Below are 57,671 nucleotides of genomic sequence, written 5' to 3'. Positions count from 1 at the left end.
CTTCCATCCGCTGTAAGCGGAATTGCGCCTGGTGCTCGTGGATCAGTTTGCCATTCAGGTCAAATACCCGCACGATGGATTTCTTGCCGATGATTTCCTGTTCCACCTGCAGGGGAGACCCGTTGCCGGCCTGATCATTGCGGACCCATTTTCCCGCGACAGCCTGATAGTCATCTTCCGGCGCGGGTTCCGCTCCCAGGAGGGGCGAAGCCAGCATGAGTATGAGGGGCAGTATGCGAAGGAGTTTCATCGGCATTCCTGACTCTGTTCCTGGTAGAATGAAACGATCCATCGGCAGAGTGAGGAGACCACCGGTACAACGTGGCGATTGTACAGGTTCGGGCTGATTGTGCCTAGCTGAGTCTTTCGAAATGCAGCGGATGATCCGATTCCGGATCGGCGACACGCATGGAGATCTTGCCGTCCAAAACATCGGTAAGCAGATCGCCGCAGACTTCCGCCCGCCAGCCTGTCATCAGGCGGGGCCTGTCGTCGCTCTGTTCTCCATACACATGATAGCGGACCAGGTGCCTTAAATCGGATGTCGTTCCCACCAGCGTCTGAGAAACATTCATCTCGGCACAACGGTTCGCCAGGGCGATGCCCAGCAGTTTACCGATTACCTGCTCATCCTGATTCTGCTGCGTGTTGGGATTCTCCTGCAACTGCGGAAGCTGGTCATTGGGAAGCTGCAGGGCTTTCTCAATGCGTTGGACGACCTGGGGAGCGAGCTTGAACATGTTCTTGCGATTGAGATCGCGGGTGGCGGTCAGGTCCTGTGGCGTCTTGGGTTTGCGTTTGGCCAGTTCGATTAACAGGTCGTCGCGGAGAATCCGACGGACCGGCTGATTCTTGTCCTGGCCAACTTCATCGCGCCAGTCAAAGAGTTCGCGGACGATGGCCAGTTCGCGCGGCTTCAGTTTGTGCAACCCGGAAACGCGGCGCCAGTTTTCGCGGTGAAATTCGGAATCGACTTCATCGATCATCCGTTGAAATTCCGCCTGGGCCCACTCCAGACGGCCCAGGTCCGTTAATTCTTTTTCCTGGATCTTCCAGATACGAAGGACGTATTTGACGTCGTCAAGTGCGTATTTGATCTGCTGGTCGGTAAGTGGTCTGCGGCGCCAGTCCGTGCGGGTCTCTTTACTGCCCGCTTTCTCTCCCAGCACGCGGGCGACCAGTGCGGTATAGGAGATGGGAAAGCTCCGCGAGCGGAGCCCTTCGGCGATTTGCAGATCGATCAGTTTCTGTGGCTTCTTGCCGGAGAAGTGGCGACAGAAGCGAACTTCTTCGCGTCCGCCGTGCTCGACCACTGTGGTGGAATCGTCGGTCATGATGTCCCACCAGGGAGTCAGGTCATCGACTTCGTAGGGATCGACGGCGACCGTGCGCCCTTCGAAGGCAAACTGCAGGAGGGAAAGTTCGGGGCGATAAGTGAATTCGGAAACGAATTCCGTATCGAATGCAACGATGCCCGCATCCTGAATCTGATCACAGAGTGCGACCAATTCCGACTGCTGCACAATGAGAGGGCTCGACATTCCTTGACCACTTCCTTTTCTTTTCCCAGAAATTCCCGGATTTCTCTAGCGCTGATGTTCTGATCGGTTGCTGCTTACTTAACTCCTAATGTTGTAGATATTTATTGTGTTCGTCAATGATCTAAGGGGCATTTTGTTCGAGGGAGGGGATTTGCAGAACACCGCCGGGGGTGACGGGGTGGGCCTGTAAACCCGCTGAACAGGGCCGGTTTGAGAAAAATCCGCCAAGTTTCACGGCGCCGCATGACGATTCTGGTGGTAAGCGGCGCTGGAATTCCGCGAGAGCGGCAGATTCTGCCGAATCTCCTTATTTCTTCATTCACTAACAGGAGCAGACAGTCATGGAAGACGATGGTCCACCGGGAGTCCCCGAATGGGTGGTGACTTACGGTGACATGATGTCGCTGCTGCTGACGTTCTTCATCATGCTGGTTTCACTCAGTGAAATCGTGAATGATGAAAAATTCCGGTCGATCCTGGAGTCGATTCAGTCTTACACGGGTTATCGTACCGGCCCCATTTCCCCTCCCGGAAAATATTTTCCGATGAACTCGATGATCGAGCAGATGAGTATGCTGGGGGCGTTTACCGACAGCAAGGCGCGGGGACGCGGGGGGATTAAGACGAAGGCCCTCGAAGGCAAGGATGTGCGTATCTATCGCTTCCGGGAAGGAGTACCGGTTCCGGTCGGGGAGACCCTGTATTACGGTCAGACCCAGGTAGACCTTGACGAGGAACGTAAAGGGAAGCTGGACGAGATGATTCCGGAGCTGGCGGGCAAGCCGAACAAGATTGAGCTGCGGGCTCATACGTCCGTGAAACCTTTGCCTCAGGATGGCCATTACAATGATAAACTGGTACTGACTTACCAGCGGGGGCGAGAGGCCATGCTCTATCTGATCCAGAAAGGAATCGAGGCGAAGCGGATTCGCATTACCGCTGCCGCCGATTACGAGCCTCCCCTGCAGATCGGGGATGAGAAAACGCAGCAGATGGACCGTCTGGATGTGCTGCTGCTGGATGCGTTTGTCGATGACTACGTCGGCCCCCGCAAATAGTGCGGAGGTCGAGAGAATCGGGGCGCGTGATTGAGCAAGCTTATTCGCCCAGCATCTGATCAGCTACCCGTTGCAGATTGCGCGAGGAGCGATCCTGCATTTTCAGGATGTGAGGTGCAGCGGCTTCTTCGTGTGACTGATCGATGCGGGTAATAGTCCCGGGTGCCAGTGGCACATACATGGATGAAACACGGGCCTTCATGCTGTTTTCTTCTGCTTCGTGCATTTCCTGATCCTTATTCTGCATTTCATCGAGAACGATGGGATTCCAGGTCGCTTTTCTTTGATCGGCCGAAACGTAGTGCATCCGCGCCCAGCGTCTCAGTCTGAATTCCGTTAACAGAGAAGTTCTGGCTTGCTTATCTGTATCCATTCTGTGATACCCTTCAGGGTTGAAACGTCATGAAATAACTACTAATCAAATCGTCGCTGCTTCGGGATTGTCCGAACTGAATTTGATTTCTGCTGCCGGCTTTCAGCGAGATAGAATGGCAGAGCAGCTATTCCAGAAAAAATCCGAACAACGTGGTTCCTGGGAAGAAAGGCTAGGATCACAAAAACAAGCTCAGGTGTTGCAGGCGGGGCGTTTGCTGCATTCGTGTTATTCCTTACAGCCGGAACCGGGGTCAGTCTTCATCGGCCTCTGATTCCGAGATGCGGTATCGAGAGAGGAACAGCGACACAAAGTCTTTGGTGGATCGGGTTACGTGCTCCAGCTGATGGGACTGCGATTCATGCAGAAACGTAAAAGACAGCAGCACAATCACCCCGGCGGTCAGCAGCAGCGAGGAGCGCACCTTGTGGTTTTCGCTGAGCACGCTCAGCATGGGCACGTACCAGGCGCGACTGGTGACCGGGATTCTCTGACGCGAATTCCATTGAGGCAGATCCAGGGCCAGATCGGGATCGACGGCAATCCGCTCTTCACCCGGTCGAACGGCATCAAAGTCGACTCGTGCGACTTCGGAACGAAACTCAGGATCATGTTCCAGCGAATGGGCGATCTGTTTCAGGTATTCGACCTGGTTTTCCAGGGTCACCAGCTGGACCTGGTTCGAGAGATACTCATTCCTTAACTCGAGGTAGGCCAGATACCGCGGCGAAAGGACTACCGCAGCGAACAGGCTCGCCGCGAAGAATAACAGCAGCCAGAATGTCAGCGAGATCATCCAGCCGATCCCGGTTTCTTCGTTCTGGTGCTGTCTGTCAGTCACGATATTGATGGCCGATGTAAAAGAAACACAATCTCTGCAGACGTGGGGCGCAGAGCTACCTCATCAAAATCGACAGGGTTGCACAGGTTTCTCCAGACCCTGTTAAGCTGTAGTGATTGTCGCGACTGTGTCTGTGGTGCCGACCGGAGTGTGCTTGGCTGAAATGAGTTGAGATGGGGCGAAGAATCGCATACTGCAACTTAAGCCTGCGCATAAAAAGCTCCCCTCGGAAACGGGTTCCGGGGGGAGCTGTTCATTTCAGAGTTGATCGGAATCAATTCAGGAGATGGTACCGCCGAAGGTGGCTTCCTCTCCCAGAATCTCTTCGATTCTCAGCAGCTGGTTGTATTTGCAGATGCGGTCGGTCCGGCTGGCGGAACCGGTTTTGATCTGACCAGTGCAGAGAGCAACCGCGAGGTCGGCGATGGTGGTGTCTTCGGTTTCGCCGGAACGGTGGCTCATGACGGCGGTGTAACCGTTGCGTCCTGCCAGTTGAACTGCTTCGATGGTTTCGGACAGGGTGCCGATCTGGTTGACTTTCACCAGGATGCTGTTGGCAACCCCTTCGTCGATCCCCCGCTGCAGACGTTTGGGGTTGGTCACGAACAGGTCGTCGCCGACCAGCTGGACTTTGTCGCCGATCCGTTCGGTGAGTGCTTTCCAGCCTTCCCAGTCGTCTTCTGCCAGGCCATCTTCGATGGAGCAGATCGGGTACTTTTCAACCCAGGAGGCGAGGAAGTCGACCATGCCTGCGGAATCGAATTCGCGACCTTCGACGGTGTAGATACCGGTTTCTGTGTTGTAGAATTCGGTAGAAGCGGCGTCGAGGGCGATTTTAACCTGATCGCCGGCTTTGTAACCTGCTTTTTCGATCGCGGTCAGAATGACGTCGATCGCGTCTTCACTGTTGGGCAGATCGGGAGCGAAGCCCCCTTCGTCGCCGACAGCGGTGCTCAGACCTTTGGAAGAGAGCACTTTCTTCAGCGAGTGGAAGATTTCGGTTCCGCAACGCAGAGAGTCACTGAAGTTGTCAAAGCCCAGGGGCATGACCATGAACTCCTGCAGGTCGATACCGTTGCTGGCGTGCTCACCACCGTTGATGATGTTCATCATCGGGGCGGGGAGGCGGTTGGCGCCAACACCACCCAGGTAACGGAACAGGGGCAGGTCGGAAGAAGCAGCTGCTGCGTGTGCAGCGGCCAGCGAACAGGCCAGAATGGCGTTCGCACCCAGGCGTGATTTATTTTCAGTGCCATCCAGGTCGAGCATGACACGGTCGATCAGCAGCTGATCGCAGACATTCAGGTCAACCAGTACGTCGGCAATTTCGGTGTTCACATTCTGAACGGCCTGCTGGACCCCTTTGCCCAGGAAGCGGTCTTTTTTATCGGCGTCGCGCAGTTCACAGGCTTCGTGCATCCCTGTACTGGCACCGCTGGGAACAGCGGCTCGGCCTACAACTCCATTTTCCAGCTCGATATCCACTTCCACAGTGGGATTCCCGCGACTGTCAAGAATTTCACGGGCATGAACGGAACTAATGGCAATACTCATCGGTTTTGTTTCCTCTAAAAGTTCGACAGGATGAACTCGATCTGTTGATTTCGCAACACATCAACATAAATTGATATTATTTGGCGTAAAGCAGCATATTTTTAGCAGAAAGCCGGAGTAACCTCAAACGATTGCGTTTAGATTAAATGAATCTTTACGCGAGCTGTGGATACCAGCCAGTCCGGAATATGCTCAAACTCTGACCAGGATTACAGATGCAACGTGGCTTCCCTGCCCGACCAGTGAATCGCAGGCAGACCCGGATCCGGCCAGAAGTATAAAACAGAGACGCTGCACGGATTTTTTCGATTCGACCCGTTGCCCGTGAAGAAAACAGATTAAAAATAGTGATGAACGAGGGCGTATCTCGTCAGCCAGCCGGGATCCTGTTAAACTGGGACGTTCTTGAGCAGGGACCAGTCCGGTCTCTGAAACCGTTCCCGAAATGATCAGCAGCACGCAACCACCGAAATTCAAGACCTTATGAGTTCAACTTCATCAGACGTTAATCCACCTCCCACCGGACAACCTTATTCCCGACGGGAAGTCCAGCCCATGGATCCGCAACTGACGACCATTCAGCCGGGTGGGGGAATTATTATCAACCTGGAAATGCTCTGGGGCCGCTGGCGGCGATTCTGGTTGAAGACGTTTCGCCCCCGTTACGTGAAAAAAATGGAGAGCACACGGAAGGGGGACTTCAATCCCTGTCCGCATGATGTGCTCGATCCCCGCGACCTCAAATATCATGAGAACCAGGGAGGCTACTACTGGGAGGAAGCCGACGATCCCTTTGCGTATCGCAGCCGACTCCCCTTTGCCCGTGAAGGGCTGGCCGAACTGTTCGTTCTCTCAACCCTGTTTTTCGGCGGTGCCGCCCTGCTCTCCGGCGTGATTTTATCCGGCGTGGTGACCGGTGTGCTCAGCTACATCGGCTGGTTGCTGGTGCTTACGCTGGTGTTGTTCGGGATGGAGATTGTCTGGTTCTTCCGGAACCCCCAGCGGACAATCCCTGCGGGTGAGGGTGTGATTGTTTCTCCTGCGGACGGGACCTTCGATACGATTGAAGAGATTGCGCATCACGAATATATCGGCGGTCCGGCGATCGAGATTGGCATTTTCCTGTCGATTTTCAATGTCCATATCAACCGGATGCCGGTTGCCGGTAAGATTATCAAACTTGCGTATCGACCCGGGAAATGTCTGAACGCGCTGCGACCGGAGTCCACGCGGTTAAACGAGCGACTGGAAGTCTATCTGCAGATGCCCGAGCCGACCAGCCGACCGATGCTGGTACAGCAGATTACCGGTGCAATTGCGCGGCGGATTGTCTGTCGCTTGAAACCGGGCGATGAATTAACCAAGGGGGCGCAGTTTGGTATGATTAAGCTGGGTTCCCGGACCGTGCTTGTGTTCCCCCAGGAAGAAGGACTGGAAATCCTGGCGAAGCCGGGTGACAAGTTGAAAGCTGGTTCGACTATTCTGGCGAAATATGCAGAGTCCCCCACTGAGGCCTCCAATGAAGAAGCGTAAACTGATTGCCGTTCTACCGACGTTGTTGACGCTGGGTAATGCCGCCTGTGGTTTTGGCGCGATTACCTATGCAGCCAAGGTCGGACCGGAATATATGGGGCACGTGACCAGTGGTGGTCTGACCCGCATGCTGGGAACTGCACCAGGGGTCTATAACTCTTTTGAAAATCAACACCTGTTTATCGCTGCGGTGCTGATCTTTGTAGCGATGCTGTTCGACGCCCTGGATGGCAGTGCCGCCCGCTGGACGAATCAGACCACGGAATTCGGTGCGCAGCTCGACAGCCTGTGCGATGCGATCAGCTTCGGAGTGGCCCCGGCGTTTCTGATGCTGCAGATGATTCAGTTTCGTACCCAGATCTATCATCCGCGTCTGTTATGGGTGATCGCGCTGCTGTTTGCGGTCTGTACCATTTTAAGGCTGGCACGCTTTAATGTGGAAACAGATGAAGATGATTCGCACGAAGGGTTCAGTGGTCTCCCTTCTCCTGCCGCTGCAGGCGTGGTGGCGTCCTTTCCGATCGCGATGCGCGGCCTTTACAAGCTGGCAGAGACGAAAAATGGATCGATGCAGTCCCTGGCAGATTGGTTAATTACCGGCATCGGCTGGGCCTTGCCGCTGATCACACTGGCGGTCGCTGCACTGATGGTCTCGCGCGTGCATTATCCGCATGTGTTTAACCAGTTGTTCACTGGTCAGCGGAGCCGCCGGCATGTGATTCAGCTCGTATTTTCTCTGGCCCTGATCTTTCTGGTGCAGGAGCTGGCGGTCCCGGTCCTGTTCTGTTATTTCGCGTTTTCGTCCCCAATTCGTGCTTTTTGGGAAGAAGTTATCTCTGGACGACTATACAAATCCAGAGAAATTTGAGAAACTGATTCGTTTAATTCCCCTGTTTTTAGAACGCCGAAGGTACTGTCGCCGATGTTTACGGGACTGGTCGAGGGGCAGGGTACCGTTCAACTTCTCGAAAAGAACGGCTCCTCCATCGATTTGACGCTGAAGATTCCGGAACTCATTTTACATGAGGCCCAGATCGGTGATAGTGTGGCCATCAATGGCTGCTGCCTGACGGTGGTGGAGATCGCCGCGAACTCTCTGAAGTTCCAGGCGGGCGCGGAAACCCTGGCGAAGACCAACCTGGGGCTGTTAACCGTGGGCGATGTCGTGAATCTGGAACGCCCGCTGGCAGCAAACGGACGGCTGGGTGGTCACTTCGTTCAAGGGCATGTGGACGGCGTGGGGTCGATCAAATCGATCGACCGGGACGGCGAATGGATCACGATGTGGTTCGAAGTTCCGGAAGCACTGGCTTTGCAGATGGTCCCCAAGGGATCGGTCACCGTGGATGGCATCAGCCTGACCATAGTGGGCTGCGAAGCATCCTCCTTCAGTATCGCGCTGATTCCACACACACTGGAAGTGACGACGCTGGGTCAGAAGCAGGTGGGCAGTATTGTGAATATTGAAACCGATATTCTCGGGAAGTACGTGTCAAAGCTGGTTCCCTTAACACTTGATGGTATCAATGAAAGAAGATGAAAGGCAGACTCGATCTTATTTAATGCAGCTCTTTGAGCGGCATGGCTTTAACCCGCGCTCTGATCTGGGCCAGAACTTTCTGATCGATCTGAATATCATCGAGTACGTCGTTGAACAGGGACACATTAAACCCACCGACATAGTGCTGGAAGTAGGAACCGGAACCGGGGGCATGACCACGTTCATGGCTCAGAAAGCCCGGCATGTGATCTCGGTCGAGTACGATCGTAACATGTACACCCTGGCCAGCGAGGCTACGCAGAAGTACGACAACATCACCCTGCTGAACTGCGACGCGCTCAAGAACAAAAACCGGCTCAACCCCATCGTGCTGGAAGAGGTTGACCAGCAGCTCAAAGCGAACCCGGGCAGTCACCTGAAGCTGGTGGCCAACCTGCCTTACAACGTGGCGACGCCCATTATTTCGAATCTGGTTGCCTCGGATCTGCCCTGGAACCGGATGGTGGTTACGATTCAGTACGAGCTGGGTTTAAAAATGTCGTGTAAGCCTGCGACTTCGAATTACGGGGCGCTGTCGGTCTGGTTGCAGTCGCAGTGCTTCGTCAAGCTGCTCAAAAAAGTGGGGCCCACCGTTTTCTGGCCTCGACCCAAGGTTGATTCGGCGATTGTCCAGCTGACGCCGAATCCGCCCCTGAAACAGAAGATCGGGGACCGGGTCTTCTTTCAGGATTTCCTGCGACGAGTCTTCCAGCATCGTCGGAAACTGATGCGGAGCACGTTGGTGGGAATGTACAGCAAGCAGTTGAGTAAAACGGAAGTAGACTCACTTCTGGAGGCACACGGTTACGATCGGGAGAAAACCCGGGCTGAGGAATTGACGGTGCCCGAGATGATCGAACTGGGGAACGCATTCCAGGAACAGATCACACGAAACGCAAACATTTGAAACAGATTGCCCCGTCGGCGGGTATTTTGCCTACAATGTTTCAAAAAAATAAATCATCGATTTCGAACACGAAACAGAAAATACATTAAAGAGACTCGTAAGGAGAGGCCCAATGCAAGACCGCATTATCTGTCAGGGAATTACTTTCGACGATGTTCTGCTGCAACCAGCTTACAGCGAAGTCATGCCTTCGGAAGTCAGTGTTGCCAGCCAGCTTACTCGAAATATCCCTCTCAATGTTCCGATTATCAGCAGCCCCATGGACACCGTGACTGAGAGCGATATGGCGATCGGCATGGCCCAGGAGGGGGGCATCGGGGTCATCCACAAAAACATGACAGCGGAACAGCAGGCAATGCAGGTGGACCTGGTAAAACGGAGCGAACACGGTGTGATTGTGGACCCGGTCACACTGCCTCCCGAGGTTACAGTGGCAGAAGCTGCCGAAATCATGAAGCGGAGAAACATCGGCGGGGTCCCCGTGACACAAAATGGGAGGCTTGTGGGGATTTTGACGAGCCGTGACCTGCGGTTTCTCGATTCTCCCGACACCCAGATATCTGAAGTCATGACGAAAGAAAAACTTGTGACGGCTGCGGAAGATACAACGCTTGAAGTGGCTCAGCGGATATTATTGGAAAATAAGGTCGAGAAACTTCTGCTGGTTGACGAAAATTATCAACTGAAGGGGCTGATTACGATCAAAGACATCGACAAGACGATGCAGTTCCCGCTGGCCTCCAAAGATTCACGGGGGCGGCTGCGAGTTGGAGCTGCGGTGGGTGTCCGAGATTATGATCGTGCCGCTTTACTGATTGAAAAAGGGGTGGATCTTCTGGTTGTTGACAGTGCCCATGGCCATTCCGGCAATGTGGTCCAGACCGTGAGAGAAATCAAAAAACGATGGGACATCGATGTGGTTGCCGGTAATGTGGCGACTGAACAGGGTGCCCGAGACCTGGCGGATGCGGGAGCGGACGCGGTTAAGGTCGGCATCGGTCCTGGCTCAATCTGTACAACGCGAATTATCTCAGGCGTCGGTGTGCCGCAGTTAACTGCGATTTCCAATGCTGCCAAGGCACTGGAAGGAACAGGTATTCCGGTCATCGCCGATGGGGGAATTCGTTACAGTGGTGACATTGCCAAAGCTCTGGCAGCCGGCGCTCATACGGTGATGTTAGGAGGTTTGCTCGCCGGTCTGGACGAAAGTCCGGGTGAATTGATTCTTTACCAGGGACGCAGTTTCAAGCGTTACCGTGGGATGGGATCGATGGGAGCAATGGTCAAAGGCAGTAGCGAACGCTACCGTCAAAGTTCAGTTACACAAGACGGAAAGGATTCCGCCAAGAAACTGGTACCAGAGGGAGTAGAGGGACGCGTACCTTACAAAGGTCCGCTGCAGAATCTGCTCTATCAACTTGTAGGTGGACTACGGGCTGGTATGGGTTATTTAGGAGTCCATTCTGTCGCGGAAATGCGAACCGAAGCCAAATTCATTCAGGTTTCAGCCGCAACGGTCAGGGAGAACCATCCGCATGATATTGCAGTCACTCAGGAAGCACCGAATTACACAGCCGAACATTCACCCATGGAATAGTTCGGGTAAGCGATATCTGCTGAGCCTGGCCCTGGTTCTGGGGCTCTCGCCATTTACGATGGTCGAGGAAGCGTCCGCAGAGCAGGACCCCTTCCTCGGACAGAATCCTGTGCCTGCCAGCACGTGGGAAGAGCTGAAAAGCCGTTCTCCGGAGCAGCGCTGGGAGTCCCTGTCGCGCGAAAATAAACGCGAGCTGAAAAAGCAGGAACGCAAAGAACGCCGCGAACAGCGTAAGCAGAGCAAAAACGACGAATTGGAACAGACGCCGGCCTTCCGTCCGATCCCGGATGACATGCCTGTCGCCCCCGCGCCTGCCGCGGTCCAGGCTGCTCCCACGGGAGTAAATCCCTTTGCGTCTGCCGGTCCCAGTACCCCTGTCAGCCCGGCACCTGCAGTCGAGCCGTTTAAAACCATTGGCCTGGAAGAGAACCCCTCAGCGTCCCAGGCTCAGAATGTACAATACAAAAGTGTGACACCCGCTCCGGCTGCCACACCATCGAAGCAGATGGTACCTGTCTTTCCGGAAGCGGATGACGACAGCGGTAATTTTATCATGACCCAGAAGAGCTACGACGGGCTGGGCGATGACATTCCCAATGTGGATGGATTGCCTGCCGCACCGGAAGATCTGGAAGACGAAACACCGCACCTGTTGAAACGCATCTCCAACATCAAGCCGTTCTTCGACTACGAACCCGATCCGAAGATCGCCAAGAACGAACCATGCCGGAACCTGTGTCCCCGCCCCGATGGCAAACCTTGTAAAGCCCCGGATGAAGAAGGGGGCGCGATTCTGGAGTGCCCGCGGGAATTCAAACTGAGCAATGCTCCTTATCCGGGACGGAACTTCTCTGAAAGTATCTACACCTGGGAAGCTTCGAACGTAAACTACAATCCTTTGTACTTCGAGGATCCCAACCTGGAACGTTACGGTCTTTCCCGTCGCGATCTCGTGCAGCCCTTTGTTTCCATGGGACGGTTTACCGGTCAGCTGATCGCGTTACCTTACCAGATGAGCATCGACCCGCTTCGCAAGCGTATGTATCCCCTGGGATTCTATCGACCGGGCGAGCCGAATACTCCCAAACGGATCAACGGTGTTCCCTGGAATACCAAAGCCGCCATCACAGAGGGACTTACAGCAACCGGTCTGATCTTTATCCTGCCGTAAGCTGAAACAGAGTTCCTCGAGGACGCGTCGGCGGTTGCCGAAGCAGCAGCAATTCGATATTCTCTAAACACATCCTGACTCAACCGGTCAGGATGTGTTTTTGTTTTATCTATGCTTCGAGCTGTTCTGTTTCAGAGAGTGAACTTCGTCCCATGTCCCGCGATTCTTTGAACCACGTTTCTTCCGCCTCACATGACCTGGCGGATGATATTGTCCGCCGCGTTGCTAATGTCGTTGGTGAAGCCGAAGCAGCCACCAAGCCACTGGAACTGGATCCGTATCGCGGTCAGCTGTTCGAACTGTTTGTGATGGCCGACGCTGCAGGCTTCGTCGCCGAAGATGCGGAAATTGATCTTACGGCTGATAACCTTTGTCGTGAACTGGCTGCACTGTGGGGACTGACAGAAGTGACTCAGGATGCGATGGCTGCCCAGTCGAAAATTCCCCCCGCACAGCTGGGAAGACTGCGGGCACTCTGGTCCGTATTGCGGCTCTGGATGGAATGGGACTACGCCTGGAAACGCTGGGAAGAGTTTCATCCCCGTCAGGGCAGCTAAACGCCCGAGCAATCAGTCACAGAGTTCCTGCCAGCAGGCCACCATGTTGCGGCTGGCCCGTTCGCTGGTAAAGCATTCTTCTGCCCGCTGTCGCGCGTGCTGTGCGATGCTTTGACTCAGACTCTGGTCGTGCAGTAAACGCTGGATCGCTGCGGCAAGTGTCTTTGCCTTGCCGGGAGGTACCAGCAGTGCAGAGCGTTCGTGGTCGACTATTTCACAAGTCCCCCCCACGTTGGTTGCAACCAGAGGCAGACCGCTGGCGATCGCTTCCAGCAGGACGCGTCCCAGTGGTTCCTGCTTGGCCGGATGAACCAGCAGGTCAACTTCATTCATCAGAAACGGGATGTCATCACGGTAACCCAGTCGGTGCAGACGCCCTGCCAGACCAGGTTGTGCAAATGTAGTATCCAGGGCACGGTCGAAATCGATGCTTTCCTGTTTCTGTGAATGCCGTTCTCCGACCAGGACAAAATGGGTCTGCTGATCCCCCTGCTCTGACAGCAGTCGGGCCGCCTCTGCCAGAACGTCCTGTCCCTTGCGCAGGCCGATCTGACCGATGGTCAGGCAGAGACGCGTGTCGGCCGGGAGCCCCAGTTCCTGTTTCAGTGCGCCCGTGGCAGGACGGGGTTGAAACCGTTCGGTGTCGACGCCGTTATAGCAGACGTTGACAGTCTCCGCATTCAGGCCCCGCTTGATATGGAAATCACGGGTGGCGTGGGAGACCGCGAACAGTCTGCGGTTCCGGTTGAGATCCCGGATGGCAGCGCGACTTAGTTTGATGATGTCCCGCAAATGCCCCGAGCAGGGAACCGGCAACTGTTCGGCGAAGGCGCCGGTCAGTCGCGCCATGGACAGGCTGTTGGCGTGCAGCAGATCGAAGTGCTGCGCCTGCAGGACGGGGAGTAACTGTTCCAGCACCGCTTCCCGCGGCAGTCTCAGACCCTGTTCGTCGTGAAACTGAACCGGATGGCAGGGGATGTCGAGCGATGTCAGGCGGTGCTGCAGGGGACTGTCGGCGAGGCAGAAGGCGGTGAATTCGAATGACCGGCCATGCAACTGTTGAAGCATGGCCAGCATGGAATGTTCGCCTCCGTTCAGAGAACCGAACTCAAACAGGAGTGCGATCTGCTTCACGTCTTATTCTGCTTTCGGGAGCTGGTCGAGTTGCGCCTTGAGAACGGCTTCCCTTGTTTTCCGCAGGCCGGTTTTCGCGACTTCCAGCGGGTCCTGTTCCCAGTACTCGCGGTTAAACAGTTCCAGCGAGAGCACACCCCGGAAGCCGGCCCGGTAAATCATGCGGAAGATGTCGGTCAGTGGTGCCACACCATCGCCGGGATAAACGCGGTGTGCGTCGTTGATGGTTTCGCGCGGGGGATCGGCGGGGTAGTCATTCACATGGAAGACCTGAATGGCCGAGCCGCTGAGCAGCCCCAGTCCGGCGAAATCGGAGCCCCCTTTATAGATGTGATACACGTCCGGGAGCAGACAGGCCTTGGGGTGGCCGCTTTCAATGGCGACAAACATCGATTCCCCCAGTCGCGAGAGAGACTCGGAGAAGCCCCAGACCTCGACCTGCGGAACGACCTGCATCTGATCGCCCAGTTCAAGCAGTGCACGATACCGTTTGGCAGCGGCGAACAGGTCCAGATCCGATTGTTTGGTGGCGCCGACAGGCGGGGCCGCCATGCGGATGCCGCCGATCTGCTGGAGTGTGTCCATATCCCGTTTGGCCTGTTCGAGACCCGCTTTGCGTTGCGCGTCATCATCGACGATCCACTGGGCGAAGCCGATCGCGCTCTCGACCGTCAGGCCGGCATCTTCAATCCGTTTGCAGAGATCCTTGAGTGAACCCCCTTCTTTTACATACTGATCGATATCCCGCAGCCAGGGCTCGATGGCATCGTAGCCGGCACTGGAAGTAAGGTTGATCTGTTCGACGATCCCCAGTTTCTGACCGCGGACGGTGCTGGTATTAAAGCAGTAGGCGAACGGTTCAGCCGCGGATCGCTGGCGTCCCGTGTTGCCTGCCAGGGCGGGTGCGGAGGAAAGACCAGCGGCCAGCAGACCGCCTGTGGCAGCCAGCATTTCACGTCGATTGAGGTTGGTTTGCATGGGGGTGGTTCCGGAGGGCCTGTTGCAGGGTAAGATCACTCCTTAAAACTACCGGAAGGAGTGACCATTTTCAACCTGTTCCCATGCCTCGATCGAAGGCATCCAGATCCCTTTGGAAGAGGCTCATCACTTTATGCAGCGTTTCCCGGTTGATTTTCCAGCTGGGATTATCAACCGTATAGCGATTGCAGTGATCGACGAGCAGTCGATACAGGAACTTAAACAGGTGCCGGGGAACCCGCAACTGGGCGAACTGTCCGATCAGTTCCTGTTCTGAAATGGATTCATCAAACAGGTCACGGATGGAGATATTTGCTCCATGATCCGTCGTGCAGGCCCGCACGCGGTCGCTGGCGACGTCGTACAGCGATTCTCCGGTCCAGTCCAGTGATGTGATCAGGTTCTGCTTGTCCAGTCGCGAGCGTTCGTAGAATTCTTTCTCTTCACGCTGCAGGTAGTAGACCACGTCTGAGGGGAGTAGCAGTTTGAAGGCGACTCCCGGATGTTTGAGCAGTTTGTTATCGAACATCGGCCAGAGCAGATCCCGCATGCGTTCTGCAGAGCCGTTGACCAGGTGAGGTTCGTCGACCCGGTCCACCAGGATTACGATATTTTCGAAGCCCATTTTTTTGAGGATCGTCTGAAACTTGGTGAGCAGTTCGTAGCGGTCATCGCTGCGGTCCCGGCAGGGAATCGGTTGACCGGCGAGTTCTCTGCGTTCGATGCGCGAGAGGATTTTACGCAGGGCGTTCGACAGGTGATCGAAGACCCGCACCTCGCGTGAAACCCGCCACGCTTTCCACATCAGTGTGAGCTGTTTCCAGAGCCAGGGAGTCCAGCCGGCAAACATGATCAGCCAGATCCACCACTTCTGGAAGTCCTTCCAGTTGCCGAGGTAGAAGACCAGGGCGACCGTCACGATGGTCACCAGGAAGCCGAGGCCACGTTCCCATTCGGTTTTCCAGCAACTGAATTTCAAACGTTTGCGGAGTCGGTTCCAGCGCTGGACGGCCGGCATATCCAGACTGTGATCATAAAAGGCGGCCAGCAGCAGCAGGTCCCGTTTTTCCAGATGGGTCAGGCTGTTGACCTGGGCCTTGGTCACCGAGCGGATGTTATTCTCTTCCGTATTGTCGGGCTCGATCATTTCGCCGATCAACTGGGTCACCCCCAGTGAGAGGATGGCATCCATGTGGTCCCAGAGTCGCCAGTGGGAGAGCAGTCGTTCGGGGCGGCGATTGCGGCCCGAGTACCGTTCGCGAAAGCAGTCCAGAAACGGATTGAAGTCATCGTACTCAATGACGAAGACGCGGTTTTCCGGATGCTGGGCATTGTGTTTCTGCAGCTGTTCGATCATCTGCATCCGGATGGCGGTTTTTCCTGCTCCCTTTTCGCCGAACACAACCGAAGTCGAAGGGTTGGCGGGATTGGAAAATATTTTATCCCAGACCGGGTGGTGAGTGCCGTTCAGACAGAATTCCTTGAAAACGTGATCGCTCTGGGCGTCTTCCTGACCGAAGGGATTTTCCTTGATCCCGTGGTGATCTAAAAATTGCTGAACTTTCATCGGATCTTACTTATCTGAAGTGAACGTGCTTAAATTCCTGATTCCAAGCGACTTAGGTAACACCGCCCCGTTGGGAACATCGAGAAAGCATGCTGTCCGGCCCGCCACTGTGCTACTCTGTCAAAATGAGCAGACTGGGCAATCGTGTTGTTACTAAAACATAGGTCATAGATTAGGAAAATGTAAGTCATCGGCGTGGGTCCGCCGGAAAATAGTGGTTGATTTTCAGTGAGGAATTCATGGCACCTCTTGCAAGATGAGACGTGTTTCAAGAGAATTCGGTTTTATGATGTCTCCAGGGGGAGTACGTCGTTTCTGTTTTGAGTTAAGGTTGATACCTAAGTTGAACTGGCTTCCTATTCTCGGCGCGTTGGCATTGTTTGCGATCGGCCTCCGCCTGTCAGCCCTGTTCAGTGGATCCGAGACCGGCTTCTACCGCGTCAGTTTCCTGCGTCTGAATATCGATGCCAACGAAGGTGATCCGATTGCCCAGCGGCTCTGCTGGTTCGCTCAGAACCCCAGCTACTTTGTCGCGACGACACTCATTGGCAATAACCTGGCGAATGACCTCGTGACGATTGCGATCTCGATGGGCATTGCTGCGGTCTTTCAGGAGTCCAGCGGCAGGGCGGAGATTGTGACGACGATTCTCTTTACGCCGCTCATCTTCATTTTCGGAGAGCTGGTGCCTAAGAACTTGTATTACCGGGCCCCGACCATGCTGCTCAGACGCTACTGCCGCTGGTTCGAATTCTTTTATCGTGCATTCTGGCTCGTGAGTGTTCCCCTGGTGGCGATCACCCGGCTGCTGGAACAGTTCTCACCGGATCGTAACAAACCCGCTCAGCTGGTGCTGGGACGAAAGCGGCTGGTGAAGGTGCTGGAAGAGGGGCACCTCGAGGGGATCTTAGGTAATGCACAGAAGCAGCTGGTGCGGGGTATGTTCAATACCGCGGCCCAGTCGGTGCGGAAGGTCATGATTCCCCAGGCAGAGATAAAGGGAGTCACCCGGAGCACCGATACCGCAGACATTATTCAGATGGCACAGCAGAACCAGATTTCCTTCATTCCGATTCGCGCCGCGCATCAGAGCGAGTGGACCTCTTATATCAAGCTGGTGGATCTGATCACATCGCCCTCGCCGATTATTCCCGCCGTCTATAATATGCCTCGACTTCAGATCGATTACAGCATGCTTGAGGCACTGTATGTGATGCGAAATTCCTCCTCCGCTTTTGGTGCAATCTATAAAGATAATGTGCAGATCGGGATCGTCAGCCAGCTGGACCTGGTGCGGGTCCTCTGTTCTTCGAATGGTCCCCTGCTGATGACCGGTTCGACGTTCTAAACCGTGTGTAGCAGGCTCAAAATGAGTGGATTGCGGGATTGTGCCCGGCGCCGTACAATCGACGCCCTCTGAGAGAACAGGCCCTCTGCCGGTACAGAATTCCACGTTTTCGGGTGATGCGCTGCTGTTTCAGCTGAACCCCGGGAGGGATCAGGTGTCTGTTCTGATTACAGTAAGTGAATTTTGTCTGATTTCCATTAACCTCAGTCGGGAATATTATGCCACAACGTAGCATCCTGGTCACCGCGGCCCTGCCTTACGCCAATGGTGACATTCATATTGGCCACCTCGTGGAATACATCCAGACCGATATCTGGGTGCGGTTTCAGAAGCTGCGCGGCCACGAATGTCGATTCTTCTGCGCCGATGATACGCATGGCACCGCAATTATGATTCGCGCCCGCCAGGAAGGTCGCTCGGAAGAAGCATTGATTGCAGATGTCCGCGAGAAACATATTGCCGACTTCACTGGTTTCAATATTGAGTTCGATAATTACGGCAGCACGAACAGCGAACAGAACCGCAAGGTCTGTCATCAGATCTGGTCGTCATTGCGCGAAGCGGGACTGGTTCACGAAAAGGAAGTCACGCAGCTGTTCGACGTGCAGGAGAATACATTCCTGGCTGACCGCTTTGTGAAGGGAACCTGTCCCAAGTGTAAGGCGACCGACCAGTACGGCGATAACTGTGACAAGTGCGGCAGCACCTACACACCCGCCGATCTGATCGATCCGGTCAGCACGCTGTCGAACACGACACCGGAACTGCGGACCGCCAGCCATCTGTTCGTCCGCATTGAGGACCTGCACGGCTTCCTTGATGAATGGACACAGTCAGGCGATCATCTCCAGTCTGAGGTGGCCAATTATCTCAAAGGTCATTTCCTGGGTGACCCCCTGCGGGACTGGGATATCTCCCGCCCTGCCCCTTATTTCGGTTTTGAAATTCCGGACAGCCCGGGCAACTACTGGTACGTCTGGTTCGACGCGCCCATCGGTTACATCGCCTCCACACTCGAATGGTGTGAGAACAATAACGAAGACTTCGACAAGTGGTGGAAAAATCCGGAAACCGAAGTGCACCACTTCATCGGCAAAGATATCACCTACTTCCATACACTCTTCTGGCCGGCCATGCTCAAGACATCGGGTTTCAATCTGCCCGAGAAAGTTCACATTCATGGGTTCCTGACGGTGGATGGCGAGAAAATGTCCAAATCCAAGGGGACCTTCGTCAAAGCCGCCACGTATCTGAACCACCTCGATCCTGCCTGCCTGCGTTACTATTACGCATCGAAGCTGGGGGCGAGACTGGATGATCTCGATCTGAACCTCGACGAATTCGTACAGAAAGTGAATTCGGATCTGGTCGGGAAGGTCGTCAACCTGGCGAGCCGGAGTGCGAAGTTCGTCGCCCAGACGGGGCTCTCCTCTGCTTACCCGGATGACGGCGGGCTGTTCGAATATGGTGCCAGTCGCAGCGAAGCCATCGCGACAGCCTATGAGAACTGCGATTACAACGGTGCGATGAGAGAGATCCTCGCGCTGGCAGACCGGGCGAACAAATACGTTGAAGATCAGAAGCCATGGGAACTGCGGAAAGACGAAGATCGTCAGCAGGAACTGCAGGACATCTGCACAATTGCCCTGAACCTGTTCCGGCAGATTGTGGTGTATCTGACTCCCGTACTGCCCCGCTTGTCCGGTCAGACGGGCGAATTACTGAATGATCCCATTACCAGCTGGGACCAGGCTCAGACGCCGCTGACAGGGACCTCTGTCAGTAAGTTCCAGCATATGTTTAAACGAATTGAAGAAAAACAGGTAGACGCTATGACTGAAGAAGCAAAAGAAGATGCGGCAGCCGCCGAGAGTGAAGCTGCGGCTTCGCAGTGGAACGACAGTGGGGAAGCCCTGGAAGCGGAACCAATGTCGGAAGAGTGTACGATCGATGATTTCGTGAAAGTCGACCTGCGTGTGGCTCGCATCGTGGAAGCCAACTCGGTTCCCGAAGCGAACAAGCTGCTGCAGCTGACACTCAGCCTGGGTGGCGATGAACGCCGGAATGTATTTGCCGGTATCAAAGCAGCCTACGAGCCGGAAGATCTGATCGGTCGGCTGGTGATCTGCTGTGCGAATCTGAAGCCGCGTAAAATGCGGTTCGGAACCAGTGAGGGAATGGTGCTGGCCTCAGGGCCTGGTGGAAAGGACGTCTTCCTGCTGTCTCCCGATGAAGGCGCCGTACCCGGACAGCGCGTGCACTGATATTTAAAAAACGGACGAAGTCGATTCAGGCCAGCCGGATGTTCTCCGGGTGGCCTGTTTTTTTGACTCAGTCCGTCGATGGTTTCAGTGCGGGATGTCCCAAAAGCCCGTAGCGTTTCCCTGTCTGGGAAACGGTCCAGAAAAAGGCTTTGATGGCTCCTTCTCTGACAACGGGGGTGATGTGCCCGCTGTAGACGATGTTGGGCGGTTGTTCTTCGGGGAGCAGATACCGCTGTTCTTTGTCGAATTCGTGAAAGGGACCTTCCGCGTTATGGGACGTCAGATGTGCGACTTGCACACCTCCCTGGTAGAAGTGTTCGATCACAAACAGGTGGTATTCGCCGTTGAGCAGTGCGGCGCCCGTGAGTTCCTGGGCACGGACCCCTTCCGGCTTGATGGAGATTTTGACCGGTTTCGACCAGGAATCTTCCTTGAGCGGATGCGATGACTGCGAGTGGAGGATGTGATATCCCTGCGAACTGGCTGTTCGAAAGTAGAGATGCAGATGATTGTCGGAGGCATCGCTGATCAGGGCGGCGTCGTCATCTTCGCCCGCCAGGTCCGCGATGGGGCGTGTCGTTTTCTGCCAGGGAAGCTGCTCGGGGTCCGGATGCGAACAGGCCAGGCCGATACTGCGCTCAGTAAAATGACTGGTGCGACGGGCACTGTAGGGGCAGTAGATGAGTCCATTGTGAAAAGTCGCGGAGGCAGGACTGGCGACACCAAAGCGATCAAAGCGGCCGGCTTTCGTTCCTTTAGGGATTGCAACGCCGTGATAGGTCCAGTTCTGAAGATTCGGGCTGGAGAATAAGTGAATCTCCGTATTATAGGTATTCGGATGGTGCTGGCTGGTGAGCGGGACGACGTCGGCCAGTAGATAATACTTCTTCTTAGCGGGATGCCAGACGATGGTGTGCTCGCGGAGACTGGCTTCGCCGACTTTCGATTCTTTATCTAACGCGACCTGATACGTCTGGGAACGATCGCAGCAGACCAGAGAATCCGCTCGGAGTGTGGCGGGACAGAGCAGGAGCAGGACCAGAAAACTCCATCGACCAGTCATTGCAAACCCGCCTTCCGCCTGAAGTAGTTTTGTGAGAGAGGACACTACTTTCATTTTCTCGCAGTCGAGGAGGGAATTCAAGCTGAGATTGCCCGCCGGGAGGGAAAGGCAGTTGTTTAGTCGTTTCGTGCTTGCGTTACAATCAGTCAGAGAAACTGTAAAAAAGCTCTCGGATGGACCTCTGCTTGCTACGAATCAGATCTGGAAAAATCCTTAAAACCGGTCCGGCTTGCCAGGCAGGACAGCTTTGCTCTGGAACAAGTAGTGGTGAATCATCCACTGATTCTGGCGATTTTTAGTTGATTTCGTGGGAGAACTCATTCGCAAATCTCTGTAATCGTTGTATTCGATACAGGGAGGCCGGTATACGCAGAGATTCTCCTGAAATTAAATTGACTCCTTTGGGAAGCAACATAGATTTTGGTGGCCAGTCAGTCGGCGCCCCTTCTGAACAGGGCCATGTAAGTAAGAATCGGTTATGAAGTTTCACATTGCTCAGGTGATACGGAACTGGTTCTGAATGCATCCGGGAATTCATTTGTTTCCTGAGTTAAGCTGGTTACCCGGATACAAACCAATTTGTAACTAACATCAGGCGATGTGACAGGCACATTCGTTTAATCTCGGAGAAGGGCAATGATTAAAACTACACGAAAACAACCAAGACGAGCAGGTTTTACCCTCGTCGAAGTGCTGATTGTGGTCGTGATCCTCGGGATCCTGGCTGCGACAGTGCTGCCACAATTTACTTCATCTAACGATGACGCTCGCGAGTCGGTTCTGGTTCAGGACCTGCAGACTCTGCGAAGTCAGATTCAGTTGTACAAATTCCAGCACGATGGAAAATTCCCGGCGGACAGTTCGACTGATCCGGATGATTTCCGTGATTCGCTGCTGCTGTCCAGCGACAAAGATGGCACAACGGGTGCCGTCGGTACCAAACCACTGGGACCTTACCTCATCGGCAGTCTGCCTCCGAACCCCTTCACCGGTGGTCGGGGTGTCATGATCGTAACCGATGTTGCAGGGACCACTCCTGATGAAACCGCGAAAGACGGTACTGAAACGGTCGGCTGGATCTACAATCCTGCTACCGGTCAGATCAAAGGGAACAACTCTGGTACAGCCGCTAATGGCACCAGCCTGGATGCACTGTAATCCGCCGCTGATTACAGCACACGATACATTCTTTAGGCAAGAGTGAACCGAAGATGCCCCTGGTATGAACCTTCATGCCAGGGGCTCTTTTCGTTGAATGACACGAATGGAGTTGCTTTTCGAATCGGGATGTTTTTAAGTAGTACTGAAGCACATGCCCACGAATTTCCCTGTGCTGTCTTGAATGGAAGACGGTGCATCGATCCGGAAAGGTTACTCCCCATGTCGTTCCTGAAGCTCTCGTTCACGTTCCTGCTGGCACTGTTCCTGACTCCCCTGCTGCTCTCTGCCCAGGAGGCGCCTTCCTCTGCAGTACCCGGACGGCCGAATATCATGGTCGTGCTCTGCGATGATCTGGGGTATGGTGACCTGGCCTGTTACGGTCATCCGGTGATTCAAAGTCCCCACCTCGACCGGTTCGCCAGAGAGGGATTGAAGCTGACGAGCTGCTACGCTGCCCATCCCAACTGTTCTCCCTCCCGTACGGGACTGATGACGGGCCGGACCCCGTTTCGCGTGGGCGTGTATAACTGGATTCCCATGTATTCTCCCATGCATGTTCGCAAGCAGGAGATTACCATCGCGACCCTGCTACGTCAGTCAGGTTATGCCACCTGTCATGTCGGCAAATGGCATTTGAACGGGATGTTCAACCTGGTGGGGCAGCCCCAACCCTCCGATCATGGTTTCGATCACTGGTTCGCGACACAGAACAACGCCCTGCCCACGCATGAGAATCCGTTTAACTTCGTACGAAACGCGAAGCCCGTCGGGAGACTGGAAGGTTATGCATCGCAGCTGGTCGCTGACGAAGCGGAGGACTGGCTGGTCAATCTCAGGGATAAGGAAAAACCGTTCTTCATGTTCGTCTGTTTTCACGAACCACACGAACCGATTGCGAGTGCAGAACGCTTCCGCAAATTGTATACCGCACCGGAAGGCTCGACGCTGCCCGCCCATCATGGGAACGTTACGCAGATGGACGATGCCTTTGGTCGTATCCTGAAAACACTCGAGGATCAGAAACTCCGCGAGAACACACTGATCATTTTCACCAGCGACAACGGTCCAGCGATCACTGGTCGTCATCCGCATGGATCCGCAGGACCTTTGCGGGATAAGAAAGGTTATACCTACGAAGGGGGGATTCGCGTGCCGGGGATCATTCAGTGGCCCGGTCATGTGAAAGCCGGAACCACCAGCGATGTGCCGATCTGTGGTGTCGATATCCTGCCGACCCTGTGTGAGGTTGCGAAGATCCCCGCTCCTACCGATCGTGTGCTGGACGGCACGAGTATCCTGCCTTTGTTTGAGGGGCAATCTTTGCAGCGCAAGCGTCCTTTGTACTGGCAGTTCAACCGGTCGCGTAACGAACCGAAAGTGGCTATTCGCGATGGTGAATGGAAACTACTGGCGCGACTCGATGTGCCGACACCTAAGCCTTCGGGCAGTATCACCGCAGAGGAGATTAAAGACCTGAAGCGGGCACAGCTGACCGGGTTTGAGTTGTATCATATCGCCAGCGATATCGGAGAAACGACCGATCGTTCTGAAAGCGAACGCGAGATTTTCGAAAAGATGAAGCGGCAGATGCAGGAGATTTACGCCGAGGTCCAGGCAGAAGCACCGATCTGGCCGGCGTGGGAACGGGTAGGATATGAGGGCAAAATCATCCGGGAGTATTACCAGCAGCAGGCTGAGAAAGAGAAGCAGCAAAAGAAACAGGGACAGGAATAACTGGCTGGTTACGAAGAATAACTATTTAGATCTCAATAGAAAAAACAGCCCGTCTCAAATGAGTGAGACGGGCTGTTTTGTTTTGAGTTTAACACGGTTCACCGGGATCAATGGTTGAACAGGAACTCGCGGCTGTTACTGATGGCCCAGAGTACGTCCTGGTAGCCTTCCCGTTTGTTGGGGGCCGCTTTGACGATCTGATCGCAGTTGGCCAGCTCTTCTTTGGTGGGGTAACGGCTGAAGGCGACCAGATACATTTCGGTAAACACATCATGGTCCGGGGCCTTGGCTTTCAACAGCTGCTCAATACGGCCAGACTTCGCGGACAGCTTGGTGTTAATCAACTGACCGTTGGCCACCTGCAGCACCTGGGCCAGGTTGGGCTGGCTGGTGCGCTCACACTCACAGGTGATGACGCGCTTGGGACGTCCCAGCGTGTCCAGGAAGTATGAGTTGTAATTCGGGTCGGGCAGTTCGATGGCCCGGGTTCCCTGGGGAACGCCGCGGAAGCGTTCCTGCGAACCGGTGATGTCATCCAGGGCATCCAGCAGGACTTCGGCTGAAAGTCGCTTCACGTTGTAGTGCGTGTAGAACCGTGTCTTGGCCACGTTTTCGGGGAGCGGACTTGAAGAGAGCTGGTAAGCGCGGGAGTTCATGATGACCCGCATCAGTTCTTTCAGGTCGTAGCCCGAATTAACAAAGTGATCGGCCAGTGCGTTGAGCAGTTCCGGGTTGGAAGCCGGATTGGTTTCCCGCATGTCGTCGATCGGTTCCACGAAGCCGGTTCCCATGTAGTAGGACCAGAAGCGGTTGACGATATTTTTTGAGAACAGGCGGTTTTCCGGGGACGTGATCCAGCTGGCCAGTGGACGACGGAAATCGCGGACCGTTTTGGTATCGATCGGCTCACCCATCAACGGAGTTGGATCCATGGTTTTACGGGTTCGCGGATGGCGAATCGAACCGCTGTTCTTGACTTTGATGATCGTGTCCTGTCCCAGGGCACCGAATTCCACGCTCCCTTTGTTACCGACGCGGGTGAAGAAGGCGGCCAGACTGTAGTAATCTTTCTGGCTGTAAACTTCGAAGGGGTGGTGGTGACACTTGGCACACTGCAGACGGACTCCCAGGAAGATCTGCGAAGTGGCTTCGGCAAGATCTTCGGGATTAGTTGCGATTTTGAAATAGTTGGCCGGGCCATTCTGATAGATGGATCCCTGGGCGGTAATGATCTCGTTTACGAATTTGTCAACCGGTTTGTTTTCCCGCAGCGACTGACGGACCCAGTTGGAGAAGGCCCACATGCCGCCATCGCCGATCTTGTTGCGGTTGATACGCAGCAGGTCGCCCCATTTCATGCCCCAGTAGGCACTCCATGCTTCGACGTACACATCCCGTTCGGGATCGCCGGTCAGACCCAGCAGTTCGTCAATCAGATAGCTGCGTTTGTTGGGATCTTTGGATTCCAGAAACGCTTTGACCTTTTCGGGGCTGGGGAGAGTTCCAATGGTATCCAGGAAGGCGCGGCGAATGAAAACTTCATCCGAACAGAGGGGCGAGGGCTCGAGCCCCAGTTCTTCGTAACGTTGTTTAATCTGTTCGTCGATAAAGTTATTGGGTTTGAATTCAGCCAGGTTGACCTTTTCCTTGTAAGGAGAGATCACGGTCGAAATTTTTGCCTGGCCCATGAAGCGGACCATGACCGCGGTCTGACCCGGTCCCTGGATTTCAATTTTACCCCGTGGTGTGACGGTGGCGATGTTTTCAATCAGACTGTCGTATTGTGCCAGAGCGGTTACGTCCTGTTTGGAACCGTCACTGTATTCAGCGACGACGCGGAGCTGCTGAATGTCCCCCTGCTTGTAGCGACGGGACATCGGCGTCAGTTCCATGCCGACTACTGTCGGTTCCTTATCGTCGATTTCGGTGACAGCCTCGGCGATCCACTCTTTCAGAATCCGGTATTCGTAGGAGTCTTTGGCGAAGCGGCGTCCCCCACCATGGGCCATACCCATCGAGGCTTTCTGCAGAATCAGACTCTGTTCGGGCTGCAAAATCGAAACGCGACGCTGACGGTCGTCGCGGGCAATTGCAGGGTAATCCTGTTCCGGTGCATAACCGAAGAGCGATAATTTAAAGCCCCCCTTACCGAACTGAGACGCATGACAGCCACCCAGGCTGCAGCCCCCCTTGTTGAGGACCGGTACAACATCTTTCACGAAGCTGACGTTCTTGCCGTTCTTCCGCGAATTAACGACGACTTCGATGACGCGCTGCTCTTTGCCCTGTGTGACCTGGATCTGACCTTTTCCTGTCTGGAGCGGCCGGACAAGTCCTTCCGCATTCACTTCCAGTACTTCAGGGGTCAGACTTTTATAGCTGGCTTCATGAGTCAGATCGCCGACGATTTTTTTGTCTTCCAGCACCGAAACCTGGATCTGGAAATAATCCAGCAGACCGGAGAGTTCGATCTGTTCCGGGGAAACCTGCAGAGCCGTTTCAGCGGCGCGGGATGTATTCAGGGCGCAGATTCCCAACAGAAACGTGGTAACCATGAGTGTGCGGTGAAACATCATTTTATTCTTCACGTGAGTCTTCCAGTTCATCATGAGATCAACTCGCTTTTGCTTGCAGTCATCCATTAGAAAATTGGTCAAACTAACTAACAGGAATCGAAGGCATCAGCAGTCGTCAGTGCGGAGCACAGGCGGGTCTGGCAGGTTGAGTGTGGTGTCAGGTGGGAATATCGTGGCTTAACATAAGAAGCCATTTATACTTAAATATACTAAAAAATAGAGAAATTGCAAAAAAAACCTCTGAATTTTAGTACGATTTCCAAGTTGGCGGGAGCAACGTGGCGTGACTTAGTGTTCAGTATGGAACGGGGCAATCCCTGTTGCTTCTTCTATTTTATCGCTATAATTTAAGCCAATCAAGGAGTGAAATTTCGCAAAGGGAATTTCCGACTTATAAAAATCAGACCGCGAAACCGATTTTATATTTGCCTACCTTACATAAACGGTTACAATTATATTAGTTAACTTGCCAAATTGTTAACGCTAACAACCAATTTTCCCTCCTAATCTTATCCCCTGATCTTCAGGGTCCTGCCACAAAAGGAGTTTCTGATGCTGAAGCTTTTCCCCGAGAAGGTTTCTAACTGTGAAACCGGAAGCCGTCGTCAATTTCTGCTGGAAGTTGGTGCGCTGAGTGCTTTTGGTATCTCACTGGATTCCGTGCTGCGTGGTCAGGCTCATGCTTCCCAGGGTGAGTCTGGTGCACTGGCAGATCCTTCGAACGACACTAACTGTATTCTGATCTGGACGCGTGGCGGTACGAGTCACCACGATACGTTCGATCCCAAACCAAACGCCTCCGCCGACGTGCGTGGCGATTTTTCTGCCATCAGCACCGCACTGCCCGGCATTCAATTCACTGAGAAAGTGCCTCTGTTCGCGAAGCATGCGAAAGAGTTTTCGATCATGCGGAACCTGAACCCACAGAACGGGGCACACTCAACCGCTGATGCCTTCATGCTGTCAGGGCATAAGTTCAACCCTTCCGTGACCTATCCCTGCTACGGGGCGGTCATTGCGAAAACTAAGGGTTTCAAAACCAACATTCCGCCACATATTCAGCTGGGTAACAACGTCGACCGGCGTTTCAACGGCGGCCTGGGTGGCTACCTGGGAATTCAGTACAACCCGTTTGAAATCCCCGGCGATCCGAACGCGAAGAACTTCACCGTACGGGATATTTCTCCTCCGTCCGGGATCTCCATTGATCGGATGAAGCGTCGTCAGCAGGCTCTGTCTGCCATCGACACGCTGCAGCGTCAGGCAGATCAGAACCAGAATACGTTCGAAGCTTCTGATGCTCACTATCAGAATGCTTTCAGCATGATCACCTCGGCTGATACGCAGAAAGCGTTTGACCTCAGCCAGGAATCGGACAAAACCCGCGACGAGTACGGGCGTCACAACCTGGGACAGAGCTGTCTGCTGGCCCGTCGCCTGATCGAAGCCGGTTCCCGTTTTGTGACGGTCAGCAGCGGTGGCTGGGACACGCACACCAACAACTTCAAAGGTCTGGAACGGCTGCTGCCCCCCTTCGACCAGGGCGTCACCTCACTGGTGCTCGACCTGAAACAGCGGGGCATGCTGGATAACACACTCGTTGTCTGGCTGACCGACTTCGGTCGGACTCCGGTGATTAACTCCGCCGCCGGTCGTGACCACTGGTCAACGGCTTCAACCATGATGATGATTGGTGCCGGCACTCCCGCCGGTCAGGTGGTTGGTGCCACCGACGACACCGGTTCGCGTCCGGTCGGAAACGAATATTATCCGGCAGATGTTGCCGCGACGATTTACTCAAAACTGGGTGTGAAACTCGATCATTACTTTGTCTCTCCCGAGGATGGGCGTCCGCTGATTGTCTGCGAAGGACAACCCATTCCGGAACTGATGGGGTAATCTCGAGTACTCCTTCCTCACAGATTGAACAGAGATCGCCCCTGTGGATATCGAGTCCAAAGGGGCATCCCTGTTTTCAGGCTCTCCATTGCGTTTATTCAGGATCAAGGTCATGCGCTGTTTCGTTTTTTCTTTAATGACTTTCAGTCTGTTCGTCTCTGCCCTGCCCCGGTTGCAGGCCGCTGATGCAAAGAAAGACGCTCCCTCCAAAATCGGTTTCCGTCAGCTGGTCGCATTCAAACCAGCCGCGGTTCAGCAGGGAGATAAACGAAAGATTCAGCTCCATTCCAGCTATACCCTGGATGACACACATTCGGTCTTTTTCGACAAGCCCGGCATCAAGATGATCTTTGCCGAGCCTAAACCGAAGGACGCGCCACGCCGCGGCCGGGGTTCCGTAGGAACGCCTTTCGCATTTGATGTTGAGGTTCCCCAGGATCAGCCCGCACGGGTTTATGAGTGCCGCGTCGCCACCGATCAGGCGGTCTCCAGCGTGACGCATCTGCTGGTCACTCCCTTCCCAGTCATCGAAGAAGAGGAAAAGAAAGACAACAATTCCTTCGACACGGCCCAGGAAGTAACGGTCCCCTCGACGGTCTGTGGCCTCGTGGAAAAATCAGAGGATCTGGACTGCTACAAGTTCAAGGGGAAAAAAGGCCAGGAGATCACTATCCAGGTCTATGCCCAGCGGGTCACTGAAGCGATTCACACGATGCAGACCTCGAACGTTTACCTGATGGACTCAATCCTGACCCTGTATGGACCGCAGAAACAGATCGTTGCGCAGAACGACAACTATTACAAATCCGACTCACTGATCACTTACAAGCTGCCCGCAGATGGCGAGTACGTGTTCGAGATTCGCGATGCCCGCTACGTGGGGACTCCCAAATACGCTTACTGCATTGAAGTCAGTGACACCCCGTTCGTGAACTTCACTTACCCGCTGGCTGTGCAGAAAGGGAAATCGGAAGACGTCGAGCTGCACGGCTTTGCCCTCAAGGGAAATACGAAAGCGTCATTCTCCGGTGCTGATGCACAAGAGACCGGCTGGGCGCAACGGACTTTTACCACCCCTGCCGGGAAAACGAATGCTGTCTGGACCCTGCTCAGCGAGAATCCTCAGGTAGCTGCTCCGAATACCAACACCTCGCTGGAAACCGCATTTCCGCTCACTCTGCCGATGGGCGTCAGTGGCCGGTTGACTGAAGAAGGACAAACGCACTTTTATTCTTTCAAAGCGAAGAAGGATCAGTACTACTCCTTCGATCTGATGGCCAATCGCATTGACCTGCCTTTGGACTGTGTGATGGAAGTGGTCGACAGTAAATCGAAGCCACAGCGGATCTATGTCAACGGAGGCGCGAATTCCGAAGCCGACGACGGGCTTTCGACGAAAGACGCCAAGTTCTACTTCAAAGCACCCGCAGATGGTGAATACTATGTGACAGTTCGCGACCTGCATGACCGGGGTGGCGAACGGTTTGCCTATCACCTCTCGGCGGAACTGAGTGGCCCCGAATTTGAAGTGCATGGCGAATATTATTATGCCCAGATCGCACCCGGGACCAACATGATGTGGTTTGCCCGCGTGAAGCGGCTGAATGGTTTTGACGGACCGATTGAGATGAATATCGAGGGTCTGCCGGAAGGGGTCACTTTCGAACCAGTCACCCTGCCCTCGGTCGTGAATGACTGCGGTCTGATTCTCAAGGCATCCAAAGATGCGCCGATCAATGCCGCGCTGGTGAAGATTTCCGGTAAAGCCAAAGTGCCCGGTCCGGATGGTAAAGAGATCGAAATCGTCCGCGAAGGACGCATCACCGCAGAAATTCAGTCACGTGGTGGCGGACAGGCCCGCTGGCCGATCAACACCTCAATCGTGGGTGTGACCAAGCCTCTCGACCTGCTGGAAGTCACTGCAACGCCGACTGAAATCACACTCAAACCGGGTGAATCAGCCGAGATCAAAGTCAAAATCAAACGCAGTGATGCGTATAAAGATCCCGTGACGCTGGCGACAGCCTTCGAGTATTTCAATTCCAAGTTTGGTCAGCAACTGCCGCCCGGAGTGAGCCTCTCCAAGAAGAGTAAGACCCGTCTGGCAGGCAAGACGCTGGAAGGAACGCTGATTATTGAAGCGTCCGACAAAGCAAAACCAATCAAACGCTTTCCGTTTGCAGCAATGGCCCGCGTGGGGATTACCTTCTCCATCACGACCAACTATGCATCCAACGTGATTTATCTGACGATCACGGATCCGGAAGGAAAAGACAAGCTGGCCAAGAAATAGGGATCGACTTCGGTACCTCTCCCCTCTATTCTGGAAGTAACGTTCACTTCTGCGTAGAAAGTCCATGCATGATCTGGAGAGATTACCGTTCCGATGCCCTCATCCGACAGGCTGCAGCCACTGTGTGCACCCTGCTCGTGGTGCTCTGCTGCTGTCTGATGTTACCCGCCCCCCTCTCCGCGCAGTCCAGTGTGCGTCCCTCATCCGCAGAGGAGACTGCACCGCCGTTGTATGAGTTTACTTTTCTGGATGAACAGCAGCAGGAACAGACACTGAAAGGGGCGCTGATTGTCGAGGCACGCGATGGTGGCGTGGTGATGCAGACCCGCGACGGTCGGCTGCTGACCGCCACTCCCGAGCAGCTGAAAGCGAAACGCCGCCTGGAGGAACCGTTCACGTCCCTGGGGAAAGCAGAGCTCACAGAGCAACTGGCGCGCGAATTTGGACCGGGCTTTGAAGTGACCCAGACGAAACATTTCACAATCTGCAGTCAGGCGGGGAAGCGGTATTCCCAGTGGTGCGGCTACCTGTTCGAACGGCTTTATAAAGTGCTGCACAATTACTGGGACAGCAAGGAACTCCCGCTGCATGAACCGGAAGTCCCCCTGATCGCGGTGATCTTCAAAGACCGCGCAGCTTTTGAAGCGTATGCGAGTCAGATTCTGGGCGAAGGAGCCGCCGGAACACATGGCTTTTATTCGATCCAGTCGAACCGGATGGTGCTTTACGATCTGACCGCGGCACCCGGAGAGCGGCCCGCTTTTACCGATGCTGACATTATTCGCAAACTGCGCAAGTCGCCATTCAACATAGCGACCGTGATCCACGAGTGCACGCATCAGATCGCCTTTAATGTCGGGTTGCACACGCGGTTTGCCGACAACCCTCTCTGGTTGACCGAGGGGATGGCCACTTACTTTGAAACTCCCGATCTGGGAAACAAGACCGGCTGGCGGACGGTAGGACGACCGAATCCCTGGCGGATCAGGCAGTTTGTCGATTATGCCCGCTCGCGGCGTAAAGCCGATTCTCTGCAGACACTGATCACTTCGGATCAGCGATTTCAGGATGCGGAAACGGTGTTGGATACCTATGCGGAAGCCTGGGCGTTTTCCTACTTCCTGATCAAGACGCATCGGAAGCAGTACGAAGAGTACCTGCATCTGATCGCTGCGCGGAAGCCGTTGATCTGGGCGACACCCGAGGAACGCCTGCAGGTATTTCAGTCCGTGTTCGGCGAAGATCTGGATCGCCTCAATCAGGAATTCCTGAATTACATGCGACAAATCAGTCGCTGATACCGCTTTTTCTCTTTGCAACGTCAAGGTTTATGAGTATGGTGCGCATACCATCGGGGAAACTGCGTACAGCCTCAGTACGTTGTTTCCCGGAGCTACAGGAACTCAATGCACCACTCCGTAAAGGGCTTCCGCCATGTCGACGAATTCTCTGCAACCTTCGGATGAGCAGGCCAAAGTGATCACGGGCTGTCTGATGTTGCTGTCAGTCATTGCCCTGGCCTTTGTGTTTTATATTACCAAAGCCGTGTTGATCCCATTTGTGATTGCCATTTTTATCGTGACGATCGTGACGCCGATCGTCGACCTGCTGGTCCTGAGGTGGAAAATGCCACATATTGTCGCGATCTCCGCCACGCTGTTGCTGGTACTGTCTGTCGGTTTTCTACTCTGCCTGGTTCTGGTTTACTCGACGCAACAGGTGATTGCGAAAGCGGAGACGCAGTACAGCGAGAAGCTGGGAATTTTTATCGGTTCCACATTCGATACGGCGAAGGAACTCGGCGAGCCCAAGCCGGAAGCGGCTGAGGAGTCCAGCGAGGATTCGGCAGCTGAAGCGGAACCGGCTGTTGCAGAACGTCCGACTACTGCCGAAGCGCCGACTGCTCCTGTGACACCCACGGCTCCTGACGGACCTGCGATCAGCGTGGCACCGGTCGAAGCGCAGAAGCCTCCAACCGGCTGGTTTGAGAAAATGGGCGTGGACCTGAATGAGTTACAGAAACAGACCACAGCCTACATGAAACAGTCCCTGAAGGAGGTCGCCTTCAGCACGATGCAAGCGGCTCTCAGTTTCACGACGACCTCTTTCTTTGTAGCGATTTTTGTGATCTTCCTGCTGGCGGGCCGTGATCCACAGGCCGTCGTCAAGAATAAGCTCTATTTCGAGATCGAACAGAAAATCCGCAGTTATATTACTACCAAGCTGATCATCTCGCTGGTGACGGGGATCCTGGTGGGAGTGACGCTCTCGCTGTTCGGACTGGAACTGGCGCTGGTGTTCGCGATTCTGACCTTCCTGCTGAACTTCATTCCTTCAGTGGGTTCACTGATCGCCACTTTACTGCCGATTCCCGTGGCGGTGGCGCAGTTCTCCGACAGTCCCTGGACGATTGCCGGTGTGATTCTGATTCCCGGCGGGATTCAGATGGCGATCGGTAACGGCATTGAACCTAAGATCATGGGCGAAGGCCTGCAACTGCATCCGGTGACCGTTCTGCTGGCCTTGTCCTTCTGGACGTTGCTCTGGGGACCCATCGGAGCGATTCTGGCCGTGCCGATCACTGCCGGAATTCGCATCGTGCTCATGCGGTTCGAATCGGGGCAGACCGCAGGGAACCTGCTCGCCGGAATCTTGCCCGGCGAGTCGACGACAGTCGCGTAACCGATCGGTTCCCTGCTGACTCATTTCGTATCGACGTAATGCCGTGATTAATACACGGTCATGGTGTTGGAGACTTCTGTACCCGGTCCGACGTCGATGTCGCCGGAGACGAGGTTGTCGGTGATCTGAATCTCCTGGCCTCCTGAAACGCGGATCGCGAAGTTCTTTTCGCCTTCGGTAATCAGGCAGTCAGAGACGCGAGACTGTTTCACATTCTGCAGCAGGATGCCCCCGTTCTGGCAGCGACGGATGGTGCAGTTGGTGACATTCATTCGCGCGCAGTTTTCGAGGATCAGCCCGGCGGGGACGCCGCGGGTCGCCAGGATATTCAGGGCGTTGAGTGTGCAGTCGGTGCAGTCTTTGAAGACATTTGCATCTTTCGTTTTGGCACGGTAATCGGGATTGCGGTCCATGAGATTCGAGCCGAGAACAATGTGCGCACAGTCTTCGACCAGCAGGTTATGTTCGTAGGCCTGCCAGAGCGTGTTACCGGTGATCGTGATGCCCCGGGCGTGCTGCAGATGAATGTTGGTGGCGACATCGCTCATGGAGTTGTCCGCGATCGCGAAGTTGCCAACCTTGCGGGGGTCTTCAGGACCGTTGCCGATGAAACGAATGTTCGCGGAGTTGGGAGCGTTGTTCGTGTGCTGAATGGTGCAGCCGAAGATCGCGCCTTCCCGCAGTGATCCTTGCGAAATGTCGAACAGGATATTGGCAGTGGGTGGTGTCTTTTCGCCCATGTTGCCTTCAATGTCGCAGTTACCGATCTGGATATTACGGATTTCACTTTCGCGAACGACGATCCCGCCCTGCTTATTATAGCTGATGTGTGAATCGGAAATGTTGACCTGGTGCAGGTTCAGCTTTTCGAGGTAGATGCCGACCCCTTCGTTTTCGTAGAGGTGGCAGTCGTCGATGGCGACGTTCCGGTTGCGTTCGGTCAGGTGAATGCCATGCAGCGCTTTGCGGACGACCAGGCGGGTGATCGTGATCTGCATGGTTTTGATTGCCTGGACGCCGATCGCTTCCGGATGTTTGCCGACGATCTCGATGCCGTCCACCATGGGGCTGCGTTCCTTTTCCCAGACGACGGGCTGAAATGTTTTAGGACTCGCGGTGCCGTTGTGGGTGCCGATGAACTTGAATGCGGGACCGGCGCCTTCCATCAGGATCGTGGCGGTGCCGTCACCGGAAATGGAGGTTGGACCGACTTTGGTCAGATCGATCACGATGGGTTTCGTCAACCGATACTGTCCGCGGGGAAAGCGGAGTGAACCGACCGACGCGTCGACCATCTGCTGGATGGCGGTGGTATCGTCGGTCTGGCCATCCCCTTTCGCACCGTAGTCCAGGACGGTCTTCATGCCGGTTGCGGGAGCTTTGGCCGCCGGTTCCTGGCTCAACAGCTGGCTGGAATCGGTGGCGGGTAACAGGCAGAGTCCCGAGAGGACGAACAGGGCCAGGCAGATGGTAACGCAGGTTCTGAGTTTCATGGTGACGGCTTTCAATGCGGGATCGATACAGGCAGGAGGTCGAGATCGCGCGGACGCGAATAGATCATTAATGAACCTAATAAAGGCCCCATCGAGTCTAAGCAACTCGTGGGAGAGGATCAACTGCGGGGCTTAAGAAAATGTGCCCAGATCCGTCGAGGAGAGGTCATGCACTACTGGTGGTAGACAGGTCGGGGGTCGTCACCGGCGATGATTTTCAGATAGCTCTGATAGCGTTGGCGGGAGATGAAGTCGTTGTGGACCGCGCGTTTGATGCCGCAGTTGTCTTCGTGGGTGTGCGAGCAGTCGGGAAAGCGGCACTGGGGCACGAAGGCGTGGAATTCGCGAAAGAAGCCTTCGACCTCTTCGGGGCTCACATCCCAGAGCTGGAGCTGACGAATGCCGGGGGTGTCGACGACCCAGCCTCCGGTGGCGATTTCCAGGAGGACAGCAGAGCGCGTCGTGTGTTTTCCTTTACGGTTCTCCTGGCTGATCTCGGCGGTCTCCAGAGAAAGGCGGCTGTCGATCTGATTGAGCAGCGAAGACTTGCCGACCCCACTCTGCCCGGAGAAGACGGATTGTTTCCCTTTCAGCAGGGAGCGGAGTCGCGGAATGCCGGTGCCTGCGACCACGCTGGTTAAGACGATGTCATAACCCAGCTGCGCATAGACGCCGATCTGCGGCTGCAGTTCAATGGGATCGACCAGGTCGATTTTATTGATGCAGATGATGGAGTGGATGTTGCCTTTTTCCGAACTGATCAGAAAGCGGTCGATGAGTGAGGGCTTGAGCGGGGGATCATCGGCGGAGACGACGATCACGGCCTGGTCGATGTTGCTGACCAGGATGTGTTCGCGACGTTTACTGCCCCGCGAGAGGTACGAGCGACGGGGCTCGACCCGTTCGATGACGGCCTGGTACTCATCCCCTTCGGGTCGAATCAAAACATGGTCGCCGGCGACAACGGCATTGCGGTCATCGCGGGACATGGTTCGCACCAGGCGTCGCACGGTGCATTCATAACGGTTGCCGTCTGCGGTCTGGACGACGGAGTTGAGGCCCTGGGCGCGAATCACACGGCCGGGCAGGCAGTTGGACTCATCGATATCGATGACAATCTCGGTGCCGTCCTCGGTCTCCTGTTCGACTCCCATGACGGTGCGATGGCGGGTTAAATCCCCTTTGCCGGTGAGACGCTCGCTGGCATCCATGTACTGCGAGTCGACGTGTTCATCCACCTGGTGGCTGGAGAGTTTGTTTTTCCGGACCTTCTTCTGACGATTCTTTTTGAATGCGACCCGGATCTTTTTGCCTTTTTTCTTCGCCACTACGGTTTCGGCTCCCGCGCCGTCTGAAATACGTTCATGATGCGTCTTCCTGATCGTCATCCGGGTCGGTCAGGAATTTGAGCCCCAGTTCATCGTCGGTCATTTTAGACTCGTCATCCGGAAGTTCGATCTTTTTGGGTGCCCGGGCCGGCGGGGCCATGGGTCGTTCCGGACGGCGCTCCGGTTTGACCAGCCCTGCTTTTTCCATCAGGCTCATTTCGAACGGATTCTCTTCTTCCGGCGGCGGTTCATCGGACTGCGGAGTGTAGTTGATTTCGTATTCATGCTTGGCGATCGCAACTTTGTCGCCGGGCAGGAGCCACTTCATGTCGCAGCGCTGGCCGTTGACTTTGATGCCGTTACGGCTGTTCATATCACGAATGCGCCAGTAGCCGTTAATGAATTCCAGCTGGCAATGATGCGAAGAGACATTGGGGAACTGCAGCGTGATGTCGCATTTGCTGCGGCGGCCCACGAGCAGAACTTCAGAAAGCAACGGGATGGGATCGCCCCCTCCACAGGGGTTGAGTTCACCTAACATAACGTATACCTGGTACCTCTATTAGCTGTTAATTACCAGAATTTCATGTATTGCCCGCTCGATATTAATCTATACCGCTGGCCACACATTATAAAGTCAATCTCTTTAGAAAAGTCAGAAATTGGGGATAGTTCAAGGGTTCCACTTACTTTATACTGGACTGTTTGATAGCGGGAGCCGGCCAGGTGGTCGCTGCGAATCTTCGGATTCGGGGAGGAAAGTCCGGGCTCCACAGGGCACGGTGGTGGGTAACTCCCACCGTCCGCGAGGGCAGGGAAAGTGCAACAGAAAGCAAACCGCCGGTCCGGTTCGCCGGTCCGGTAAGGGTGAAACGGTGCGGTAAGAGCGCACCAGCAGGCCGGGTGACCGGTCTGGCTAGGTAAACCCCACCGGGTGCAAGACCAAGCAGAGAGCAGTCCCGGTTCGCCGGGACCTGGATCGGCCCGATCCGGTACGACTCTCGGGTAGGTCGCGCGAGGCAGCAGGCAACTGCTGTCCCAGATAAATGGCCACTCACGACATAACCCGGCTTACAGGCCGACTCCCGCTATCTTTCTCTCTCCGGGCCGGCGCCATCAATATCACATGCATGGCAAATTAACGTGTTGTCAAAAAGATTGTAATATATTCCCATGTATTGCAATAATGACACACTTGTGTGTGGTTGAAATGATGTGTCTAAAAATTATAAGTCTATATAGATAAATGACATAAGGGTAATCGCAGAATGTTTGGCACGGCGAGTGCATTAGTATTCTTTCATCAACAAAAAGTTAGCCACTTTTAAAACAACCCAACATTAAAGGAGATAATGATGAAAAAATTCGCAATCGCATTCGCTGCACTGGCCGTTTTGACTTTCGTAAGTAATGTCACTTTTGCTGCAGAACCTTTCTGTGGTACCAGCAGCTATTACAACTCGAAGTCCAACAACAATACTCGCTACGATTACTCAGCCAGCCGGTATGACCGGAGGTATAATGACTCGTACTATCGAGCCAATGATCGGGATTACCTGGATCGTTACCGGACAACTGCTCCGTACAATTCATCGCTGACCGATCGGCTCAACAGCCTGTACAGCACCTATTCGAACCGGCCTCTGTTTAACGACGTCAACTACCGAAGTCGTACGAACTATAACACGTTCAAAGCCAATCTGAATAACTATGATCACTATGACCGGTATGACTGTGGTACGTACGATTCGGATCTGTATAACCTGAATCGTCTGAGTAACAGCGACTGGCGTTACCGTCGCTAAGCGACTGTGGCGGGAATTAAACAGGTAAACCAAACCAGCACACCCCTGACCGGGATCTTCCCGGTCAGGGGTTTTTCTATTGATAGATGACACTACGAAAAAAACGACTGCAGTAAGAACAGCATTATTCCACTGCAGTCGTTCGAGTTTCAGCGATTCAAGTATCAGGCGGAGATCAGCCCGGGATTAGAATTCTCCCAGAACCTGACCATCTGACATATAGGCCAGACGCTGACGTGTGGTGGCATCCAGGTTTTCGCTGATGAACCGTACGGCACCATCGGCCATGAGGATATGCATCCCGCCTACGTGAGTACTACCGGGCGAACCCCATTCACCCAGGCGTCCAAAGATGGGAGTACGGGCATAGGGAGTACTGTCCCAGCCACAGCATTTCCAGTAGTTGATGTAGAGGTTGGGAGGTGTAGCGAAATCGATACCCAGGCCCACGTGTTGTGCGGTGGCCCAGGAGTTGGTTACGCCGTCAACCACTTCCAGTGTCGTTTCCACGACAGCTGCGGTGTTACTGGTTCCATCTTTGACATCGCGAATCCGGCAGGCTGAGTTCGTACCGAACATGGTACGGGTGGTTTTCGAAATGCTGACCCAGGTCGGGCAGGAGTTTGCTTCGTTTACAACAAAGTCATAAGAGGTGCGGGCTGTATTTGCGACACCGGAGCCATAGGTGGTATCTGCAGCTCCATAGAAACGCTGACCGTCGTCGGACGGGCAGAGCAGCGGTTGCAGGATGGTGGTAGTGAGAGCCGCGTTACCGCTGGTGATGGCACCGCCGCCTGCCAGGGTGCCGCTGCCGGTGTTTCTTTGACCGGTGGCTGCACTGAAATTGAACTGGTTATACAGGGGAGCCTGTTCGAGGTAAGGCAGCAGGTAGAGCCAGCCTTTGTGGTTGGTCACATTACTGAATCCACACTGACCCGGGTTGGAGGTCGCGTAGGGGAATACCGAGAAGGTTTCATTGTAGTTGTGCAGTGCGAGGCCAATCTGTTTCAGATTGTTTTTGCAGGAACTGCGGCGGGCTGCTTCACGTGCCTGTTGTACAGCTGGCAGCAACAGGGCAATCAGAATGGCGATGATGGCAATCACCACCAGTAGTTCAATCAGGGTGAACCCTTTACGTCGATGGGTCGGAATGGTCACATTGATCTCCTCAAATCAGGGATGAACAAACACGAAATTAAAAGAATGCTTCATATATGAAGCAAGCGGTGTGCCAGAGTCTGAGGCCTGGTCTGTCAGTTAAGAATGCATGTGACGCTATAATCAATACCAAAATCAGCTTAGGTATTTTTCGTTCGGGGCGGGTTGAAACGACGCTGGCCGGTGCAAGCTCTAAAAACAGGAGGTCTTTCTCGGAAATGCCGTTTTTTGAGGCAGAGGCGGTGAGAACCCGGGTTGATGATGACTGTACGTCGGCGGGAGTGAAGTGCTGTTGTGGCTGATGGGGAGGTGGGAAATGAAAAAAGGACTCACGACAACGTCGTAAGTCCTTTTAAATTAAGGTGCCCAAGAGAGGATTCGAACCTCCACGTCCTTTACGGACACTAGAACCTGAATCTAGCGCGTCTGCCAGTTCCGCCACTTGGGCCTGTGGTGTATCCCTTGTGATTGTATCGACTTATGTCGAAGGAATCTCAAGGAAAATGGGGCTGAAAATCTCAGCCTCACAGGGAAGCAGGTATGTTATAGAGTTTCGGCTGCTTTTTCCAGTCAACGGGACGCGAAAAATACGATAAGAGGGCGCGGAAAATATCAGAATCTGACAAAATTGATTCAGATGTCAAAATCAATGGGTTTGCAAGCCGGGTTGCGTTTCTGCCAGGCCATATCAGTGACGCGGATGCGTTCGTTGAAAGTTCCGTCCCATTTGACCTTCAGACCAGCCTGCTCCAGTTCCTGCTGGATGATTTTTCCGATTTCCGGTCCTCTGGACTTTTCGTCCTCTGCTTTGACTGGCCCAAACGCCAGATAAAGATCATCGCCGTCAACCACCCGTTCCAGATCCTGATTGTGATAAAAGCAGTAACCGATGACGCTAGTGGGCTGGGGATGCTCCTTGAGAGTATCTTCGAAGATTTCGTAACCGTCGGACTGTGTGTTGCCGGCGTTCTGCAGGGCGATGATGCCCCGCTCGTTCAGTTTTGCGAAGACCTGATCCAGCTTGTCACAGTCGGTGACCTTGGGCCAGGTTTTCTGTGTCTGCATCCATGCTTTGATCCGCTTATCGATGGCGGCTGAGACCTGGTCAGCGTCCAGGTTGGAATCGTAGTAAATTTCATCGCAGATGATGCGCATCAGGTCAGCCTTGTCATAAAAGCCGGCACGGACCAGCCAGTCGATCTCGCCAAGCACGCTCTGATCCAGTAGTGCGGAGGTTTCCCGCGCCGACGGTTTTGCCTGAACTGGCTGAGTCGGCTCTACTGTCGCTTGCGGTGGGACTTTGGTATTGGTGTTCTCACCACAACCGACGGGCAGGCAGGTGAGTAGAAGCAGTGTTTTCCAATTGTGGTTCATCATTGGTGACTCTATTCTCTGATCTGTGTCTGCAACTGGCAGATCCAGTTAAATTGTTCTGGAGTATCGGGAACGGGGACGCGCCGTTGTTGGGAGACGAATTCGAACGCCTGTTCTGCGGAGAGACCATGTTGAATCAGAATGCCGGCAGCCAGCATGCCTGCGCGACCAATGCCTGCTCGACAATGCACGACGGTCTGGCTGCCTGAGTGAATACCTGCGTAAAGTGATTTTGTCAGCCGGACGAAATCAGCGCTGTCTGCAGGCAAGCAGCGGTCGGGGATCGGAAACGAGGTGAACTGCATCCCGTTTTTTCCGGCCAGTTCGCGTTCCTGTGCGAGGCCGACGTCCGCGGCTTCTGCCTCTTCCAGCAGGGAGACGATATGCGTAATCCCCCAACGGGCGATGCTGGCGAATTCGTCTTCGATCCATTCGCCACTCGCAGGCTTGGGCATGACGGCCAGCAGGCCGGTGCCGATGTGCTGGATGGGGTAGATGCTGGGTTGGATTCCCATATCTTTTGATTATCCTCAAAGCTTAATGCTCAAACGGATCTTTACAATTTTTTATTACGAGAAAACAGGTACTGCAGGAAGGAGCCGATGCCGGCGAATTTATATTCGGGGTCGACGTATTTTTCGATGACGTAGAACATGAAGTAATACAGGCGGGCGGAAGACCAGACGACAAGCAGGAGCAGTATCGCGATCTGCCAGGAACGGGTTTCAAAGAGGATCAGTCCCCCGGCGATGAGCAGGATCATCAGGAACAGGAATCCCTTGAGGTAGATCAGTTGTCGGCTTTTGAGGTCGGCCATGGAAAATGAAAACTAGCACAAATCCGCTATGAATGGCATAGAAAGATTGATCGCACTCAATGAAACAGAATCACATAAGACGGAATAGAAAACAGCGTGACGTATTTTCACATATCAACTAGACTTAATTCAAGTGCATTATTTTCTGGTTGTTTTTGGGGAGCAGCATGCGATTCTTGATGTTGTTGTTAATGGGATGTCTGTTTGTGGTGCCGGGGTGCAATTCAAACTCCGAGCCGACGGCGACAGAATCGGAACGCAGTCAGCATCTGGATGAAAACAAGACACCTGTGTTTCAGAAAATTGAGGAACTGTCTGACTGGCGCGATCGTAGAAAGAGGATCACAGTCTTGAGCGCGGTTGGTGATGCAGAATCGATTGAGGTTATGAGTGGGTGTCTGTTAAACGATCCGGTGGCGGAAGTTCGAGAATGGATTCTGGTCGTTGAGCAGTGTGACCGGAAGCGGGTACACCCGGCGATGGTCGATACGATTCTGCAACTTGCAGAGGGTAAGGGAAAGCCGTGCCGACATGTTTTGCCTACCTGTTTCAAGATTCCGGAAGAGGGGACGGAACTGGCTCCCGTATTGTATTACTGGCTGGACTGGGCTCAACAGCAACCGAATCTGAAACAGGAAACACAGCAGAAGATTGAGAAGGCAATGCAGTTACTTTGAGGGGAGATGGTATCGGTTGCCTGGCGATGTTTTGAATCTCTGTTCCAGGTTGGTTGAGTGAGTTGCGCTTGGCCCGAATTGCATTCGGGCTTACCCGCTGAGAATTGCTCTTGATTCAAAGAGGCGATGTGCGCGATTAGTGTCTGTCTGGAAGTTGTCAAAGCAGCTGGTATAACCGGTCTGCGATGAGAGTGGAGGGGACGGCGTAGTTGGCGACCGAATAGGTTCCGGTAAAATGAATGCCGACGACTTCCCCGGTCGATAAATTGACGACGGGCGATCCGGAGCTGCCTTCGAGTGTGGAACAGTCGTGTGTGAGCTGAGACTCTTCCACCGTTTTCACTTTGCCCGGCGAGATGCGTTTGACGCCAAAGATGCCCTGGAACAATTCTGTAATCGCTGGCCAGTTCTGCTCGCCGCTGGTTCCCCGCGGGTAGCCGATGGCGGCGACATCGGTACCTGGAGCGACGTCTGCTGCCAGCTGGAGTGGTGTGGCGGGGTTGTGTACTCCCATGGTGTTGATCTGTTGTACCTGGAAAAATGCCAGGTCGGGATCATCTCCCGGTTCGATATAGAGTACGTCGACGAGTTCGAATTCTTCCTCGAGCGGTGAATGGTGTTCTTCGCGAAAGTCCACGTGTGCGCTCATCGGCTTTAACTGTCGGTTCTTGCGAAAGCGAAAGCCTGTGTTTGACTTCCGGGCGAATTCGACCGCGACGTGCCTGTTCGTGACCATGATCTCCGGTGCGACCAGCCAGCCGGTTCCGACCCAGGCGAGACTGTCGTGATTTTTGACTTCAATTCTACCGGTAGACGCGATCGCCCGCTCAAGGTTCTCTTTCGCCTGGCTCAACTTCTGCTTCCAGATTTCAGAGAGGGGAACCTGATAGCTCCCATTCTGCACAAACAACGCGGGGCGAATGAATTCCTGCAGAGCCGTTCCCCCTTCGATGACACCCAGGTCGACGACTTGCTTGTCTGTGATCACCGCGCTGATTTTGTCAAAGGTTGAAACCTGCGAGAACCGTAAGTCGGGCCTGACAGGCAGGCTTCCCGTACGGAGTTTGCCCAGTGTTTCCCGGGCGAGTGCTTCATCGTTGCGAAGAACGTCGAGGTAAGGCATGTGCGTATTCCCTCAGGTATTACTAATTACCTCAGCTGGTGAGCAGATGACAGCCGACTCGGGGATGAATCGACAGTAAACATGGTCCGGATGATGAGAGACCTGGCGGGCAACCTCACCCCCAGCATCCGGACTGTTCATTTCACGCAATCTACGGTTTATTTACCGGCCTTATAGGCGCTGGCACCTGCGGCGACACCGGCAATGAAGACACCTGCAAGAACCGGCAGGGCTTCTGTTTCCGGTTGGATGGTAGCGAAATATCGCTGCTGATCGGGGTCAGCGACATCGAACAGGCCGTGTACACCCCGGTACAACGATTCGATACAGTTGGCATTCTCAACGTGTACTTTAATGCCACCCGAAACAGTGCCGACCGGTGTGGCGAGACCGACGCCTCCGCTACCATTAAAGCTGAATCCTTCCACAGAAAGTCCGACGCCGAAATCTCCTCTGCCAACCGGGGTAAAGACGGTGCCTCCTCCGCTGATACGGAAGCCTTCCATGCTGAGTGTGAAGTCTGTTGTCGTGAGAGCATTCGGGCCGGCGGCGGCCATGTTTTCTTTACTCGTCACGTGACCCCAGTGAGCGGCTGCCGCACCGGCGGCAACCCCAGCGGCGGCGACGAGCACGGGTACTACTTCCTGGTCGCAAGTGGCGCTGAGGTTCGAGAATGATTTCTGCAGTGTCAGGATGTCATCATAGAACCCGGGTGTGCCCCCTGGACATTGAAAGGCATTATTCATGCGTTGCAATTCGACCTCACTGACTTCTTCGTCTCCAGCCAGGACCGCTTTGACATAACTGGCGACGCGTCCCCGGTTGAGCCAGAGTACGGCTGCGTCATCCAGCAGGGCTTCATGGCTCTGCAGTCCCATTTCAGCCGCGACATCGGAATGATTTGTGACGAGGTCATGCACAATCGCTGAGAGCAGAATGCCTTCATTGAGGATCTTTGTTTCCCCATTGATAAACTGGGGGCCACCTGCGTGATGCAGGGCAAACGGGCTGAAGTCGATCCCTCCCAGAACCGGAGAACCGGATGATCCGGGTTCGGTATCACTGGTATACCAGACCAGTGTCTCACTGAGTTTGGCGAGTTCATTTTCGAAGCCGCTGAACTCTTTTTTCCGCCCGCCGGGATGCTGGATGACGACCGGGAAGTGCGTGTTCATGTCACCCGGTTGGGGTGGTGTGGCCTGGGAGATATCGAAAAAGCCATAATCCTGCTCGGCGTTTCCAGCCAGTTTCAGAATCGTATAATCGAGGGCAGCGTTGGTGACCAGCATTTCTTCGATGTCAAATGCGCGGGGGACGAGCGGGTTTCCGTTGATGTCATCTTCATACTGAAATTGCACCCGCGAATCTTCGGCGGTGTGTGCATTGGAGATGACGTGATTGTTGGTGATTACAAAACCGCCATTGACGATCCAGCCGGTTCCCAGCCCGGAGGGAGTGATGATGCGGGCAACGGCCCGGCTGACCTGGGTTCCTCGCTGGAACCAGGCGATGGGTACTTTGTTATCAAACTGTCCGGCGGTTTTTTCCAGCCCTTCCACGCTGAGGGTCTCTCTACCTTTTTTGAACTTCTTACGATCGGGAGCTGGTAGCTTGATACTTTTTTGAACTGTCATTTGAGTTTTCCCTGAAAAGCAGACATGAAAAACGAGAACATCCATCTCAACAGTGGCTCTGCAAGATGTGTTTGGCAACAGCCGAGAAATGCCCGTGTTGGTACACGGAATTTAACTATTCAAGCGTGTTCAACAGAGAGCAGACGTTGACGAATACAGAAAGGAATCAGGCCGGGTCCTTATGTTGGCCTGGCAGATCAGAGTCGATGAATTGCTCGATTCGCGTGTTGAACTTCCGTGCGATCATTTGTGCCAACGTCATCCTGGGGCATATATGAAACCGCAAATCGAACGAAAAACTGATCAACGAGAAATGTTTATTTTGAATAATTCAAACGGTTTTACGAAAGAAGACCAAAACCGTTTTCAAACTGGCGAGAGAGGACTGAGGGCGCAGGTCAAATCGAAAGGTGGATTCAAATCCAAGCGGCTTCAGGTTGGCGCGGTCTGTTATACTGCTTGAGTGTTGTAGTAACCAGATACGGGTGCCGCTGGCTTGCTCATTAACGCCTCACACCTCCAGTACCGGATGAGAACCATGGCCGGGGACCCGCTGCCTGATTCCAAGCTGCTGACGATTTTCGTGGTGGGGCTGTTGGCAGCTGCGGTGTGGCAGATCATACTTGTGGCCGAGCAGATCCGGCTGGAAATCCTTCCCGCGTTGTGCTTAGGACTGTTGCTGGGGTTGTTGATTGCAGCCGGAGGCGTACTGGGGAAGCATCCCTGGTTGGGGCTGGGTCTGGGGGCCGTTGCCTGTTATCTGCTGACGATCGGATACGTGGTCTTCGTGAAGGGGATTCCCCTGGAATGGGTCTATTAAAACAGTGCTGGCTGGTGTACCATTGGTCCTCGAAAACTGCTATCTTACCCCTGTTGCGTATCGAGTGAGAAATGATTTTCACGAAAGCCTGAGGAATGGATGTAAACAAGGTGGAAGCCAGGCTGCGCCGGCACCTGGAGCTCAAGCAAGCGATGTGGATTTATCTGCTGGCGCTGATCATTGGACTGGGCGTCGGTACGCTGGGGGCGGCCTTTCATTATTGTGTCGAGCTGTCCATCCAGGTCTATCAACTGATCGTGGAATTCCTCTCTGGCTATTCGCTGCTGACGGTACTTGTGGCAGCAGTTGTGGGGGCCGTGATGGTTGCCCTGTCGGCAGTGCTGGTCCGCAAGTATGCACCAGAGACCGCGGGGAGTGGTATCCAGGAAATCGAAGGCGTGATGGGGGAGTTGATGATGCTCCGCTGGCGGAGCGTGTTGCCGGTGAAGTTTATCGGCGGCGTGCTTTCGATGGGCGCGGGGCTGGTTCTGGGACGGGAAGGTCCCACGATTCATCTGGGGGGCTGCATCGGTCAGATTGTGGCAGAGCGGGCCCGTTCGGATAATCATACTTTGAATACGCTGCTGGCTGCAGGCGCCACCGCGGGATTAAGCGTGGCGTTCAGCGCGCCGCTGGGGGCGATCCTGTTTATGATCGAAGAGGTGCGTCACCGGTTTCAGTACAGCTTCGTGGCGCTGCATGCGGTGATCATTGCGAGTATTACTGCGAACCTGATAAACGACCAGGTGTTTGGTACCCTGCCCCAGTTACCGGCGCAGCTGCAGGCTTCGCTGCCCAAAATGGTGCCCCCGGAAAATATGCTGCTCACCTTTGTGTTGACCCTGTTGCTGGGTGCACTGATTGGTGCGCTGGGAGCGGGCTTCAATACAGTGCTGCTGAAATGTCTGCACACCGCCGATCGTTTGAGTGCCAAGACAATGCTGTTGATCGCGGCTTCCGTGGGTGGGGTTGTCGGGGCTCTGATGGTCAGCGCACCGGATTATGTTGGCGGTGGTGAAGCTCTGGTGAAGGAGATCTTTGTCGAATCGCCTGTGCTCGGAGTGCTGATGGCACTGTTGGTGGTGCGGGCGGTGATGACTTTTCTGAGTTATTCCATGGGTGTGCCGGGGGGAATCTTCGCTCCCATGCTGGCGCTGGGGGCACTTTTGGGAACGAGCTTCGGTTCACTGGCGAATCAACTGATTCCCCAGGTTGAATTGCAGGCGGCTGCGTTTGCGGTCGCTGCGATGGGTGCTTTGTTTGCTGCGACCGTGCGGGCGCCACTGACGGGAATTGTACTGGTTGCCGAAATGACTGCCAGCTTTCAGTTACTGCCTGCGATGATTGTGACCTGCATGACGGCCAGTATTGTTGCCCAGTCCCTGGGAAGCCGTCCCGTGTATGACCTGCTACTCGAACGGACGCTCCAGCGCCGCGGGTTACCACCTGAGACAGATGATACAGAAGAGTCCGCTTGAGGATGCGCTTTCACGCGTGTTCAACGGAATAATTGAAAAACGGATTGGTAAAACGCAAGCGTTTATGAGCTGGCTTTTCCTGAAAGGATGATAGGGAAACATGTCACACGCTAAGACGTCGGAACTTCTGGATGAAGTGACTCGCCTCCGCCGCCGTGTCGGAGAACTGGAGCAGGAGCATCGCAGGATTGATGCTGCAGAAACACCTGTTACCAGGGGGCCCGTGGGGGGCGCCTCGTATCAGACAGGTCGGGATCATTCGCTGCTCGACGCGCTGCCATGTGCCGTCTGTGAATGCGACCTGTCGGGAATGATCCTGTTTGCGAACACCACTTTTGCAGAGTTGCATGGGTATCCGCAGGTCGAACTCAAAGGCAGGCATTATGCTGACCTGATTGCGGATCATCAGGATCATGATGCCTCTCGGCAACTACTCGAGCAATTAGCTGATGGACAGCTTTCGTCTCACTGTCAGGAGACGGTTCATCGTCGTCAGGACGGCAAAAGGATTCCGGTAGAGGTTAAGTGGCGCAGTCAGAGAGATGGTTCAGGCGCGGTTTCCGGGCTGCTGGCTGTCGTAAATGAAGTCAGCAGGACTGTCACAGGGGGGGAACAGGAAATCGATCTGGCCGGACAGTACTTCCGGCTGGTGCGGGAGATGATCCTGGTGATCGATGCCGAGCAGAAGATCACGCTGATCAATCCGCATGGCTGTCGATTGCTGGAGGCGGAAGAGTCAGTGATTCTGGGGATGAACTGGTTCGATAATTTTCTACCCGCTGATAACCGGGAGGAAGCCCGTATTTTTTTTCACCAGTTTATGGAACAGGGGGCGGTTCAACCCGTCGAGTATTATGAAAACGATGTGTTGACAGTTGACGGAACGGTAAAACGGATCGCCTGGCACTTTTCGATTTTGCAGAATGAGTCAGGAACGAATATTGGGACTCTCAACGTGGCCGTGGATATTACGGAACGGTTGGAAGAACAGCAGACGCTGCGCGAAAGCAGACAGATATTCCACCAGATTTCTGAGCATGTGCATGAGATGCTCTGGGTGAGTTCAGCTGACTTGCGAAAAATATTTTATGTCAGCCCGAAATATGAGGAGTTCTGGGGACAGCCCTGTCAGAGTATCTACGACGATCCCACTATTTGGATCGAACGGATTCATCCCGACGATCTGGAATCCCTGATGGAGAGTATGAACCAGAAAATTCAAGGTGATTTTTCCAGTACACATTTTCCCCAGTTTCGGGTCGTGCACCCGGATGGGAGTTTCCGCTGGCTGGAAGCTCGCTCCTTTCCCGTCTACAACGAACAGCATCAAGTGACCCGCATGGTCGGGATTGTTGAGGATATTACTCAGCGGAAGCAGGATGAAGCTGCGATTCTCAAAGAGAACGAACTGCTGGAAGAGCGTGTCCGTCAACGAACAACCCAGCTCGCACGTAAGACGGCTCAGTTGAAAGCATTATTTCAGAAGCTGCCCGACCAGGTACTGGTAATCAACCACGAGGGAGAGATCGTTAACTTTAATGGCAGACATCGGGAGTATCTATTTTCCAACAGGGATCTGTCGTCAGGTAGTAAGCTCAAGGAACTGCTTCTCGAAGAAATCAGGTTGCCGTTTACCGAAGCGATTCAACGGGTGCAGGCAGACAGGAAACGGGCGTCGTTTGAATATCCACTGACGGTAGACGGTCAGCAGCGCTGGTGTCGGGCCCGGGTGCAGCCTTACCTGCAGGATGAGATTCTGATCATTGTTGAAGATATCAGCGAACAGAAAATGTCTGAAATCGAACTCAACAAGACGCATGATAAACTGTCCGAAGCACAACGACTTGCGCATATCGGCAGTTGGGAATGGGACGTTGCGGACGACTCACTCTGGTGGTCGGAGGAAGTCTTCCGGATTTTTGCTCTTCCCTCGGACACATTTCGACCCACTTATCCGTCCTTTCTCGAGACAATCCATCCGGAGGATCGGGGACTGTTGGAACGAGTTGTGGAGCAGTCGATTTTAAATGATCTGCCCTACAGTATCGAACATCGGATCATCCGTCCTGACGGGGAGGTGCGTTATGTACACGAACGGGGCGCCGTGAAAAAAGATACCAGGGGCAACGTCATCAGCATGCATGGGACCGTGCAGGATATTACGGAACGGCAAATGGCCTCCAGCAAGATGCAGGAATACCGTGACAGTCTGGCGCATGCTTCGCGGCTGGCGATCATGGGGGAATTGATGGCTGGAATTTCCCATGAGCTGAATCAACCGCTGACGGCGATGGCGAATTACAGTTCTGCCATGAAAACACGGATGGAGCTGGGGCAGGATGTTTCGGATCTGGTGCAACGGATCGAAGCACTCTCCCACCGATCGGGGAATATTGTCCGCCGATTGAAGTCGATGGCCGAAAAACGCCCGCAGGAACTGATGCGGTTTAGCATTCTGGACAGTATCCGCAGTACCCTGCAGTTGATTGAATATGAATTGCGTCAGAAACAGATCAATGTGCAGCTGTTGAGCGAATCCCGAATGTCAGTGGTCTATGCGGACCGGGTGCAGATTGAGCAGGTACTTTCGAACCTGTTTCTGAATGCGATGGACGCGATGTCCGAGATGCCTGTATCACGCAAGTTGACGATTGAAGTTGCGCCGGCTGGCGAATTCATGGTGCGGGTTACTGTTTCTGATACCGGTCCCGGAGTGCCTGACGATTTTGTCGGGCAGCTGTTTACGCCGTTTACAACCACAAAAGAGGGGGGGCTGGGAATCGGTCTTTCGCTCAGTCGCTCGCTGGTGGAGGCTTCGGGGGGCAAAATCTGCTTCAGCCCAAAGTCGGAGAGCGGTGCCTCGTTCGACGTGTTTCTACCCTGTCGTAAGATGGATGAGTGAGCGGGAGCAGTCGTAACTTTATGGAGCTAAACGTCGTCAATTTTGCATCTTTGAAAAAGATCCTTCCCTCCTGCCTGTGAATCGCCTATAAACAAAGTGTCAGGTGTTTTGTTTCTTTGTTGATTCGAGCGAGTCATGCGGCACGGTTCTCACATCAATCCCCCCAACCGGTTTGAGTCGATATACACCGAGCCGGATCTGGAGCAGCTGGAATGGGATGACGAATATCTCTCCCGGCCCCGACGGATTGAATACCTGGACGATCAGTCGAAGTCGATCGTGACAGAGAATGATTCGCCCGATCTCAACTTCCGCTTTAGCGTCAATCCATATCGGGGCTGTACGCATGGTTGCAGTTACTGTTATGCACGGCCTTTCCATGAATACCTGGGGTACAACGCGGGGCTGGACTTTGAAACGAAGATCATGGTCAAGCGGGATGCGCCGAAGCTGTTTCGCGACTTTCTGAGCCGCAGCGACTGGCGGCCCGAGTTGATTGCTTTTTCCGGCATCACGGACTGCTATCAGCCCGCGGAACGCGAGTTCCAGCTGACGCGACAATGTCTGGAAGTCGCGTCGGAAGCGAATCAGCCGGTGGGAATCGTCACGAAGAATGCGCTCGTGGTGCGCGATCTGGATATTCTGCAATCGATGGCGCAGCGGTCGCTGGTGAATGTCAGCCTGTCGATCACGACGCTCGATCCCGAGCTGGCCCGCGAGATGGAACCCCGCACCAGTATTCCTGCGGCCCGCTTGCGGGCGATTCGCGAGCTCTCGGCGGCGGGAGTGCCGACGAAGGTGATGGTCTCGCCGATTATTGCCGGCTTGAACGATCATGAAATCCCTGCGATTCTGCAAGCGGCGAAAGAGGCGGGGGCGCGCTCGGCCAGTTATATCATGCTCCGCCTGCCGCTGACGGTGGAGCCGGTGTTCCTGGAATGGTTAGAACGGACGCAACCCACGCGGAAGGAGCGAGTCATCAGCCGGATCCGACAGACACGGGACGGGAAGCTCAACAGCGCCGAGTTCGGCACGCGGATTCGTGGCACCGGTGAGATCTCTGAGCAGATTGGCAATCTGTTTCAGGTCTTCGCGCGCAAGCATGGTCTGGATGAGCGGTTGCCGGCGTTGGACTTTAAACAGTTCCGTCCGCCGACCACGGGCAAAGGACAACAGTGGTTGTTTTGAAGGAATCTCTGCGATGACCCAACCCGAACCCAACCAGAAGCGCGTGAGTCACCTGCGTTGGGTCTGGCGGGGGATCGGGCTGGTGGTTGTGGCGGGTCTGGTCTGGTTCGTAGTCTCTGCTGTACAGACCGGTGGGGCAATTCGTCAATTGCAAGCTATTCAAAACGTGGAGTTGACTACTGAGCCGGATGCGTTGCTGGGTGCCTTACCCCGGTCCTGGCAGGACTGGCTGACAGACAGACTGGGAGAGGAGAGGCTACTGCCTTTTCAACGAATAAAGTTGATTGAGTGTTCTTATTCATCCATCACTGACCAACAGCTTGCGCTGTTAAATCGTTTTCCTTCGCTTGAAAAACTCGGACTGAGAGAAACAAAAATCAGCGATGCCGGCCTCAAGCATCTGGAAGGACTTGGGAATTTGAAGTATCTCAGTCTGGCGGGAACTCAAGTCAGTGATCGAGGATTGGTTTATCTGCAGAATCTGCATCAACTGGAAGTTCTCGATTTATCAGGGACTCAAGTGACTGACGAGGGGCTTGCGCATTTGCGAGCGTTAACTAACCTGTACGAAATTTATTTGGAGGGTACCCAGATTACGGACGCTGGTCTGGTTAATCTGAGAGGGATGAAAAAACTTTACGCGATCAATTTAAGTGAGACTCGTGTCGGTGATGCCGGGCTGGTTCATTTAAAGGACTTTAATGCGATGTACGATCTCTATCTTAACAAGACACGAATCTCCAACGCAGGACTGGTTCATCTGCAGGGACTGGAACAGCTGGTGTGGCTTGAAATTGAAAATACAAAGGTCAGTAATGCCGGACTGGACCACCTGAAAGGGATTACAACACTGTCAAAAATCTTATATGACGGAACACAGATCACGGAAGAAGGTATTGCTCATCTCCGTAAATCGTTGCCGAATTTGAGTGATTAACCTGGTGGAACTGATATTAATTACAGCACACTATTGCTGGAGCGTAATCTATGGACCAACCCAAACCCAATCAGAAGCGCGTAAGCCGCCTGCGGTGGGTCTGGCGGGGGATCGGGCTGGTGGTTGTGGCGGGGGTGGTGCTGTTTGTCGTGCCTGGAATCCAGCACAGCCGGGCAATTCAACAATTGAAATCGAATCCGGAGATTGTGATCGAATCGGAGCCGAATTGGGTGCTGGGCCAGTTGCCTTCTACCTGGCAAAACTGGATTCAGGGGAATGTGAGTCGAGAGGTCTGGGATTCATTCCAGCAGCCCTTCGAAATCGACTGCCGTCAACAGGAACTCAGCGACGCCGACCTGGCTGCCATCGGTCGTATGACGAATCTGAAACTTATCGATTTGAGTGATGTTACGTTCTCTGAGAAGGGTTTTTCTCAACTGGCGGGTCTGCACAAACTGAGAGCACTGGTCCTGAACGGATCGAGTATCAATGATGCGGGACTGTTGCATCTCGAAGGGTTCGCAGAGTTGGAGACTCTCGTGCTGGGGAATACCGCGATCAGTGATCGTGGTCTGCAACATCTTCAGAACCTGCGCCGATTGGAGTTTCTGGATTTACATGAGACCGCGATCAGTGATGCCGGCCTGATAAATCTGAAGCGGCTTGACAACCTGCAGCGCATTACACTCTTTTGGACTCAAGTCAGCGATCAAGGGTTGATCCATCTTGCGGGTCTGAAGCAGCTGACGGGGCTCTATCTGACGGGCACTCAAGTGACGGATACGGGACTGGCCCATCTGCGAGAGTTAACCAATCTATATGAGCTTGGCCTGAACGAGACCCGAATCACAGATGCAGGTCTGAGACATCTGGCCGGTCTGAAGGCACTGCGAATCCTGGATCTTAGTCAGACGCAGATCAGTGATGCAGGGCTGCAGGAACTGGATGCGCTCACAAAGCTGGAATTTCTTTTCCTGGGGGGAACACAGGCCGGGAATGCAGGGTTAGAAATTATCTCGAAGTTTCCTCAGTTGCAGATCCTGGTATTGTCTGAGACGCCGGTGACTGATGACGACCTGGTTCAATTAGAGACTCTCAAGAATCTCACGCGGCTCAATTTGAATCAGACCGGGATCACGGATGCAGGTCTGGTGCATCTGGAGGGCCTGACCAGACTGAGTTCACTTTATACGAAAGACACCCGAGTCACCACGGCAGGCCTGACCCGGTTGCGTAAAAAGTTGCCGGAACTTACAGATTGAGTTTCGCTATAACTGGCTACGCCTTGGCGAACCTTACGCAGTAGATGGGGGGGAGGTTGCTGGAGATGGTTTGCCAGGAGTCGCCGCCGTCTTCTGAGATCCAGAGATTCCCGGTGGTGCTGCCGACGGCGAGGACGTCGCCGCTGTCATCCACGTCCAGGGCGTGGCGGTAGACGATGTCGTAACTCTTACCTGTTGGGAGGCCTTTGGTGAGGACCTGTGAGGTCTGGCCGCCGTCCGTGGTGCGGGCGATGACGAACTTGCCTCCAACGGGAACGCGGTTCTCGTCTTTGACCGCGGGAACGAACCAGGCAGTATCGGGACGCTGCGGATGGACCGCGACGGCGAAACCGAATTTCGAAGGTTGGATGCCTTCGATGGCGTGCCAGGATTGAATGCCGTCCGTGGTGCGAAACACGCCGTTATGATGTTGGACCCAGCAGGTGTCCGGTCGCGAGGGGGACTGCACCATGCGGTGTGGGTCCTGTACATTGGGATTATCGGCCTGTTCGGGGGGCATGTATTCGGCGAACATGCCGGTGGTCTGACAGTTCCAGGTGGCACCGTCGTCCTGGGTCACCCAGACGCCGCCACAGGAGATGGCGACCGCGACCTGCTGACTATTCTTCGGATGCACGCAGATGGAGTGAATGCCGGGGTCGTCTTTGCCACCGCCGAACCATTGCATCCGCTCGGGAGCGTTCCACAATGATTCGACCAGCTGCCAGCTGGTGCCGGCATCGTCGGAGCGGAACAGTCCGCCGGGAATGGTGCCGCACCAGAGGCGGTCGGGCTGATCGCGGCCCCCGGTTTCCAGCGCCCAGATTTCATTCAGGCTGGCGGGCTTCGGTTCTCCATTGGCGGTAAACGGGTCTGCCCCTTTCACGGCGCCCTCCGGATAAGCGGGAGGTGTGAGTTCTTCCCAGTTCGCTCCCTGGTCGCTGCTGCGGTGCAGTTTCACGCCGAAATGTCCGTGGTTCAAAGCGGCATAGGTCATCCCGTTACGGGGATCATGCAACGACATCGAGACGTGGGCGCCTTCGAAATCGTGTCGACCGATGGACCATTGCCCGGAGTGTCGTTTGAGATGAAACAGACCTTTGCGTGTGGCGACGTGCAGTCGAGCGCTCATGCCGACACCTTTCTTTTGTAGATTCAGAGAGCCGAGAATAGAGGTTTAAATTAACCGCCGGAGAGTGCCTGCATCACGTAAATTTCACTGTCGGGCGAGACGGCATCGCTGAGATGAACCCGGTCGACGATGGTTTTGCCGTCGATAAAAATCACCATGTGCTGCCGCAGCCGATTCTGGTCGTCGAGAACGTAACCCCTTAGCTGCTGTTGATTTTCAAACACCTGGTCCAGTGCTTCACGTACGGAAGTACCGGAGACCTCCGCTGCAGCGCAGGCCAGGTGGCGTTCCAGGTTGGGGGTAAAACAGACTCGAGCCATAACCCGGGTATGCTAATCTGAACATTAATATCAGGCAAGCAGAATTCCTGTGTGAAACGATGATATCAGTCAAAGTGCATCTTTCCGGTAATTGTCCGCCGATTCTGCCGGGGAGGATCGACATTCCGAAACCGGCGGGGGTAAAATGGCGTAACGTGCGCGGTTTTCGCCGCGATGGAATCATAGCTTCAATCATTCCAAACAACTGAGTGAATATTATGAGTTTGATCCTCCCCGCATCCCTGCAGCGTTATTTCCTCTCCCTGACCACAGCCGCTGGCCTGTTCTGTTTCTCTGCCGAACCCGTGTTGAGCGCTGACAAGACCGAGGCGAAGAAAGAGAAGTCTGCCGAAACCGAGTCGACCGCCAAGGACTCTGCCGAGTCGGACGATGTGCTGGCGGGCCATTCGTATCATGGTGAAGTCTTCAACGAGGGACCGCGGCGGGCGGCTTACCTGATGGGAGGCACGGGCGACGTACACTTCGATGTGACGGTGAAGAATCCGGAAGCACAGAAGTTTCTGGATCAGGGGCTGGGACAGCTGCACGGGTTCTGGTACCTGGAAGCCGAGCGTTCTTTCCGGCATGCAGCCAATCTCGACAAAGACTGTGCGATGGCCTTCTGGGGCGCTGCGATGTGCAACCTGAAAAACGAGAAGCGGGCCAAGGGGTTCATCGAAGAAGCAAACAAACGGCTCGACAAGATCACGCCGCGCGAGAAGAAATATATCAAGGCGCTGGAAGACTACATCAATGCTGACAAGAAAAAGAGCAAGGAACGCAATGAAGCCTATACCAAAGCGCTGGAAGACCTGATCATCGAATATCCCGATGACCTGGAAGCCAAGGCGTTCCTGGCGGTGCACCTGTATCAATCGCGGTCTGCCAGCACGAGCTATGTGGCTGCCGAAGCACTGCTGCAGGACATTTTCGCTAAGAACCCGATGCACCCCGCCCACCACTATCGAATTCATCTGTGGGATCATCGCAAGCCGGAGATGGCGTTGACCTCAGCAGCGAACTGCGGTCAGTCCTCCCCCGGAATCGCCCACATGTGGCACATGCCCGGTCACATTTATTCGCGGCTCAAACGCTACCAGGATGCGGTCTGGCAGCAGGAAGCTTCGGCCCGTGTGGACCACGCCCACATGATGCGGGATGCGGTCATGCCGGACCAGATTCACAACTATGCCCACAACAACGAATGGCTGATCCGCAACCTGATTTTCATTGGTCGCGTGCATGATGCTGTGGATCTGGCGAAGAATATGATCTCACTGCCTCAGCACCCTAAATACAACACACTCAAAAAACGGGGGAGCGCCAAGTACGGACGGATGCGTCTGCTGCAGGTGTTGCGCACCTACGAACTGTGGGACGATATTATCGCACTCAGCCAGACACCTTACCTGGAGCCGACTGAAGAGGAAGACGAACAGCTGAATCGTCTGCGTTACCTGGGACTGGCTTATTTCCAGAGTGGTCGCGCTGCCGAGGGAGATCAGGTGATCGCGCAACTGCAGAAACGGTTAGAGACTCTGGAGACTGAGAAAACCAAAGCGGAGGCCGACGCAGAGCAGAAAGTAAAGAATCCCGAGAAAGCCGACGACAAACAGACGGACGAAAAGTCTGAGCCCAAAACAGACGAGAAAAAAGACGCAAAAAAAGACGAGAAAGCAGATTCCAAAAAGAAAACCGCCCCGACCGAGAAGGACATTAAAGCGGCAAAAGAAAAAGCGGGCAAGCCATTTGTGGCCCGCATCAAGAAAGTCCAGAAACACATCGATGCCCTGCAGGGGCACCAGGCGATCGCAGCGGGTGACTTCAAGAAAGGACACGAGCTGCTGAAGAAAGCGGGTGGTGCCGACGACGTTTACCTGATTGTCGTTCAATGGAAATCAGGCGATGCGGAAAAAGCAGAGAAGGCCCTGCGGAAGCTGATCGGTTCGCATAAGAATGAAGTGCAGCCCCAGGCGACGCTGGTCGAACTGCTCTGGCAGTCCGGCAAGAAGGAAGAGGCGAAGAAAGAGTTTGACAAGCTGAGAAAGCTGTCTGCCACCATCGACCTGGATGTGCCCCTCTTCACTCGACTGGCACCGGTCGCCGAGGCAGCCGGTTATGCCGGAGACTGGCGGATTGAAAACAAAATGGCCAGCGATGTCGGCGATCGACCCGATCTGAAAACCCTGGGACCGTTCCGCTGGGAACCCTCCCCTGCTCCGACCTGGCAGCTCAAAGACGCGAAAGGCCAGCTCCGCAGTTCCGATGAGTTCAAGGGCAAGCCGCATGTGTTGATCTTTTATCTGGGTTACAGCTGTCTGCACTGTGCGCAGCAGTTGCAGGCATTCGCTCCGATGGTCAAGGAGTTCGAGCAGGCCGGTTTCCCGCTGATGGCGATCAGCACTGACGACCAGGAAGGCCTGAAGACATCCATCAAGAATTACGACAAAGGGGATTTACCGATCCCGCTGTTTTCAAACAGCAAGCTGGATGTCTTTAAGTCGTTCCATGTCTACGACGATTTCGAAAAGCAGCCCCTGCACGGCACTTTCATTATCGATGCGAAAGGGAACGTCGTCTGGCAGGACATCAGCTACGAACCGTTTATGGATCCCGAGTTCGTATTGAAGGAAGCCAAACGCCTGCTGCCGCAGCACGGGGGTAAGGAAGAGCTGAGTGCCGTTTCCGGGAAGTGATAGCGTGTCAGAAATTGAGCGGCAAGGCGCTAGCTGCCGGTAATTTTTAACCGCGTTGTATATATCACCGGTGGCTAGCGCCATTCCGCTCACGGTGGGTTTGCCTATTCCTGGTTCGATTATGCAGCAAGGATCTTCATCGGTAGTGGTCGTGTT

General features: G+C 54.4%; 47 protein-coding genes, 1 tRNA gene and 1 other RNA gene (1 of these 49 running past the window's edge). 27 read left to right on the top strand and 22 right to left on the bottom strand.

Annotated elements, in window-relative coordinates:
• Together RID21_RS27590 and RID21_RS27585 are read right to left on the bottom strand one after the other, a co-directional pair.
• A protein-coding gene (locus RID21_RS27590; protein ID WP_350194587.1) for a hypothetical protein crosses the window boundary here: on the bottom strand, nucleotides 1–250 show its 5' portion. The gene continues 200 nt to the left of window position 1, outside the view; the window shows 250 of its 450 coding nt (coding positions 1–250); its start codon is at nucleotides 248–250; its stop codon lies beyond the left edge, outside the window.
• Nucleotides 251–353: 103 nt separating this feature from the next.
• Nucleotides 354–1,541 (bottom strand): ribonuclease D, encoded by a 1,188-nt coding sequence (locus tag RID21_RS27585; protein WP_350194585.1) that lies wholly within the window; start codon nucleotides 1,539–1,541, stop codon nucleotides 354–356.
• A 341-nt stretch (nucleotides 1,542–1,882) separates the two neighbouring features.
• Between RID21_RS27585 and RID21_RS27580 the strand changes: the two genes are divergently transcribed.
• On the top strand, nucleotides 1,883–2,599 hold the full coding sequence (locus tag RID21_RS27580) for an OmpA/MotB family protein (RefSeq protein ID WP_350194583.1): 717 nt from the start codon (nucleotides 1,883–1,885) through the stop codon (nucleotides 2,597–2,599).
• A 40-nt stretch (nucleotides 2,600–2,639) separates the two neighbouring features.
• On the opposite strand, the gene RID21_RS27575 is transcribed toward RID21_RS27580, so the two are convergent.
• The 3 genes from RID21_RS27575 to eno all read right to left on the bottom strand — a co-directional run bounded on the left by RID21_RS27575 (nucleotide 2,640) and on the right by eno (nucleotide 5,367).
• A complete protein-coding gene (locus RID21_RS27575) occupies nucleotides 2,640–2,972 on the bottom strand; it encodes a hypothetical protein (RefSeq protein ID WP_149343442.1) in 333 nt (110 codons plus the stop codon).
• A gap of 253 nt (nucleotides 2,973–3,225) precedes the next feature.
• On the bottom strand, nucleotides 3,226–3,813 hold the full coding sequence (locus RID21_RS27570; RefSeq protein WP_350194581.1) for an FtsB/FtsL family cell division protein: 588 nt from the start codon (nucleotides 3,811–3,813) through the stop codon (nucleotides 3,226–3,228).
• 279 nt (nucleotides 3,814–4,092) lie between these two features.
• Nucleotides 4,093–5,367, bottom strand: coding sequence for a phosphopyruvate hydratase (gene eno / locus RID21_RS27565; RefSeq protein ID WP_145193263.1), 1,275 nt, complete (start codon nucleotides 5,365–5,367; stop codon nucleotides 4,093–4,095).
• A 483-nt stretch (nucleotides 5,368–5,850) separates the two neighbouring features.
• Here eno and RID21_RS27560 point away from each other — a divergent pair, with 483 nt between their 5' ends.
• The 7 genes from RID21_RS27560 to RID21_RS27530 all read left to right on the top strand — a co-directional run bounded on the left by RID21_RS27560 (nucleotide 5,851) and on the right by RID21_RS27530 (nucleotide 12,672).
• On the top strand, nucleotides 5,851–6,900 hold the full coding sequence (locus tag RID21_RS27560; RefSeq protein WP_350194579.1) for a phosphatidylserine decarboxylase: 1,050 nt from the start codon (nucleotides 5,851–5,853) through the stop codon (nucleotides 6,898–6,900).
• Nucleotides 6,887–7,768 carry a CDP-diacylglycerol--serine O-phosphatidyltransferase gene (gene pssA / locus RID21_RS27555; RefSeq protein WP_350194577.1) on the top strand — a complete coding sequence of 294 codons (882 nt, stop codon included), beginning with the start codon at nucleotides 6,887–6,889 and terminating at the stop codon, nucleotides 7,766–7,768. Before RID21_RS27560 ends, pssA begins: the two co-directional genes overlap by 14 nt.
• A 54-nt stretch (nucleotides 7,769–7,822) precedes the next feature.
• Nucleotides 7,823–8,440: a riboflavin synthase gene (locus RID21_RS27550; protein WP_350194575.1), complete on the top strand. Its 618-nt coding sequence runs from the start codon at nucleotides 7,823–7,825 to the stop codon at nucleotides 8,438–8,440.
• Nucleotides 8,441–8,462: 22 nt separating this feature from the next.
• Complete coding sequence (rsmA, locus tag RID21_RS27545) at nucleotides 8,463–9,347, top strand: 16S rRNA (adenine(1518)-N(6)/adenine(1519)-N(6))-dimethyltransferase RsmA (protein ID WP_350194573.1); 885 nt, start codon at nucleotides 8,463–8,465, stop codon at nucleotides 9,345–9,347.
• A 112-nt stretch (nucleotides 9,348–9,459) separates the two neighbouring features.
• Entirely contained in the window at nucleotides 9,460–10,944 is a 1,485-nt protein-coding gene (gene guaB, locus RID21_RS27540) for an IMP dehydrogenase (RefSeq protein ID WP_350194571.1), read from the top strand.
• Nucleotides 10,883–12,115: a hypothetical protein gene (locus RID21_RS27535; RefSeq protein WP_350194569.1), complete on the top strand. Its 1,233-nt coding sequence runs from the start codon at nucleotides 10,883–10,885 to the stop codon at nucleotides 12,113–12,115. Before guaB ends, RID21_RS27535 begins: the two co-directional genes overlap by 62 nt.
• 152 nt (nucleotides 12,116–12,267) lie before the next feature.
• Nucleotides 12,268–12,672 (top strand): hypothetical protein, encoded by a 405-nt coding sequence (locus RID21_RS27530; RefSeq protein WP_350194567.1) that lies wholly within the window; start codon nucleotides 12,268–12,270, stop codon nucleotides 12,670–12,672.
• Between the two features lie 12 nt (nucleotides 12,673–12,684).
• Here RID21_RS27530 and RID21_RS27525 read toward each other — a convergent pair whose 3' ends face one another.
• From RID21_RS27525 to RID21_RS27515, 3 genes are all read right to left on the bottom strand, one after another.
• Complete coding sequence (locus tag RID21_RS27525) at nucleotides 12,685–13,806, bottom strand: glycosyltransferase family 4 protein (protein WP_350194565.1); 1,122 nt, start codon at nucleotides 13,804–13,806, stop codon at nucleotides 12,685–12,687.
• Nucleotides 13,807–13,809: 3 nt separating this feature from the next.
• A complete protein-coding gene (locus tag RID21_RS27520; RefSeq protein ID WP_350194563.1) occupies nucleotides 13,810–14,784 on the bottom strand; it encodes a sugar phosphate isomerase/epimerase family protein in 975 nt (324 codons plus the stop codon).
• Between the two features lie 70 nt (nucleotides 14,785–14,854).
• A complete protein-coding gene (locus RID21_RS27515) occupies nucleotides 14,855–16,351 on the bottom strand; it encodes a hypothetical protein (protein ID WP_350194561.1) in 1,497 nt (498 codons plus the stop codon).
• A 343-nt stretch (nucleotides 16,352–16,694) separates the two neighbouring features.
• Here RID21_RS27515 and RID21_RS27510 point away from each other — a divergent pair, with 343 nt between their 5' ends.
• Both RID21_RS27510 and metG read left to right on the top strand, forming a co-directional pair.
• Entirely contained in the window at nucleotides 16,695–17,699 is a 1,005-nt protein-coding gene (locus RID21_RS27510) for a CNNM domain-containing protein (protein ID WP_350194559.1), read from the top strand.
• Between the two features lie 218 nt (nucleotides 17,700–17,917).
• Entirely contained in the window at nucleotides 17,918–19,963 is a 2,046-nt protein-coding gene (metG, locus tag RID21_RS27505) for a methionine--tRNA ligase (RefSeq protein WP_350194557.1), read from the top strand.
• A 67-nt stretch (nucleotides 19,964–20,030) separates the two neighbouring features.
• Here metG and RID21_RS27500 read toward each other — a convergent pair whose 3' ends face one another.
• Entirely contained in the window at nucleotides 20,031–21,026 is a 996-nt protein-coding gene (locus RID21_RS27500) for a hypothetical protein (protein WP_350194555.1), read from the bottom strand.
• 636 nt (nucleotides 21,027–21,662) lie between these two features.
• Between RID21_RS27500 and RID21_RS27495 the strand changes: the two genes are divergently transcribed.
• Entirely contained in the window at nucleotides 21,663–22,184 is a 522-nt protein-coding gene (locus RID21_RS27495; RefSeq protein ID WP_145193235.1) for a type II secretion system protein, read from the top strand.
• 222 nt (nucleotides 22,185–22,406) lie between these two features.
• On the top strand, nucleotides 22,407–23,921 hold the full coding sequence (locus tag RID21_RS27490; RefSeq protein ID WP_350194553.1) for a sulfatase-like hydrolase/transferase: 1,515 nt from the start codon (nucleotides 22,407–22,409) through the stop codon (nucleotides 23,919–23,921).
• 107 nt (nucleotides 23,922–24,028) lie between these two features.
• Here the strand turns inward: RID21_RS27490 and RID21_RS27485 are convergent, their stop codons facing one another.
• On the bottom strand, nucleotides 24,029–26,509 hold the full coding sequence (locus RID21_RS27485) for a DUF1549 and DUF1553 domain-containing protein (protein WP_350194551.1): 2,481 nt from the start codon (nucleotides 26,507–26,509) through the stop codon (nucleotides 24,029–24,031).
• Between the two features lie 540 nt (nucleotides 26,510–27,049).
• On the opposite strand from RID21_RS27485, the gene RID21_RS27480 reads away from it, so the two are divergent.
• The 4 genes from RID21_RS27480 to RID21_RS27465 all read left to right on the top strand — a co-directional run bounded on the left by RID21_RS27480 (nucleotide 27,050) and on the right by RID21_RS27465 (nucleotide 33,371).
• Nucleotides 27,050–28,396, top strand: coding sequence for a DUF1501 domain-containing protein (locus RID21_RS27480; RefSeq protein WP_145443269.1), 1,347 nt, complete (start codon nucleotides 27,050–27,052; stop codon nucleotides 28,394–28,396).
• A gap of 112 nt (nucleotides 28,397–28,508) precedes the next feature.
• Nucleotides 28,509–30,689, top strand: coding sequence for a COG1470 family protein (locus tag RID21_RS27475; protein WP_350194550.1), 2,181 nt, complete (start codon nucleotides 28,509–28,511; stop codon nucleotides 30,687–30,689).
• Nucleotides 30,690–30,757: 68 nt separating this feature from the next.
• Nucleotides 30,758–31,987: a DUF1570 domain-containing protein gene (locus tag RID21_RS27470; RefSeq protein ID WP_350194548.1), complete on the top strand. Its 1,230-nt coding sequence runs from the start codon at nucleotides 30,758–30,760 to the stop codon at nucleotides 31,985–31,987.
• A 136-nt stretch (nucleotides 31,988–32,123) separates the two neighbouring features.
• Nucleotides 32,124–33,371: an AI-2E family transporter gene (locus tag RID21_RS27465; RefSeq protein WP_350194546.1), complete on the top strand. Its 1,248-nt coding sequence runs from the start codon at nucleotides 32,124–32,126 to the stop codon at nucleotides 33,369–33,371.
• A gap of 47 nt (nucleotides 33,372–33,418) precedes the next feature.
• Here RID21_RS27465 and RID21_RS27460 read toward each other — a convergent pair whose 3' ends face one another.
• From RID21_RS27460 to RID21_RS27450, 3 genes are all read right to left on the bottom strand, one after another.
• On the bottom strand, nucleotides 33,419–34,864 hold the full coding sequence (locus tag RID21_RS27460) for a right-handed parallel beta-helix repeat-containing protein (protein WP_350194544.1): 1,446 nt from the start codon (nucleotides 34,862–34,864) through the stop codon (nucleotides 33,419–33,421).
• Nucleotides 34,865–35,037: 173 nt separating this feature from the next.
• Complete coding sequence (rsgA, locus tag RID21_RS27455; RefSeq protein ID WP_350194542.1) at nucleotides 35,038–36,252, bottom strand: ribosome small subunit-dependent GTPase A; 1,215 nt, start codon at nucleotides 36,250–36,252, stop codon at nucleotides 35,038–35,040.
• Nucleotides 36,227–36,733 carry an FHA domain-containing protein gene (locus RID21_RS27450; RefSeq protein WP_145193218.1) on the bottom strand — a complete coding sequence of 169 codons (507 nt, stop codon included), beginning with the start codon at nucleotides 36,731–36,733 and terminating at the stop codon, nucleotides 36,227–36,229. Before RID21_RS27450 ends, rsgA begins: the two co-directional genes overlap by 26 nt.
• A 173-nt stretch (nucleotides 36,734–36,906) precedes the next feature.
• On the opposite strand from RID21_RS27450, the gene rnpB reads away from it, so the two are divergent.
• Both rnpB and RID21_RS27440 read left to right on the top strand, forming a co-directional pair.
• Nucleotides 36,907–37,282: RNase P RNA component class A (gene rnpB, locus RID21_RS27445), an RNA gene on the top strand.
• 265 nt (nucleotides 37,283–37,547) lie between these two features.
• Nucleotides 37,548–37,997: a hypothetical protein gene (locus tag RID21_RS27440; RefSeq protein WP_350194540.1), complete on the top strand. Its 450-nt coding sequence runs from the start codon at nucleotides 37,548–37,550 to the stop codon at nucleotides 37,995–37,997.
• Between the two features lie 186 nt (nucleotides 37,998–38,183).
• On the opposite strand, the gene RID21_RS27435 is transcribed toward RID21_RS27440, so the two are convergent.
• The 5 genes from RID21_RS27435 to RID21_RS27415 all read right to left on the bottom strand — a co-directional run bounded on the left by RID21_RS27435 (nucleotide 38,184) and on the right by RID21_RS27415 (nucleotide 41,346).
• The gene (locus tag RID21_RS27435) at nucleotides 38,184–39,155 is read right to left on the bottom strand and encodes a DUF1559 domain-containing protein (RefSeq protein ID WP_350194538.1); all 972 of its coding nucleotides are present in this window, start codon (nucleotides 39,153–39,155) and stop codon (nucleotides 38,184–38,186) included.
• Between the two features lie 363 nt (nucleotides 39,156–39,518).
• Nucleotides 39,519–39,603: transfer RNA gene (locus tag RID21_RS27430), tRNA-Leu, on the bottom strand.
• Between the two features lie 185 nt (nucleotides 39,604–39,788).
• On the bottom strand, nucleotides 39,789–40,532 hold the full coding sequence (locus RID21_RS27425; RefSeq protein WP_350194536.1) for a DUF6891 domain-containing protein: 744 nt from the start codon (nucleotides 40,530–40,532) through the stop codon (nucleotides 39,789–39,791).
• 8 nt (nucleotides 40,533–40,540) lie between these two features.
• Complete coding sequence (locus RID21_RS27420; protein WP_145193211.1) at nucleotides 40,541–41,044, bottom strand: protein-tyrosine phosphatase family protein; 504 nt, start codon at nucleotides 41,042–41,044, stop codon at nucleotides 40,541–40,543.
• A 41-nt stretch (nucleotides 41,045–41,085) separates the two neighbouring features.
• Nucleotides 41,086–41,346: a hypothetical protein gene (locus tag RID21_RS27415; RefSeq protein ID WP_350194534.1), complete on the bottom strand. Its 261-nt coding sequence runs from the start codon at nucleotides 41,344–41,346 to the stop codon at nucleotides 41,086–41,088.
• A gap of 167 nt (nucleotides 41,347–41,513) precedes the next feature.
• Between RID21_RS27415 and RID21_RS27410 the strand changes: the two genes are divergently transcribed.
• The gene (locus tag RID21_RS27410) at nucleotides 41,514–42,023 is read left to right on the top strand and encodes a hypothetical protein (protein WP_350194532.1); all 510 of its coding nucleotides are present in this window, start codon (nucleotides 41,514–41,516) and stop codon (nucleotides 42,021–42,023) included.
• A 157-nt stretch (nucleotides 42,024–42,180) separates the two neighbouring features.
• Here RID21_RS27410 and RID21_RS27405 read toward each other — a convergent pair whose 3' ends face one another.
• Both RID21_RS27405 and RID21_RS27400 read right to left on the bottom strand, forming a co-directional pair.
• Nucleotides 42,181–43,146 carry a trypsin-like serine peptidase gene (locus tag RID21_RS27405; RefSeq protein ID WP_350194530.1) on the bottom strand — a complete coding sequence of 322 codons (966 nt, stop codon included), beginning with the start codon at nucleotides 43,144–43,146 and terminating at the stop codon, nucleotides 42,181–42,183.
• Nucleotides 43,147–43,304: 158 nt separating this feature from the next.
• Nucleotides 43,305–44,780 carry a trypsin-like serine peptidase gene (locus RID21_RS27400; protein ID WP_350194528.1) on the bottom strand — a complete coding sequence of 492 codons (1,476 nt, stop codon included), beginning with the start codon at nucleotides 44,778–44,780 and terminating at the stop codon, nucleotides 43,305–43,307.
• 181 nt (nucleotides 44,781–44,961) lie between these two features.
• Here RID21_RS27400 and RID21_RS27395 point away from each other — a divergent pair, with 181 nt between their 5' ends.
• The 7 genes from RID21_RS27395 to RID21_RS27365 all read left to right on the top strand — a co-directional run bounded on the left by RID21_RS27395 (nucleotide 44,962) and on the right by RID21_RS27365 (nucleotide 53,367).
• Complete coding sequence (locus RID21_RS27395) at nucleotides 44,962–45,243, top strand: hypothetical protein (protein WP_350194526.1); 282 nt, start codon at nucleotides 44,962–44,964, stop codon at nucleotides 45,241–45,243.
• Between the two features lie 75 nt (nucleotides 45,244–45,318).
• Nucleotides 45,319–45,600: a hypothetical protein gene (locus RID21_RS27390; protein ID WP_350194524.1), complete on the top strand. Its 282-nt coding sequence runs from the start codon at nucleotides 45,319–45,321 to the stop codon at nucleotides 45,598–45,600.
• Nucleotides 45,601–45,695: 95 nt separating this feature from the next.
• Nucleotides 45,696–47,078 (top strand): H(+)/Cl(-) exchange transporter ClcA, encoded by a 1,383-nt coding sequence (clcA, locus tag RID21_RS27385; protein WP_350194522.1) that lies wholly within the window; start codon nucleotides 45,696–45,698, stop codon nucleotides 47,076–47,078.
• A 100-nt stretch (nucleotides 47,079–47,178) separates the two neighbouring features.
• Nucleotides 47,179–49,980: a PAS domain S-box protein gene (locus RID21_RS27380; RefSeq protein ID WP_350194520.1), complete on the top strand. Its 2,802-nt coding sequence runs from the start codon at nucleotides 47,179–47,181 to the stop codon at nucleotides 49,978–49,980.
• Between the two features lie 135 nt (nucleotides 49,981–50,115).
• Complete coding sequence (locus RID21_RS27375; RefSeq protein ID WP_350194518.1) at nucleotides 50,116–51,168, top strand: PA0069 family radical SAM protein; 1,053 nt, start codon at nucleotides 50,116–50,118, stop codon at nucleotides 51,166–51,168.
• Nucleotides 51,169–51,181: 13 nt separating this feature from the next.
• Complete coding sequence (locus RID21_RS27370) at nucleotides 51,182–52,105, top strand: leucine-rich repeat domain-containing protein (RefSeq protein WP_350194516.1); 924 nt, start codon at nucleotides 51,182–51,184, stop codon at nucleotides 52,103–52,105.
• 50 nt (nucleotides 52,106–52,155) lie between these two features.
• On the top strand, nucleotides 52,156–53,367 hold the full coding sequence (locus RID21_RS27365; protein ID WP_350194514.1) for a leucine-rich repeat domain-containing protein: 1,212 nt from the start codon (nucleotides 52,156–52,158) through the stop codon (nucleotides 53,365–53,367).
• A gap of 16 nt (nucleotides 53,368–53,383) precedes the next feature.
• On the opposite strand, the gene RID21_RS27360 is transcribed toward RID21_RS27365, so the two are convergent.
• A complete protein-coding gene (locus RID21_RS27360; RefSeq protein ID WP_350194512.1) occupies nucleotides 53,384–54,499 on the bottom strand; it encodes a WD40/YVTN/BNR-like repeat-containing protein in 1,116 nt (371 codons plus the stop codon).
• A gap of 50 nt (nucleotides 54,500–54,549) precedes the next feature.
• The gene (locus RID21_RS27355) at nucleotides 54,550–54,819 is read right to left on the bottom strand and encodes a MoaD/ThiS family protein (protein ID WP_145443249.1); all 270 of its coding nucleotides are present in this window, start codon (nucleotides 54,817–54,819) and stop codon (nucleotides 54,550–54,552) included.
• Nucleotides 54,820–55,037: 218 nt separating this feature from the next.
• On the opposite strand from RID21_RS27355, the gene RID21_RS27350 reads away from it, so the two are divergent.
• Complete coding sequence (locus RID21_RS27350; RefSeq protein ID WP_350194510.1) at nucleotides 55,038–57,515, top strand: redoxin domain-containing protein; 2,478 nt, start codon at nucleotides 55,038–55,040, stop codon at nucleotides 57,513–57,515.
• Nucleotides 57,516–57,671 lie beyond the last annotated feature (156 nt).

It is taken from the genome of Gimesia sp. (genome assembly GCF_040219335.1).
Lineage (GTDB): Bacteria > Planctomycetota > Planctomycetia > Planctomycetales > Planctomycetaceae > Gimesia.
This window is presented reverse-complemented; position numbering and strand designations above follow the sequence as displayed.

Excerpts from the sequence above, each read along its gene's own strand:
- RID21_RS27585 (WP_350194585.1), bottom strand. The coding sequence starts at position 1,541 with ATGTCGAGCCCTCTCATTGTGCAGCAGTCGGAATTGGTCGCACTCTGT.
- RID21_RS27580 (WP_350194583.1), top strand. The coding sequence starts at position 1,883 with ATGGAAGACGATGGTCCACCGGGAGTCCCCGAATGGGTGGTGACTTAC.
- RID21_RS27575 (WP_149343442.1), bottom strand. The coding sequence starts at position 2,972 with ATGGATACAGATAAGCAAGCCAGAACTTCTCTGTTAACGGAATTCAGA.
- eno (WP_145193263.1), bottom strand. The coding sequence starts at position 5,367 with ATGAGTATTGCCATTAGTTCCGTTCATGCCCGTGAAATTCTTGACAGT.
- RID21_RS27560 (WP_350194579.1), top strand. The coding sequence starts at position 5,851 with ATGAGTTCAACTTCATCAGACGTTAATCCACCTCCCACCGGACAACCT.
- pssA (WP_350194577.1), top strand. The coding sequence starts at position 6,887 with ATGAAGAAGCGTAAACTGATTGCCGTTCTACCGACGTTGTTGACGCTG.
- RID21_RS27550 (WP_350194575.1), top strand. The coding sequence starts at position 7,823 with ATGTTTACGGGACTGGTCGAGGGGCAGGGTACCGTTCAACTTCTCGAA.
- rsmA (WP_350194573.1), top strand. The coding sequence starts at position 8,463 with ATGCAGCTCTTTGAGCGGCATGGCTTTAACCCGCGCTCTGATCTGGGC.
- guaB (WP_350194571.1), top strand. The coding sequence starts at position 9,460 with ATGCAAGACCGCATTATCTGTCAGGGAATTACTTTCGACGATGTTCTG.
- RID21_RS27535 (WP_350194569.1), top strand. The coding sequence starts at position 10,883 with ATGATATTGCAGTCACTCAGGAAGCACCGAATTACACAGCCGAACATT.
- RID21_RS27530 (WP_350194567.1), top strand. The coding sequence starts at position 12,268 with ATGTCCCGCGATTCTTTGAACCACGTTTCTTCCGCCTCACATGACCTG.
- RID21_RS27520 (WP_350194563.1), bottom strand. The coding sequence starts at position 14,784 with ATGCAAACCAACCTCAATCGACGTGAAATGCTGGCTGCCACAGGCGGT.
- RID21_RS27515 (WP_350194561.1), bottom strand. The coding sequence starts at position 16,351 with ATGAAAGTTCAGCAATTTTTAGATCACCACGGGATCAAGGAAAATCCC.
- metG (WP_350194557.1), top strand. The coding sequence starts at position 17,918 with ATGCCACAACGTAGCATCCTGGTCACCGCGGCCCTGCCTTACGCCAAT.
- RID21_RS27500 (WP_350194555.1), bottom strand. The coding sequence starts at position 21,026 with ATGACTGGTCGATGGAGTTTTCTGGTCCTGCTCCTGCTCTGTCCCGCC.
- RID21_RS27495 (WP_145193235.1), top strand. The coding sequence starts at position 21,663 with ATGATTAAAACTACACGAAAACAACCAAGACGAGCAGGTTTTACCCTC.
- RID21_RS27490 (WP_350194553.1), top strand. The coding sequence starts at position 22,407 with ATGTCGTTCCTGAAGCTCTCGTTCACGTTCCTGCTGGCACTGTTCCTG.
- RID21_RS27480 (WP_145443269.1), top strand. The coding sequence starts at position 27,050 with ATGCTGAAGCTTTTCCCCGAGAAGGTTTCTAACTGTGAAACCGGAAGC.
- RID21_RS27475 (WP_350194550.1), top strand. The coding sequence starts at position 28,509 with ATGCGCTGTTTCGTTTTTTCTTTAATGACTTTCAGTCTGTTCGTCTCT.
- RID21_RS27470 (WP_350194548.1), top strand. The coding sequence starts at position 30,758 with ATGATCTGGAGAGATTACCGTTCCGATGCCCTCATCCGACAGGCTGCA.
- RID21_RS27465 (WP_350194546.1), top strand. The coding sequence starts at position 32,124 with ATGTCGACGAATTCTCTGCAACCTTCGGATGAGCAGGCCAAAGTGATC.
- RID21_RS27460 (WP_350194544.1), bottom strand. The coding sequence starts at position 34,864 with ATGAAACTCAGAACCTGCGTTACCATCTGCCTGGCCCTGTTCGTCCTC.
- rsgA (WP_350194542.1), bottom strand. The coding sequence starts at position 36,252 with ATGACGATCAGGAAGACGCATCATGAACGTATTTCAGACGGCGCGGGA.
- RID21_RS27450 (WP_145193218.1), bottom strand. The coding sequence starts at position 36,733 with ATGTTAGGTGAACTCAACCCCTGTGGAGGGGGCGATCCCATCCCGTTG.
- RID21_RS27440 (WP_350194540.1), top strand. The coding sequence starts at position 37,548 with ATGAAAAAATTCGCAATCGCATTCGCTGCACTGGCCGTTTTGACTTTC.
- RID21_RS27425 (WP_350194536.1), bottom strand. The coding sequence starts at position 40,532 with ATGATGAACCACAATTGGAAAACACTGCTTCTACTCACCTGCCTGCCC.
- RID21_RS27420 (WP_145193211.1), bottom strand. The coding sequence starts at position 41,044 with ATGGGAATCCAACCCAGCATCTACCCCATCCAGCACATCGGCACCGGC.
- RID21_RS27415 (WP_350194534.1), bottom strand. The coding sequence starts at position 41,346 with ATGGCCGACCTCAAAAGCCGACAACTGATCTACCTCAAGGGATTCCTG.
- RID21_RS27410 (WP_350194532.1), top strand. The coding sequence starts at position 41,514 with ATGCGATTCTTGATGTTGTTGTTAATGGGATGTCTGTTTGTGGTGCCG.
- RID21_RS27405 (WP_350194530.1), bottom strand. The coding sequence starts at position 43,146 with ATGCCTTACCTCGACGTTCTTCGCAACGATGAAGCACTCGCCCGGGAA.
- RID21_RS27400 (WP_350194528.1), bottom strand. The coding sequence starts at position 44,780 with ATGACAGTTCAAAAAAGTATCAAGCTACCAGCTCCCGATCGTAAGAAG.
- RID21_RS27395 (WP_350194526.1), top strand. The coding sequence starts at position 44,962 with ATGTTGGCCTGGCAGATCAGAGTCGATGAATTGCTCGATTCGCGTGTT.
- RID21_RS27390 (WP_350194524.1), top strand. The coding sequence starts at position 45,319 with ATGGCCGGGGACCCGCTGCCTGATTCCAAGCTGCTGACGATTTTCGTG.
- clcA (WP_350194522.1), top strand. The coding sequence starts at position 45,696 with ATGGATGTAAACAAGGTGGAAGCCAGGCTGCGCCGGCACCTGGAGCTC.
- RID21_RS27380 (WP_350194520.1), top strand. The coding sequence starts at position 47,179 with ATGTCACACGCTAAGACGTCGGAACTTCTGGATGAAGTGACTCGCCTC.
- RID21_RS27375 (WP_350194518.1), top strand. The coding sequence starts at position 50,116 with ATGCGGCACGGTTCTCACATCAATCCCCCCAACCGGTTTGAGTCGATA.
- RID21_RS27370 (WP_350194516.1), top strand. The coding sequence starts at position 51,182 with ATGACCCAACCCGAACCCAACCAGAAGCGCGTGAGTCACCTGCGTTGG.
- RID21_RS27365 (WP_350194514.1), top strand. The coding sequence starts at position 52,156 with ATGGACCAACCCAAACCCAATCAGAAGCGCGTAAGCCGCCTGCGGTGG.
- RID21_RS27360 (WP_350194512.1), bottom strand. The coding sequence starts at position 54,499 with ATGAGCGCTCGACTGCACGTCGCCACACGCAAAGGTCTGTTTCATCTC.
- RID21_RS27355 (WP_145443249.1), bottom strand. The coding sequence starts at position 54,819 with ATGGCTCGAGTCTGTTTTACCCCCAACCTGGAACGCCACCTGGCCTGC.
- RID21_RS27350 (WP_350194510.1), top strand. The coding sequence starts at position 55,038 with ATGAGTTTGATCCTCCCCGCATCCCTGCAGCGTTATTTCCTCTCCCTG.